56 protein-coding genes (1 of these 56 only partly in view) are annotated in these 55,863 nt (G+C 59.3%); 30 read left to right on the top strand and 26 right to left on the bottom strand.

The window, feature by feature from the left end; all coding sequences use genetic code 11:
* The 4 genes in view from ACYVIS_RS10490 to ACYVIS_RS10475 are tightly spaced (at most 56 nt apart) and all read left to right on the top strand, a layout consistent with a single transcriptional unit that may run on beyond the window.
* Positions 1-463: the 3' portion of a polysaccharide deacetylase family protein gene (locus ACYVIS_RS10490; RefSeq protein ID WP_460873930.1), read on the top strand. It extends 365 nt beyond the left edge of the window; only the last 463 of its 828 coding nucleotides appear in the window; its start codon lies beyond the left edge, outside the window; it ends in the stop codon at positions 461-463.
* A 56-nt stretch (positions 464-519) separates the two neighbouring features.
* Complete coding sequence (locus tag ACYVIS_RS10485) at positions 520-1,086, top strand: carboxymuconolactone decarboxylase family protein (protein ID WP_460873929.1); 567 nt, start codon at positions 520-522, stop codon at positions 1,084-1,086.
* 36 nt (positions 1,087-1,122) lie between these two features.
* Positions 1,123-2,100, top strand: coding sequence for a Bug family tripartite tricarboxylate transporter substrate binding protein (locus ACYVIS_RS10480; RefSeq protein ID WP_232741437.1), 978 nt, complete (start codon positions 1,123-1,125; stop codon positions 2,098-2,100).
* On the top strand, positions 2,087-3,157 hold the full coding sequence (locus ACYVIS_RS10475; protein WP_460873928.1) for a ketopantoate reductase family protein: 1,071 nt from the start codon (positions 2,087-2,089) through the stop codon (positions 3,155-3,157). The genes ACYVIS_RS10480 and ACYVIS_RS10475 overlap by 14 nt, the downstream gene beginning before the upstream one ends.
* 34 nt (positions 3,158-3,191) lie before the next feature.
* On the opposite strand, the gene mug is transcribed toward ACYVIS_RS10475, so the two are convergent.
* Together mug and ACYVIS_RS10465 are read right to left on the bottom strand one after the other, a co-directional pair.
* Positions 3,192-3,713, bottom strand: a complete 522-nt coding sequence (gene mug / locus ACYVIS_RS10470; protein ID WP_232741435.1) for a G/U mismatch-specific DNA glycosylase — start codon at positions 3,711-3,713, stop codon at positions 3,192-3,194.
* 11 nt (positions 3,714-3,724) lie between these two features.
* Positions 3,725-4,354, bottom strand: coding sequence for a pseudouridine synthase (locus ACYVIS_RS10465; protein ID WP_232741434.1), 630 nt, complete (start codon positions 4,352-4,354; stop codon positions 3,725-3,727).
* Positions 4,355-4,547: 193 nt separating this feature from the next.
* Here ACYVIS_RS10465 and ACYVIS_RS10460 point away from each other — a divergent pair, with 193 nt between their 5' ends.
* The 5 genes from ACYVIS_RS10460 to pepE are packed head-to-tail and all read left to right on the top strand — an operon-like array spanning position 4,548 to position 9,396.
* Positions 4,548-5,315 carry an IclR family transcriptional regulator gene (locus ACYVIS_RS10460; RefSeq protein WP_460873927.1) on the top strand — a complete coding sequence of 256 codons (768 nt, stop codon included), beginning with the start codon at positions 4,548-4,550 and terminating at the stop codon, positions 5,313-5,315.
* Positions 5,316-5,352: 37 nt separating this feature from the next.
* The gene (locus ACYVIS_RS10455; RefSeq protein WP_232741432.1) at positions 5,353-6,960 is read left to right on the top strand and encodes an OPT/YSL family transporter; all 1,608 of its coding nucleotides are present in this window, start codon (positions 5,353-5,355) and stop codon (positions 6,958-6,960) included.
* 31 nt (positions 6,961-6,991) lie between these two features.
* On the top strand, positions 6,992-7,924 hold the full coding sequence (locus tag ACYVIS_RS10450; protein WP_232741431.1) for a DUF1177 domain-containing protein: 933 nt from the start codon (positions 6,992-6,994) through the stop codon (positions 7,922-7,924).
* A gap of 44 nt (positions 7,925-7,968) precedes the next feature.
* Positions 7,969-8,658: an AroM family protein gene (locus ACYVIS_RS10445; RefSeq protein WP_460873926.1), complete on the top strand. Its 690-nt coding sequence runs from the start codon at positions 7,969-7,971 to the stop codon at positions 8,656-8,658.
* A 54-nt stretch (positions 8,659-8,712) separates the two neighbouring features.
* Entirely contained in the window at positions 8,713-9,396 is a 684-nt protein-coding gene (pepE, locus tag ACYVIS_RS10440; RefSeq protein ID WP_232741429.1) for a dipeptidase PepE, read from the top strand.
* Positions 9,397-9,398: 2 nt separating this feature from the next.
* Here the strand turns inward: pepE and ACYVIS_RS10435 are convergent, their stop codons facing one another.
* From ACYVIS_RS10435 to ACYVIS_RS10425, 3 genes are read right to left on the bottom strand one after another with little or no spacing between them, the layout of a single operon-like run.
* Positions 9,399-9,779 (bottom strand): putative quinol monooxygenase, encoded by a 381-nt coding sequence (locus ACYVIS_RS10435; protein WP_232744689.1) that lies wholly within the window; start codon positions 9,777-9,779, stop codon positions 9,399-9,401.
* 26 nt (positions 9,780-9,805) lie between these two features.
* A complete protein-coding gene (locus tag ACYVIS_RS10430) occupies positions 9,806-12,109 on the bottom strand; it encodes a xanthine dehydrogenase family protein molybdopterin-binding subunit (RefSeq protein ID WP_460873925.1) in 2,304 nt (767 codons plus the stop codon).
* Positions 12,106-12,579, bottom strand: a complete 474-nt coding sequence (locus tag ACYVIS_RS10425; protein ID WP_232741427.1) for a (2Fe-2S)-binding protein — start codon at positions 12,577-12,579, stop codon at positions 12,106-12,108. Before ACYVIS_RS10425 ends, ACYVIS_RS10430 begins: the two co-directional genes overlap by 4 nt.
* Before the next feature lie 287 nt (positions 12,580-12,866).
* Between ACYVIS_RS10425 and ACYVIS_RS10420 the strand changes: the two genes are divergently transcribed.
* A complete protein-coding gene (locus ACYVIS_RS10420; protein WP_232741426.1) occupies positions 12,867-13,193 on the top strand; it encodes an NIPSNAP family protein in 327 nt (108 codons plus the stop codon).
* Here the strand turns inward: ACYVIS_RS10420 and ACYVIS_RS10415 are convergent, their stop codons facing one another.
* Positions 13,194-14,693 carry an AMP-binding protein gene (locus tag ACYVIS_RS10415; RefSeq protein WP_232741425.1) on the bottom strand — a complete coding sequence of 500 codons (1,500 nt, stop codon included), beginning with the start codon at positions 14,691-14,693 and terminating at the stop codon, positions 13,194-13,196. It lies immediately after the preceding gene.
* 168 nt (positions 14,694-14,861) lie between these two features.
* On the opposite strand from ACYVIS_RS10415, the gene ACYVIS_RS10410 reads away from it, so the two are divergent.
* The 7 genes from ACYVIS_RS10410 to ACYVIS_RS10380 all read left to right on the top strand — a co-directional run bounded on the left by ACYVIS_RS10410 (position 14,862) and on the right by ACYVIS_RS10380 (position 23,123).
* Positions 14,862-16,121: an ABC transporter substrate-binding protein gene (locus ACYVIS_RS10410; RefSeq protein WP_232741424.1), complete on the top strand. Its 1,260-nt coding sequence runs from the start codon at positions 14,862-14,864 to the stop codon at positions 16,119-16,121.
* A 110-nt stretch (positions 16,122-16,231) separates the two neighbouring features.
* Complete coding sequence (locus ACYVIS_RS10405) at positions 16,232-17,077, top strand: branched-chain amino acid ABC transporter permease (RefSeq protein ID WP_232744688.1); 846 nt, start codon at positions 16,232-16,234, stop codon at positions 17,075-17,077.
* Positions 17,074-19,581: a branched-chain amino acid ABC transporter ATP-binding protein/permease gene (locus ACYVIS_RS10400; protein WP_460873924.1), complete on the top strand. Its 2,508-nt coding sequence runs from the start codon at positions 17,074-17,076 to the stop codon at positions 19,579-19,581. The genes ACYVIS_RS10405 and ACYVIS_RS10400 overlap by 4 nt, the downstream gene beginning before the upstream one ends.
* 79 nt (positions 19,582-19,660) lie before the next feature.
* Complete coding sequence (locus ACYVIS_RS10395) at positions 19,661-20,443, top strand: SDR family oxidoreductase (protein ID WP_232741422.1); 783 nt, start codon at positions 19,661-19,663, stop codon at positions 20,441-20,443.
* An 18-nt stretch (positions 20,444-20,461) separates the two neighbouring features.
* The gene (locus tag ACYVIS_RS10390; RefSeq protein ID WP_460873923.1) at positions 20,462-21,394 is read left to right on the top strand and encodes a 3-hydroxyacyl-CoA dehydrogenase; all 933 of its coding nucleotides are present in this window, start codon (positions 20,462-20,464) and stop codon (positions 21,392-21,394) included.
* Positions 21,395-21,422: 28 nt separating this feature from the next.
* A complete protein-coding gene (locus tag ACYVIS_RS10385; RefSeq protein WP_460873979.1) occupies positions 21,423-22,355 on the top strand; it encodes a beta-keto acid cleavage family enzyme in 933 nt (310 codons plus the stop codon).
* Positions 22,356-22,367: 12 nt separating this feature from the next.
* On the top strand, positions 22,368-23,123 hold the full coding sequence (locus ACYVIS_RS10380; protein WP_232741420.1) for an SDR family NAD(P)-dependent oxidoreductase: 756 nt from the start codon (positions 22,368-22,370) through the stop codon (positions 23,121-23,123).
* A 34-nt stretch (positions 23,124-23,157) separates the two neighbouring features.
* On the opposite strand, the gene hpaI is transcribed toward ACYVIS_RS10380, so the two are convergent.
* The 3 genes from hpaI to ACYVIS_RS10365 all read right to left on the bottom strand — a co-directional run bounded on the left by hpaI (position 23,158) and on the right by ACYVIS_RS10365 (position 26,585).
* Entirely contained in the window at positions 23,158-23,964 is an 807-nt protein-coding gene (gene hpaI, locus ACYVIS_RS10375) for a 4-hydroxy-2-oxoheptanedioate aldolase (protein ID WP_232741419.1), read from the bottom strand.
* A 76-nt stretch (positions 23,965-24,040) separates the two neighbouring features.
* Positions 24,041-25,564 (bottom strand): UxaA family hydrolase, encoded by a 1,524-nt coding sequence (locus ACYVIS_RS10370; RefSeq protein ID WP_232741418.1) that lies wholly within the window; start codon positions 25,562-25,564, stop codon positions 24,041-24,043.
* A 7-nt stretch (positions 25,565-25,571) separates the two neighbouring features.
* Positions 25,572-26,585: a tripartite tricarboxylate transporter substrate binding protein gene (locus tag ACYVIS_RS10365; RefSeq protein WP_460873922.1), complete on the bottom strand. Its 1,014-nt coding sequence runs from the start codon at positions 26,583-26,585 to the stop codon at positions 25,572-25,574.
* A 140-nt stretch (positions 26,586-26,725) separates the two neighbouring features.
* Here ACYVIS_RS10365 and ACYVIS_RS10360 point away from each other — a divergent pair, with 140 nt between their 5' ends.
* Positions 26,726-27,718 (top strand): LysR substrate-binding domain-containing protein, encoded by a 993-nt coding sequence (locus tag ACYVIS_RS10360; RefSeq protein WP_460873921.1) that lies wholly within the window; start codon positions 26,726-26,728, stop codon positions 27,716-27,718.
* Positions 27,719-27,721: 3 nt separating this feature from the next.
* Here the strand turns inward: ACYVIS_RS10360 and ACYVIS_RS10355 are convergent, their stop codons facing one another.
* Positions 27,722-28,771 (bottom strand): aldo/keto reductase, encoded by a 1,050-nt coding sequence (locus ACYVIS_RS10355; protein ID WP_460873920.1) that lies wholly within the window; start codon positions 28,769-28,771, stop codon positions 27,722-27,724.
* Positions 28,772-28,849: 78 nt separating this feature from the next.
* Here ACYVIS_RS10355 and ACYVIS_RS10350 point away from each other — a divergent pair, with 78 nt between their 5' ends.
* Positions 28,850-29,824 (top strand): DNA-3-methyladenine glycosylase family protein, encoded by a 975-nt coding sequence (locus tag ACYVIS_RS10350; protein ID WP_460873919.1) that lies wholly within the window; start codon positions 28,850-28,852, stop codon positions 29,822-29,824.
* Positions 29,825-29,890: 66 nt separating this feature from the next.
* On the opposite strand, the gene ACYVIS_RS10345 is transcribed toward ACYVIS_RS10350, so the two are convergent.
* Positions 29,891-30,826 carry a LysR family transcriptional regulator gene (locus ACYVIS_RS10345; RefSeq protein WP_460873918.1) on the bottom strand — a complete coding sequence of 312 codons (936 nt, stop codon included), beginning with the start codon at positions 30,824-30,826 and terminating at the stop codon, positions 29,891-29,893.
* A 167-nt stretch (positions 30,827-30,993) separates the two neighbouring features.
* On the opposite strand from ACYVIS_RS10345, the gene ACYVIS_RS10340 reads away from it, so the two are divergent.
* From ACYVIS_RS10340 to ACYVIS_RS10330, 3 genes are all read left to right on the top strand, one after another.
* A complete protein-coding gene (locus ACYVIS_RS10340) occupies positions 30,994-31,911 on the top strand; it encodes a diiron oxygenase (protein WP_232741412.1) in 918 nt (305 codons plus the stop codon).
* A 157-nt stretch (positions 31,912-32,068) separates the two neighbouring features.
* Positions 32,069-33,019, top strand: a complete 951-nt coding sequence (locus ACYVIS_RS10335) for a Bug family tripartite tricarboxylate transporter substrate binding protein (protein WP_232741411.1) — start codon at positions 32,069-32,071, stop codon at positions 33,017-33,019.
* 4 nt (positions 33,020-33,023) lie between these two features.
* A complete protein-coding gene (locus ACYVIS_RS10330) occupies positions 33,024-34,622 on the top strand; it encodes a gamma-glutamyltransferase family protein (protein ID WP_460873917.1) in 1,599 nt (532 codons plus the stop codon).
* Positions 34,623-34,646: 24 nt separating this feature from the next.
* Here ACYVIS_RS10330 and ACYVIS_RS10325 read toward each other — a convergent pair whose 3' ends face one another.
* The 11 genes from ACYVIS_RS10325 to ACYVIS_RS10275 form a co-directional block, all read right to left on the bottom strand.
* Entirely contained in the window at positions 34,647-35,360 is a 714-nt protein-coding gene (locus tag ACYVIS_RS10325) for an ABC transporter ATP-binding protein (protein ID WP_460873916.1), read from the bottom strand.
* A complete protein-coding gene (locus tag ACYVIS_RS10320) occupies positions 35,357-36,118 on the bottom strand; it encodes an ABC transporter ATP-binding protein (protein WP_232741408.1) in 762 nt (253 codons plus the stop codon). Before ACYVIS_RS10320 ends, ACYVIS_RS10325 begins: the two co-directional genes overlap by 4 nt.
* Positions 36,118-36,987: a branched-chain amino acid ABC transporter permease gene (locus ACYVIS_RS10315; protein ID WP_460873915.1), complete on the bottom strand. Its 870-nt coding sequence runs from the start codon at positions 36,985-36,987 to the stop codon at positions 36,118-36,120. The genes ACYVIS_RS10320 and ACYVIS_RS10315 overlap by 1 nt, the downstream gene beginning before the upstream one ends.
* 1 nt (position 36,988) lies before the next feature.
* A complete protein-coding gene (locus ACYVIS_RS10310; protein WP_232741406.1) occupies positions 36,989-37,870 on the bottom strand; it encodes a branched-chain amino acid ABC transporter permease in 882 nt (293 codons plus the stop codon).
* 114 nt (positions 37,871-37,984) lie between these two features.
* Complete coding sequence (locus tag ACYVIS_RS10305) at positions 37,985-39,145, bottom strand: ABC transporter substrate-binding protein (RefSeq protein WP_232741405.1); 1,161 nt, start codon at positions 39,143-39,145, stop codon at positions 37,985-37,987.
* 273 nt (positions 39,146-39,418) lie between these two features.
* Complete coding sequence (locus ACYVIS_RS10300; protein WP_232744686.1) at positions 39,419-40,123, bottom strand: ABC transporter ATP-binding protein; 705 nt, start codon at positions 40,121-40,123, stop codon at positions 39,419-39,421.
* 4 nt (positions 40,124-40,127) lie between these two features.
* On the bottom strand, positions 40,128-40,853 hold the full coding sequence (locus tag ACYVIS_RS10295) for an ABC transporter ATP-binding protein (protein WP_232741404.1): 726 nt from the start codon (positions 40,851-40,853) through the stop codon (positions 40,128-40,130).
* A complete protein-coding gene (locus tag ACYVIS_RS10290) occupies positions 40,834-41,868 on the bottom strand; it encodes a branched-chain amino acid ABC transporter permease (protein WP_460873978.1) in 1,035 nt (344 codons plus the stop codon). Before ACYVIS_RS10290 ends, ACYVIS_RS10295 begins: the two co-directional genes overlap by 20 nt.
* 7 nt (positions 41,869-41,875) lie before the next feature.
* Positions 41,876-42,727 (bottom strand): branched-chain amino acid ABC transporter permease, encoded by an 852-nt coding sequence (locus tag ACYVIS_RS10285; protein WP_232741402.1) that lies wholly within the window; start codon positions 42,725-42,727, stop codon positions 41,876-41,878.
* Between the two features lie 26 nt (positions 42,728-42,753).
* Positions 42,754-44,004 (bottom strand): ABC transporter substrate-binding protein, encoded by a 1,251-nt coding sequence (locus tag ACYVIS_RS10280; protein WP_232741401.1) that lies wholly within the window; start codon positions 44,002-44,004, stop codon positions 42,754-42,756.
* An 88-nt stretch (positions 44,005-44,092) separates the two neighbouring features.
* On the bottom strand, positions 44,093-44,866 hold the full coding sequence (locus ACYVIS_RS10275) for a putative hydro-lyase (protein WP_460873914.1): 774 nt from the start codon (positions 44,864-44,866) through the stop codon (positions 44,093-44,095).
* A gap of 131 nt (positions 44,867-44,997) precedes the next feature.
* Between ACYVIS_RS10275 and ACYVIS_RS10270 the strand changes: the two genes are divergently transcribed.
* The gene (locus ACYVIS_RS10270; RefSeq protein ID WP_460873913.1) at positions 44,998-45,936 is read left to right on the top strand and encodes a LysR family transcriptional regulator; all 939 of its coding nucleotides are present in this window, start codon (positions 44,998-45,000) and stop codon (positions 45,934-45,936) included.
* 777 nt (positions 45,937-46,713) lie between these two features.
* Here ACYVIS_RS10270 and ACYVIS_RS10265 read toward each other — a convergent pair.
* The 4 genes from ACYVIS_RS10265 to ACYVIS_RS10250 form a co-directional block, all read right to left on the bottom strand.
* Entirely contained in the window at positions 46,714-47,928 is a 1,215-nt protein-coding gene (locus ACYVIS_RS10265) for an MFS transporter (RefSeq protein ID WP_460873912.1), read from the bottom strand.
* Between the two features lie 47 nt (positions 47,929-47,975).
* Positions 47,976-48,368: a DUF427 domain-containing protein gene (locus tag ACYVIS_RS10260; protein WP_232741397.1), complete on the bottom strand. Its 393-nt coding sequence runs from the start codon at positions 48,366-48,368 to the stop codon at positions 47,976-47,978.
* 260 nt (positions 48,369-48,628) lie between these two features.
* On the bottom strand, positions 48,629-49,267 hold the full coding sequence (locus ACYVIS_RS10255; protein WP_460873911.1) for a TetR/AcrR family transcriptional regulator: 639 nt from the start codon (positions 49,265-49,267) through the stop codon (positions 48,629-48,631).
* 31 nt (positions 49,268-49,298) lie between these two features.
* Positions 49,299-49,736 carry a hypothetical protein gene (locus ACYVIS_RS10250; protein ID WP_232741395.1) on the bottom strand — a complete coding sequence of 146 codons (438 nt, stop codon included), beginning with the start codon at positions 49,734-49,736 and terminating at the stop codon, positions 49,299-49,301.
* 26 nt (positions 49,737-49,762) lie between these two features.
* Here ACYVIS_RS10250 and ACYVIS_RS10245 point away from each other — a divergent pair, with 26 nt between their 5' ends.
* The 7 genes from ACYVIS_RS10245 (at position 49,763) to ACYVIS_RS10215 (ending at position 55,762) form a co-directional block, all read left to right on the top strand.
* The gene (locus tag ACYVIS_RS10245; RefSeq protein ID WP_460873910.1) at positions 49,763-49,936 is read left to right on the top strand and encodes a hypothetical protein; all 174 of its coding nucleotides are present in this window, start codon (positions 49,763-49,765) and stop codon (positions 49,934-49,936) included.
* 209 nt (positions 49,937-50,145) lie between these two features.
* The gene (locus ACYVIS_RS10240; protein WP_460873909.1) at positions 50,146-51,156 is read left to right on the top strand and encodes a LacI family DNA-binding transcriptional regulator; all 1,011 of its coding nucleotides are present in this window, start codon (positions 50,146-50,148) and stop codon (positions 51,154-51,156) included.
* Between the two features lie 71 nt (positions 51,157-51,227).
* A complete protein-coding gene (locus tag ACYVIS_RS10235) occupies positions 51,228-52,241 on the top strand; it encodes an ABC transporter substrate-binding protein (RefSeq protein ID WP_460873908.1) in 1,014 nt (337 codons plus the stop codon).
* Between the two features lie 13 nt (positions 52,242-52,254).
* Positions 52,255-53,079 (top strand): ABC transporter permease, encoded by an 825-nt coding sequence (locus ACYVIS_RS10230; RefSeq protein ID WP_460873907.1) that lies wholly within the window; start codon positions 52,255-52,257, stop codon positions 53,077-53,079.
* Positions 53,076-53,873: an ABC transporter permease gene (locus tag ACYVIS_RS10225; protein ID WP_460873906.1), complete on the top strand. Its 798-nt coding sequence runs from the start codon at positions 53,076-53,078 to the stop codon at positions 53,871-53,873. Before ACYVIS_RS10230 ends, ACYVIS_RS10225 begins: the two co-directional genes overlap by 4 nt.
* A gap of 12 nt (positions 53,874-53,885) precedes the next feature.
* Positions 53,886-54,935 (top strand): ABC transporter ATP-binding protein, encoded by a 1,050-nt coding sequence (locus ACYVIS_RS10220; RefSeq protein WP_460873905.1) that lies wholly within the window; start codon positions 53,886-53,888, stop codon positions 54,933-54,935.
* A 2-nt stretch (positions 54,936-54,937) separates the two neighbouring features.
* Positions 54,938-55,762: a phosphodiesterase gene (locus ACYVIS_RS10215; RefSeq protein ID WP_232741388.1), complete on the top strand. Its 825-nt coding sequence runs from the start codon at positions 54,938-54,940 to the stop codon at positions 55,760-55,762.
* Positions 55,763-55,863 lie beyond the last annotated feature (101 nt).

The following is a 55,863-nucleotide window of genomic DNA, read 5'->3' as shown; positions in this document are numbered from 1 at the left end:
CTCGTGGGATCTGAGCGACCATACGGTGGGCTTTCTTTTGCGCCATGGCTTCCTGTACGAGAGCAGCATGATGGCGAATGACCATGAGCCTTATCGGGTTCGCCAGGGCGATGTAGTGCACACCGACAAGCCCATGGAGTTCGGCAAAGAGACTTCATTGGTAGAGATGCCCATCAGCTGGTCGCTCGACGATTTCCCGCATTTCGAGTTTTTGCGTACGTCCGCCAGCCTGATGCCCGGCCTGATGAATGCCAGCGGTGTGCTGGAAAACTGGCTGAACGATTTTGAATATATGCGGCGCACCTGCGATTGGGGTGTGCTGACCTACACCTGCCATCCCTATGTCATAGGGCGCGGCCATCGCATGATTATGCTCGAGCGTCTGATCGAAGGCCTGCTCGGGAAAGGAGCCCGCTTTGCAACCATGGAGACGGCGGTACGCGCCTACCTTGAGCGCGCTTGAGGCAGCTGAAACTTGGGGTGCGGGAAATATATTGCTTTTAACCGAATGGAGAGGAAATGACTCGATTAGCCCCTGTTGATGAGAAGAAAAATCCCGAGTTCATGGCCGTTCTGGCCGAGCTCACGCAAAGCCGTGGCAAGGCATCCAATGCCTTGCGTTCCATGGGACATGCGCCTGAAGGCCTGCGTCGTCTTGCTGCTGTAGGGGATTATGCTCGCTATCACTCCTCGGTTTCCGCACGGATCCGGGAAATTGTCATCGTCATTACCGGGCGCGAGTCGTCCTACGCGATGGGGCACCATGGGCCGCTTGCCGTGCAGGCTGGCGTGACGCAAGATGAAGTTGATGCTTTGTGCCGGGGTACGGTTCCTGTCTCATTTCAGGGTGTGGATGCGGCGGTAGCGCGCTATGTGCTGGAGTTCACCTCAAAGAGCTCAGTCAGCGATGCTTGCTTCGAGGCCTTGAAAGAGTGGATGACGCCCCGCGAAATAACGGATGTTTCCATAACTTCAGCGTATTACGTTGCCTTTGCAATGATTGCCACAGCCATGGGAGTCACGCACGATTCCGAGGACTATGTCAAAGCGGAGCTGGACTGGCAGCGCAAGAAGGATCAGGGTTAGCAGGGTATTTTCAATATATCGTTAAAGAGAGCCGTCATGAGAATCGTTCGATCTGCCTTTCATATTTGCCTGGGGCTTTCCGCCTTGTTCGCGGGCGGCGCCGTGTTTGCTGCGGATGCCTATCCTTCAAACCCCATCAAGATTATTGTCGGCTATCCCGCGGGAGGAGCGAACGATATTGTCGCGCGCAGCGTGGGCGCGGGCCTGTCCAAGGAACTGGGCCAGCCCGTGGTCATCGAGAACATTACCGGGGCGGGCGGATCCATAGGCGCCGGGGCAGCCGCCAGGGCGCGCCCCGATGGCTATACCCTGTTCATGGGGGCTGGGGCGCATGCATTGGCGCCGAGCGTGCGCAAGAATCTTCCCTACGACATGGTCAAGAGTTTCGAGCCTATCAGCCTGGCGGCAATAGGCACTTATGTGCTGGTGGTGAATCCCTCGGTCAAGGCCACTTCTGTTGCGGAATTGGTCGCATTGGCCAAGGCGAATCCGGGCAAGCTGGATTTCGCTTCGTCGGGAGTGGGCGCGCCCTTGTACCTGGCAGGCGTTCTGTTCCAGGAGAAGACGCATACCAAGCTCACCCACATCCCTTACCGGGGCGATGCCGATGCCAACACTGCGGTTGTCGCCGGCCAGGTCGATATGATCTTTGGATCGTTGGGACCGATATTTCCGCTCATACAGTCTGGAAAGGTTCGCGCTCTTGCTGTGACCAGCAACAAGCGCAGTAAGGTAGTACCGAATCTACCCACTTTGGATGAGGCCGGCCTTAAAGGCTACAACATCGGAACCTGGTGGGGATTGCTGGCGCCGGCCGGTACGCCCAAGCCCATTGTCGATCGACTGGCCGCGGCCGTGGCCAAAGTAACGTCGGATCCGGCAATGAAAAGCCATTTCGAGAAAATGGGGATTGAGGCCGCCAGCGATACTCCCAGCCAGTTCCGGTCATTCATTGCCGATGAACTGGCTCGCTATGCAAGCTTGACCAAGGCGGCCGGCATTGAACCTCAGTAATAATCCTTCCCCGCGTATCGCTGTTGTCGGCGCCGGGGCGGTGGGCGGTTGGGTCGGCGGCAAGTTGGCGCAGGCGGGTTTTGATGTGACTTTGATCGACCCATGGCCCGAGCATGTTTCGGCGATGCAGGAGCGCGGGATTATCCTGACGGAATCCGGACGGGACGCCCGGATTCCCTTGCGTGCCTTGCATATCGGCCAAGTCCAGTCTTTGTACAAAGACCCGATCGATCTGGCATTTGTTTGCGTCAAGCTTTACGACACAGGCTGGGCGGCTGAATTGATTGCACCGTACCTGTCGGCGTCGGGCTATATCGTCACCTTGCAGAACAGTTTGGTGGAAGAACGCATTGCTGCCGTGGTTGGTTGGGGGCGCACAGTGGGTTGCGTAGGCGGGGGCATGTACGTGGGGCTGGATGGGCCAGGACATGTTGCCAGGACACGGCATCAAGGAAAGAGCGCCTCGCAAATATTCTATGCCGGAGAAGCTCATGGCCGTGTGACGCCACGTGTTCGGCAGCTTGCCAAGATGCTGAGCCACGTGGATGCGGCAGGATACACCACCAATCTGTGGGGCCTGCGCTGGTCCAAGCTGGTGGCCAATGCGATGACGTCTGCATTGTGCGCAGCCTGCGGCTTGAGCCTCAAGGGGATTTTTTCAGAACCTGAAAGCCGACAATTGATGCTGCGGCTGGCTGGCGAGGCGATTGATGTGGGAAAGGCTTTGGGTTATACGGTTGAGCCCGTATTTGGCGTGGCGGCGGATCGTTGGATGGCTGCCGCGGCGGGCGATGCTCAGTGCCTTGTCGACGTAGAGGCGGCCTTTCATGCCCAAGCCGAGGTATTGACCGAGGCCTCTTTGTCCGGCACGGCCCAGGATATTGCCAAGGGCCGCCGTACTGAAATCGATTATATGAATGGCTATGTTTTTGCCCGTGCAATTGAGTTGGGAATCAATACGCCGACACATGTGGCGCTCACGACCCTTATAAAGAAAATGGAGCGTGGCCAAGCCTGTCCCGGGAAGGAATCCATGGGCTTGCTTTGGGCGGAGTGAGAAATCTCGGCAAGGCCTCGCGTCGATGCCGACGCTATTCGCCCGCCGCAAGATAAAGCTGGCGATAGGCCTGTACGAGATCATCCAGCTTGAATGCGCGGTTGAGCCCGCTGGGATTCGGCAACACCCAGGCTTTTGCGCCGGCGAAGTCGGTCGGCTGCGGCCCCCATTGGACCTCGCGTTGCCTGGATATTGCCGAATAGGCGACTTTGCCCAAGAAGGCGATATAGCGCGGCGCATACCGTTCAATTTTTTGCTGGAGCGCGGTCGAGGCGGCGATGAACTCATGGCGGGACAATTCGTCGGCGCGCACCGTGGGGCGTGCGACAGCCGCAGTCAGGCCGCAACCGTAGGTCAGTAGTGCGCGGTCGTTCTCGGCGCGTATTTGCAGGGGTGTGAATCCGGCCAGATGAAGCACGCGCCAGAAACGATTGCTTCTACCCGCGAAATGGTGGCCGGCCGCTGCCGAACTCAGGCCGGGATTGATGCCGCAAAAAATCACGGCCAGGTCTTTCGCAAGGATGTCCGGAAGCGTTTGAGGCAAAGTAGGCGCCATGCGGGCTTTCCTTAAAGCCACGGGGGCGGGATCTCGCGCCACTGGCCGGGCAGCAAGCCGTCCAGGCTCCATGGCCCGATCCGGATGCGCACCAGGCGCAAGGTGGGCAGGTTCACGGCGGCGGTCATGCGCCGCACCTGGCGGTTGCGCCCTTCGTGAATGCTCAGCTCCAGCCATCGGGTTGGCACACTCTTGCGAAAACGCACAGGAGGGTGGCGTTCCCATAATTGCGGTTCGTCAAGCAGGCGCGCTTGGGCCGGCAGCGTGAGGCCGTCCTTGAGTTCGACACCCTCGCGCAGCTGGCGCAGTTGCTCCTGAGTGGGTTCGCCTTCCACCTGGACCCAATAGGTTTTTGTCATTTTGTATTTCGGATTGGTGATGCGCGCCTGCAAACCGCCGTCGTTGGTGAGCAGGACCAGGCCTTCGCTATCGCGGTCGAGGCGTCCGGCGGGATAGACCTCGGGGATCTGGACGAAATCCTTGAGCGTGGTCCGGCCCTCGTCGTCGTGGAACTGGGCCAACACGTCGAACGGCTTGTTCAGCGCCAACAAATGGGGTTCGGCGGGGGGCGCTTTGGCGACGCGGCGCACAGCCGGCCGACCCAGGCGAAGGGAGAGCGCTGAACGAGACGGAAACGGCATGCGATAACCCCGGTGAGTAGAGAAAGACAGTGTAACCGCCGTCGAAAATATGACGGACGCTCAATGCCATACCTGGGAAATTACCTATATCGATCTCCTGATTTTTTTCCTCGGGCGTGTTTATAATATTTTCCATTCCCATATACAGAGACTTGGTTCCATTTTTTGGAACAATAATTATGAAAGCCACTCAATGAGTTCCTTGAATAGCGCCGCCAGGATTTTGCAATTACTGGCCAGTCGCGAGCGCAACCTGACGGTGACGGATGTGGTGGAAGGGCTGGGCATGCCCAAGAGCTCATCGTCCCGATTGCTCAAGCAAATGATGGATTGCGGCCTGCTGGAGCGGGACAAACGTACCTTGGCCTATGGCCCTTCTCTATTGATGCTTGAACTGGCTCACCAGGTTCGCGCGGCGACGCCGTTGCTGGAACGCATGGAACGCGCGGTGCAGGAACTGGCGCAGGAAACCGGGCATACCGGCTACATTTCGGCGCTGGATGAAAGCGGCAAACATGTCGTTGTGTTGCGTGTACATCATGGCGCGCACCCCTTGCGAGTGGTGACATCACCCGGCCATCGCCTGCCCGCGTTTGCGACCTCGACAGGTCGCGCACTGCTGGCGCGGCTCGACGATGAAGCGATACGCGCGCGGTTTTCCGACGATTTCGATTGTGCGTCCGAGGGTGCGCCCAAGACCGTATCAGCATTGATCCAGCAACTGGAACGTGTGCGCGATCGCGGTTGGGCCCTTGCCCTGAATGAGGCTCTGCCAGGTGTGGGATCGCTAAGCTGTGCCGTCAGCGATCCGCAGGCCGGCCAAACGCTTTCCTTTTGCCTTAGCTTTCCCGTATCCCTGGCTCAACCCGAGCTTATCGACACGCTGGCCCGGCGCCTTGTCGGCCATGCCAGTTCTATCGGCCGCGCGGCGGGAGATTCCTTCTGGAATGCGCAGTCATGACCAACCGTCTTGCAACAAAAACCACATGGGAACTCTCATGAACACATCTACCCATCCTCGCGTCGGCAGCGTCGGCACACTGGTGCTTCTGGTCCTGCTGAGCGTGCTCGGCGCGATCATCGGGATCGAGCTGCTGACATCGCTGGGCGTCACGCCCAACACATCGATCATTGGCGCTTTGGTGGCAATGATCATCGCGCGAATACCCATGTCGCTGTTTGCGCGTTTTCGCTCCATCCATGAGCAGAACCTGGCGCAGACAGCCATTTCATCGGCGACGTTCGGGGCGGCCAACAGCCTGCTCCTGCCCATCGCCGTTCCGTACCTGATGGGCCGAACCGACCTGGTCATACCCATGTTCATCGGAGTGGGCTTTGCCATGCTGCTGGACGCCTACATGCTGTACAGGCTGTTCGACTCGCGCATATTCCCCGCATCCGGCGCCTGGCCTCCGGGTGTTGCCGCCGCCGAAGCCATCAAGGCGGGCGATGGCGGTGGCAAGCAGGCCAAGCTGCTCGGCGCGGGCATAGGGGTGGGCGTTATAGGCGCATGGCTGCATGTGCCGATGTCGGCATTCGGTATCGCCTTTTTAGGGAATATATGGGCCCTGACCATGTTCGGCATAGGGTTGCTGATCCGCGGATACGCAAAGCCGATCATGGGCTGGGACATCAACGCTTTATACATTCCCCACGGCCTTATGGTGGGTGCCGGGCTGGTGGCGCTGATACAGGTTGCCGGCCAGATCTGGTCCGGCAAGGCAAAGGCCGGCAGCAAAGAACAGCCCGCCGCAGCGGGCGAGCCGGACGTCATGGTGACCCGCACGGCCGAGAATCTGCGTCGCACGCTGCGCCTGGGATCCACCGCCTATATCGTGCTGGCGGCCCTGCTTGCCCTGGGCAGCGGGCTGTATGCCGAAATGTCGGCGACCATGCTTGTTGCATTCGTTATCTATGTGGCATTCGCCGCCTTCGCGCACGAGATGATTGTTGGCATAGCGGCAATGCATTCGGGCTGGTTTCCCGCGTTCGCCGTAGCGCTGATCACATTGATCATAGGCATGCTGATCGGCTTTCCGCCAGTGGCTCTGGCCATGCTGTGCGGTTTTTCGGCAGCCACCGGCCCCGCGTTTGCGGACATGGGCTACGACTTGAAGGCGGGTTATATATTGCGCGGCAATGGCGCGGATCCGCGTTTTGAGCTCGAGGGCCGGCGTCAGCAATTGGCCGCGGGCATGCTGGCTTTCATTGTTGCCCTGCCCATCGTCTACTTTACCTACAATAATTTCTTCACGCGTGGGCTGATACCGCCCGTAGCCGCTGTGTATGTGGCCACCATCAAGGCCGGTGTCGCCGAAGGCGTGGCCCTGCAATTGCTGATCTGGGCCGTCCCTGGCGCCATTATTCAGTTTCTTGGAGGATCCAAGCGCCAATTGGGCGTGCTGCTGTCCACAGGCTTGCTGATTGCCAATCCCCTGGCAGGCTGGGCAGTCATCATCGGTATTGTGTTGCGCATTATTGCGCTGCGCATATGGGGGGATAAAGTGCGCAACAGCCTGGAGGTGTTCGCGGCCGGCACTATCGCCGGCGACGCCCTGTTCAGCTTTTTCAGCTCCATGATCCACGCCCAGGCAAAAGTCAAATAATCGACCCTTTTTATTCTACGGAAGCAACACCATGAGTCTATCCCATACTGTCAAAGTCTTCGATGCGCTCGACAGCGCCTACGCCAGCGGCCAGACCGTCGTCGAGCTATTGAAGCCGTATGCAGAATTTGCCAAATGCATTGTAAAAACCATTACAGGCCCCAAAGGCAAGACCGATTTCGTTCGCGTGGAAATCGCGGGCACCCACGGCAAATCGTCCGGCGGCAAGGCGCCGACGCTGGGAATCGTCGGTCGCCTGGGCGGTGTCGGTGCGCGTCCGACCCGCATCGGCCTGGTGTCGGACGGTGACGGCGCCATTGCCGCTGTGGCGGCCGCGCTGAAGCTGGCGCACATGCGCACCCAGGGCGACGCGCTGCCGGGCGACGTGGTGATCAGCACCCACATATGCCCGGACGCTCCCACGCGTCCGCATGAGCCTGTCGATTTCATGGATTCGCCCATGGATACCGAAACGCTGAATGAAAATGAAGTCTCCGGCGAGATGGATGCCGTGTTGTCGATCGACACGACCAAAGGCAACCGTATTCTGAACCATAAGGGATACGCGATATCGCCCACAGTCAAACAGGGCTACATCCTGCGGGTATCGGAAGACCTGGTGCGCATCATGGAAATGACCAGCGGCCGCCCCGCCGTGACCTTCCCCATTACCACGCAAGACATCACGCCGTATGGCAACGGCGTCTATCACCTGAATAGTATTTTGCAGCCTTCGGTTGCCACCCGGGCACCCACCGTGGGTGTGGCGATTTCGGCCGCCAGCGTGGTGCCGGGTTGCGGCACAGGGGCCAGCGATGAATACGATATTGCAGCCACCGTGCGTTTTGCGGTAGAGGTGGCCAAGGAATTCACGCGCGGCACATGCCTGTTCCATGACGAAGAGGAATACGGCCGCCTGGTCGAAATGTACGGATCTTTGGCGCACTTGCAGAAGCGTCAATAGATGCTGATGCGAAGCCTTTCGCCAGGCTGTCTACGGAGAATCAAATGAACGCTATACCTCAGTTGCTGGGCACGCTGACAATAGGGCAGGCGCCACGCGCCGACATCACTCCCATTCTGCGGGCCGTGCTGCCTGAAGGAACGCAATTGATGCAGGCCGGCGTGCTGGACGGCCTGTCGAAGGAACAGATCGCGGCGGACTATGCGCCGGTTCCAGGCCGCCCTCTCCTGGTATCGAGGCTGCTGGATGGCTCTTCGGTGAAGCTGGACAAGGCGGCGGTGCAGGCGACGCTGGCGGTCAAGCTTGCCGAACTGGAGGCGCGAGGCTGCACCGTTATCCTGATTCTATGCACGGGTGAATTCCACGGGCTTGTTCTGAAAAACGCCTGGCTGGTGGAACCCGACCGTATTGTTCCGCCCGCGGCCGCGGCAATCGCGGGCGAGCGTCAGGTCGGCGTTATCGTACCCTTGATCGAGCAGGCCCGTACCGAGGCGGACAAATTCAGTGCATTGAGCAAGCCGCCTATCTGTGAGGCCGCAACACCCTATGCGGACGGGATGGGCGCAGTCGAAAATGCGGCGCGCACTTTGCGTGAACGCGGCGCTGAGATGCTGCTGATGGATTGCATGGGGTTTACCGAGGCGCATCGGCGCGCCGCCCGTCTGGCTTCGGGGCTGCCTGTGTTGCTGTCCAACGCCTTAATCGCAAAAATGACAGCGGAGCTGATTGCGTAGGCAATCGCCGTGACGATAGGCATCCATGCCGTTGACAACAAGGTGAACAATACGATGAAACTGCTTCTTCTCAGTAATTCGCGCGGGCCGGATGGGGCCTATCTGGTCCATGCCATTGAACCCGTCCGCGCGTTGGCTGGCGGCCGCTCCCGAGCGCTTTTCGTGCCGTTCGCGGGTGTTGCCGCGGCTTGGGACGATTACACGGCAACCGCGCAGGCCGCGCTGGCACCTGCCGGATTGGTCCTGACGGGCGCGCATACGGTCGATGCCGCCGCTGCCTCTCAGTTCGAATTGATCGTCGTGGGCGGCGGCAATACGTTTCAACTATTGAGGGAATGTCGCGGGCGGGGGTGGCTGGACGCCATCCGTACGCAGGTGCGCGGCGGTACGCCTTATTTGGGATGGAGCGCGGGGGCCAATCTGGCCTGCCCGACCATTTGCACGACCAACGACATGCCTATTGTCGAGCCGGGGGGCTTTGATGCATTGGGATTGATCGGAATCCAGATCAATCCCCACTACACCAATGCCTTGCCGGCGGGGCATCAGGGTGAAACGCGGAACCTGCGTATCGCGGAATACCTGGCCGCAAACACCGCTTCCACGGTGGTCGGCCTGCCCGAAGGAAACTGGCTTAGCGTCGATGACGGCTCCATCGTTTTTCGAGGGCCGCACATGGGATTCCTGTTTCGACACGGGACGCCCGAGGCAGAGTTGCGAGACGGCATGGCGTTATAGGATCAGCAAGCCTGAAGAATGTTGATTAATCGGTTGGCCAGCATGGGTGCGGTCTTGCGCCCATATTCGACCATGTGCGGCGACACTCCGTGCGCTCTCAGCGCTTCGGCGTTTTCCCATTGCTCGATCACGGCAAACGTGTCGTTTCCGATGGGTGTCTGCGGCTTGCCGAAATCCGGCACGTCGACAACAGCTTCATAGCTGACACATCCTTTTTCGGCAAGCACCGCCGGGACGTTCTTCTTGAACAGCGCCAGCACGGCGTCGCGTTGGCCGGGTTTTGCGGTGATGGTAGCAATGACATGGATCATTCGGGTGTGCCTCTTTGGTGCGGATCGAAGCGTGTCATCATAGTCGGATTTTGGCCGGTATGCGTCTTTCATCACGAAGGCAGCCTCTACTCTTTGGATCAAGCCATCGCAGCCTTGACACGTTCAGGCCTAAACGGGGTCTGGCGCAGGCGTGCCCCGATGGCGTCGAAGACCGCGTTGCTGATCACCGCCGCCGTGGGGCAGGTGGATGGCTCCCCACCCCCGTGGGACGGATATTCGGGCCGATTATTGACCAGCACGATATCGATCCGATCGGGGATTTCCTCGAAGCGCAGAATCGGGTAGCCTTGCCAGTCGAGGCTGGTGACATGCGCATTATCGAACATGACTTCTTCATGCAGCGTGCGGCTTATCGACTGGATGATATTGCCCTCGATCTGGTTCTTCAGCCCATCGGGGTTCACCACTAGGCCGCAGTCGTGCGCAACGACCACACGCTTGACCCGGATCTGGCCGCTCTCGCGGTCCACCGTGACATCGGCAATCGTCGCCACGTAAGAGCTGTCGCGGTTCACCCAGGCGATGCCGCGGCCCTGGGCCAGTTTGCCGCCGTTTTGCCCTTTGACAGGCGAAGGCCGGCTTTTCCAGCCATAGGCCTCGGCCGCCGCGCGCAGCACGGCGATGGCGTGCGGATCCTTTAGATACCTGAGGCGAAAGGACAGCGGATCTTGCCTGGCTTTGGCGGCCAGTTCGTCGATGAACGATTCCATTGCATAGGTGGTCTCGAACTGTGCGGGCGAGCGCAGCCATGCGGTGAGCAGCGCCACATGCCCTTCGCCGTGACAGGCCACGTCGGCGTTGTCGAAGGTATAGGCATAGGTGACTGTTCCGCGCCCCTGCCCGGTGCTGCCGATTTCGGGCCCGTTCGCCAGCCCTGCGGCAATCAGGTGCGTATTGCTGGTCGTGGGGATCCACATATGGTGCCGCCATGCCACGACATTGCCCTGGTCGTCCACGGCGCCCGTCAGGTCCTGGACGATAGCCGGCCCCTTCGGCTCCCAGCCATGTTCGTCCCAGCGCATCCATTGCACGCGAACCGGGCGCCCCACGGCCTGCGACATCAGTGCCGCATCGGCGATGACATGCTCAAGGCCGTTGCGTCCGTAGGATCCGGAAGCCTCGAACCAGTTCAGTTCGATGCGGTCCGGATTCATGCCCAGCAGCTTGGCCATATCACGCCGCGCCTGGTGAGGCATTTGCGTACCGGCCCAGAAAATGGCCCGGTCTTTGTTTACGTCGGCGATGGCGCAGGATGGACCAATCGAACCATGCATCTGGAACGGTGTCTTGTACGTGGCCTTGAGTACGTTGGGGGCGGATGCCAGCGCCATATCCACCGAGCCCTTGGCGGCGACCGAAGAGTTGCTGCCGGCCTCGGTGCGCAGGGTATCCCAGATCTTGTCCTGGTCGGGCAGGCCGTGCCAATCGGACCACTTGGCCTGGCCGGCCTGCGGTCCGGCCGGATTCAGTTTGGAACCCAGTTTGTCCGCGGCCTGGATCGCCGCCCATTCGGTCTCGGCAACCACGCCCAGGAAATTGTCGCGGCGCACGACTTGAACGAACCCGGGAATATCTTTCAGGCCGGTTTCGTCGACGCTCAGCAGTTTGGCCTGTACGCCATACGGCCGCACGACGCGTCCGTGCAGCATGCCCTCTACACGGACGTCCTGGATGTAGGTGAACTGGCCTGTCACCTTGGCCGGAATATCTTTTCGAGGCACGGGCTGGCCAACCACCGTATAGGTGGATGGATCTTTGACGACAGCATTGGGCGCGACTTTCATGTCGAAGGTTTTGCCGCTGACATCGATGGCCATGTCCAGGCGTTTGCCTGCGACCAGCTCGCCATAGCTGATGGATTTGGATGGATCGCCAACGACGGAGATGGCGCCGTTCCTGGCGGCGAGCTGATGCGCCGGCAACTTGAAATGCGCAGCGGCCAGATTGAGCAGCGCCTGGCGGCCGGCCGCGGCGGCGTGGCGGATTTGCGGGCCGGCATAACGGACGGTGCGGCTTCCGTAGGATGGGCCCTGGTCGACGGTGTGGGATGTCGTGCCCATCACCACGTCGAGCTTGTCCACGGGAAAATCGAGTTCTTCCGCCGCAATCTGGGCCAGCGCGGTTTCTATGCCCGTGCCGACGTCGACCTTGCCGGTGAACAGGGTGGCGGTATTGTCAGGACGAATGGCGAGCCAGGCGTAAAGCCTGGCCGCATCGGGGGGTGGGGCTGCCATGGATGCGCCGGAGGCGACGGTTTCCGCCATGATGCTTTTCGGGTCGAGCAGGGTGAATGCGATCAGCAAGCCGCCCGACGCTTTCATGAAATCGCGGCGGCTGGGCGAGGCCATGCCCGCGCGGTGGAATTTGTCTGGTGCGTTCATGCCTGGCCTCCGTGCTTCGCCGCGCGCTCGATGGCGCGCACGATGCGCATGTGCGTGCCGCAGCGGCACAAATTGCCATTCAATGCCTGTTTGATGTCGTCCCGGCTGGGCTTCGGGTTGTGGTCGAGGAATGCCTTGGCCGTCATGATGATGCCGTTGATGCAATAGGCGCATTGCGCGGCCTGCTCATCGATGAAGGCTTGCTGGAGTGGGTGGGGCTTCTCTGGGGTGCCCAGGCCTTCCAGCGTGGTGATCTTCTTGCCTTGCGCGGCCGACACAGGCGTCACACAGGAGCGTATGGCGGAGCCATCCATAATGATGGTACAGGCTCCGCATTCCGACAGGCCGCAACCGAATTTCGGCCCATGCAGTTTGAGGTCGTTGCGCAGGGCGTACAGCAGCATGCTGTCAGGCTCGGCATCGACCGAGTGATCCTTGCCGTTTACATTGAGGGTAGTGGTGGTGGACATGGCGCCCCTTTTTGACGTGTGCCTGGTGGGAAGACCGCAGACGATGGGGTCTGTGGTACAGGCGCGATATGCGCGGTGGGAATTTCGAAAAGGTTACTCCTGTCGCGCGAGGATCGTCAATGCGCCGGGGCGATTGTTGCTACGGCAAGTCGCAGGCCACAAAATAAATGGTTCTTGCCGAAAAAAAACGGAGGCTGTTCCTGGTACGGCGTTTCGGCCCTCAGCCTCTATCTTTTGCGATTCGTTCATAATGGCGGCTTTGCCGCTTTGTTCCTACGGAGAACACTATGATTGTTGAAATGAGGATTTATCACTGCGCCCCTGGCCGCCTGCCGGCCTTGAACGATCGCTTCGTCAACACCACGCTGGGCTTCTTCAAAAAATACGGGATCAGGCAGATCGGTTTCTGGACCACCGTTATCGGGCCGGACAATCATGCGCTGACCTATATGCTCCAATGGGACAGCCTTGCCGAGCGCGAAGAAAAGTGGAACGCGTTCCAGGCCGACCCGGAGTGGATGGCCAAGCGTTCGGCTTCTGAGGCAGACAAGCCCATCGTCGCCAGGATCGAGAACCATTTTCTGGCGCCTACGGCATACTCGGCGCTGCGCTGACTACTTCAGTTGCTCCCGCAGCTCCCGCTTGAGCACTTTTCCATAGCTGTTTTTGGGCAGGGAATCGATAAAAATGTAGCGCTTGGGGCGCTTGAAACGGGCCATGCTGTCAAGGCAGTGCGTGCCGAGCGATTCGACATTGAGGGTCTTGCCGGGGTTGGCGACAATAAAGGCAACGACAATTTCGCCCCATTCCGGATCGAGCTGGCCCACCACGCAAGCCTCGGCGACATCGGGGTGCGAAAGCAGGACTTCCTCGACTTCGCGCGGGTAGATGTTCGAACCGCCGCTGATGACGACGTCTTTGGAGCGGTCGCGCAGGGTTAGAAATCCCGCCTCGTCCAGCATGCCCATGTCACCCGTGTAGAGCCAGCCGTCGCGCAGCGCTTCGGCTGTCGCTTGCGGCTTGCCCCAGTAGCCAGACATGACGGAATCGCTGCGGCAGATGATCTCCCCGATTTCGCCGGCGGGCAGCGGCTCGCCCGGCTTGTTCACGATGCGCACTTCCACACCCGAACGCGGGAATCCGACCGAACCGAGGAGGTTGTCGCCGGCATGGATGTGGTCTTCCTGGCGCAGGCCGGAGATCGTCATGGGGATTTCGCCCTGGCCGTATATCTGCGCGAAAATCGGGCCGAAAACAGCCAGCGATTTTTTGATTTCATCGACATACATGGGGCCGCCTCCGTAGACGATGCAACGCAGGTTCGCCGGCCGTCGGCCTGATTTTTCGGCCGCCATACGCAGGCGCTGCACCATGGTCGGCGCCAGAAATGCGCCGCACGAGGGATGCGTATTGCAAAGCTCCAGGAATTCGCCGGGCTCGAACGCGCCGCTGGCGGGGATAACCTGGCGTGCCGCGCGTGAGATATAAGCGGGTATATAAAGCCCTGATCCGTGGGACATGGGCGCCGCGTGGATCTGGCTGGCATTTTCGTCGAAGTGTTCGATGTCGGCCAGGTGGCAGATGGTCATTGCCATCAGGCTTCGGTGCGACAGCATCGCTCCCTTGGGGCGGCCGGTGGTGCCGCTGGTGTAGAACAGCCATGCCAGTGTTTCCGGCGTGGTTGCGGCGGGGGGTTCAGGCTCCGCGGAAAATAATTCGGCATAAGCGCTTTGCCCTAGGGTTACGAGACGATGCGATCCGGGCTCGAGTGCGTCGTTCAGGTCGCCGGCCAGCCGCGGTGATGCAAAGATCATGGACGCCCCGGCATCGCCGACGATATGCGCCATCTCCTTGGCATGCAGTTTGTAGTTCAGCGGGACGAAGGCCATGCCGGCGGCCCAGATGCCGAACATCAGCTCGACGATTTCCGGCCGGTTCTCGCTGGCAACCGCAATACGTGAACCCGCTGGCAGCAAGTGTCGCAGCGCGGTTGAGAGGGCCAGTGCACGCCGGTGCAGCTCGGCATAGCTGCAAACTTTCGCGTCGCCTTGGTAAATTGCGCCGCGGTCGGGGAAGCGGCGGGCGGAATGTTCCAGCACGGAAAAAAGATTCATGTTTTCTACCGTTATATCGTGTGATGGTCGAGGTGACGCATATCAAAAAACTTTGACAGTGCCATAAACCGAGACTACTCTACAAGCCGGAGGTAGACAATTTCAGTTGCTAAGAACAGTATGCCCCCGTCAATCATATCTGTCGGTAAACACTCTGAGGAGGAGATTATGTCTGACATGAAAGATGACAAAAGCATAGGTATTACCCGGCGCGGAATACTCAAGGCCGGTGCCGCCGCGGGACTACTCACCGGCATTGCCAGCGTGGGCCCGTTCATTCGTACCGCCCGTGCGGCGGAGTCGATCAAACTGGGTGTGTTGCTGCCCAAGTCCGGCACTTATGCAGTGCAGGGCGAACAGGGCCATAACGGCGCCACCATCGCCATAGACGATGTCGGCGGCAAGATTCTGGATCGTCCCGTGGAACTCGTGTGGCTGGATGAAAATGGGCCGCAGACCACGCAGCAGAACATGCACAAACTGATTCAGGAACAAAAGGTCGTTGCCGTTCAGGGCGGTGTTTCCAGCGGTGATGTCCTGGCCATCATGCCCGTGGCTGAACGCGAAAAAATCCTGCTGATGGCAACCGGCCCCAATGCCACGGAAATCACCGGCGCCAAATGCGGCAAGCATACGTTTCGCATAGACCTGCCCAACTATGAGACTGTACGCAGTATTTACCCCTCGCTGTCCAAGCATGGCAAGAACTGGTATTTTCTTTATGCTTCGTACGCCTGGGGCATCGACGGCTACAAGCAAATGAGCGAAGTGCTGCTCAAGGATGGCGGCAAAGTCGTGGGTGCGGATCAAACGCCGCTTGGCACCACCGACTTCAGTTCCTATATTCTCAAGATCATGTCGGCCAAGCCGGATGTCATCTTCCTGGGCGTCGGCGGCGGCGACATGACCAACTTCCTCAAGCAGTTCCATCAAATGGGGCTTACCGGCAAGATCCCGCTATCGTCCCTCATCGTCAACGACACCGATATGTGGGCGGCGGGACCCGAGGCGGCCTCCGGCCTGTATCCCAAGATCTGGAACTACACAGGCAGCCAGAACACCAGCATCAGCGAGCAGTTCGCCAAAAAATATCAAACCAAGTTCGGCAAGCCGCCGGAAGCGGAAGCCTGGCAAGACTGGTTCGGCTGCACGGCGATTCTCACGGCCATCAAGGAAACCGGGTCCACCAAGACCGAGAAGTTGATCGAGTTCCTGGAAAACCACAAGTTCGAAGGGTACAAGGAGCGCGCGATGTACTTCCGTCCCTGGGATCATCAACTGATACAACCCACGCTGGTGGCCCAGATCAAGCCGAAGATCACGACTCAGTACGACTATTTCGACATTGTGGCAGTTGCGCCGCCCAAGGATCAGCCGCTGGAAGCTTTGTATGGGTCGAAGGCCGAGACCGAGTGCAAGATGGCCTAGGCCGATTGATGCATAAACCCATGTAGCGCAAGCAGCACAGCTGCGTGTGCTGCGTTTCGAGTGCGAGGAGATGCCCGGTGGTCGATGCTACGCTGTTCGCGTCACAGCTTATGAACGGCTTGGTGCTGGGCTTTCTGTTCGTGCTTATCGCGGTCGGCATGTCGATCATTTTCGGTATGCTCGGGCTGGTGAACTTTGCCCATGGCGCATTCTTTGCCCTGGGCGCCTATCTTGCCCTCACACTGCGGCCGTATATCGGTTTTGTCGGCGCGCTGGTCCTGGCGCCGATCCTGGTCGGCGCTATCAGCCTTGTCGTGGAGCGCCTGTTGTTGCGTCCGCTCTACGACAAGGAGCCTCTGCTAAGCCTGTTGCTGACCTTCGGCCTGGCGCTCTTCATTGAAGAGTTGCTGCGCACCATATGGGGTGCCATGGGCCATCCGTTCGATACGCCCGCATTCCTTTCCGGATTTGTGCATTACGGCCCCGTGTTCGTGACGCGCTACCGCCTGGCCGTGCTGATAATCACTATTGCGCTGCTTGCCGCGATCTGGCTGTTTCTCGAGAAAACCCCGTTCGGCCGCATCGTTCGCGCCGGCTCGCGCGACCCTGAAATGGTCAGCATGCTGGGTATTAATCTGAAGCGCGTGTTCATGTTTATCTTCGGCCTGGGTTGCCTGCTTGCCGGTGCGGCCGGGGTACTGGCCGCGCCGCTGTGGAGCGTCATGCCCTCGATGTCCGAGCAGGCCATCATGCCGGCATTTGTGGTGGTGGTCATCGGCGGCCTCGGCAGCCTGCGCGGGGCAATCGTGGCCGGGCTGATGGTGGGCGTTGCGGTGGCCATGACGATCCAGTTCTGGCCGGTGGCGTCGACATCCATTATGTACGCGCTCATGATTGTAGTGCTGCTGACACGGCCGCGCGGCCTGTTCGGCGAACGATGGGAGCGTTTCGAGTGAGCCGCCTGCGCCAGACCCTGACTCATCCTCTCGTGGTGCTCGCCGTGGTTTTTGTCGTTCTGCCGACGCTGATGTCGATGGCGGGCTCGACGATCAGCCTTGCCACACAGGTGGTGATCTACACGCTTTACGGCCTTGCCTACAATTTATTGCTGGGCTACACGGGCATGGTGTCGTTCGGTTCGTCGGTCTTTTTCGGCATGGCCAGCTATGCCAGCGCGCTATTTGCCATTCATATTGTCCAGAATGTCGTGCTGGCCCTGATTGTGGGCACGGTCTTTGCGGCGCTGCTGGGCCTGGTGCTGGGCCTGCTCATCCTGCGCCGGCGCGGCCTTTATTTCGCCTTGCTGACGCTGGCATTCACCCAGTTGTTCTACGAAATCTGTTTTCGCTGGACCAACCTGACGGGCGGGGAGAACGGTTTGCAGGGCGTCGACCGCCCCGGCCTGGAAAGCGCGTCCAGCTATTACATCTTCTGCGCCGTACTGGTGCTGGTGTGCGCCTGGCTGCTTTATCGCGTGGCGCACTCGCCCTTCGGGAGGGTGCTTCAGGCCATACGCGACAATGAAAAGCGCGTGCAGTATCTGGGCTATAACCCTTGGGGCTACAGGCTTAGCGCCCTGGTGCTGCATGCGGCTTTCATCGGCCTGGGCGGGGGCTTGCTCTCATTCCTGATCCATGGCGTATACGCCGACAACATGAACTGGCAACACGCCGGCGATCCGGTAATGATGACGCTGCTGGGCGGCATACATCATTTTCTCGGCCCGTTGTGGGGTGCGATCATCTACATCAACCTCAGCGATCAGCTCAGTTCAATCACCGAGCACTGGTGGCTGTTCTTCGGTGCGCTGATCATGGCCGTGGTGCTTCTTTCGCCGGAAGGGCTTTGCGGTATCTACGCGCGCCTGCGCGGCAGCGGCCATTGGGGCTTGACACGCACACCCCTGCCACCATGCCCCACTACGCTGCCAGACCTGTTTTCGGGCCGTGCCGCGTCCACCGGCGAGGCGGTGCTGCAAGTGCGCAATTTGTGCAAGCGTTTCGGTCGCGTGGTGACCGCCGATGACATCAGCCTTGATATCCGGTCGGGCAGCATTCACAGCCTGATCGGCCCGAACGGCGCGGGAAAGACAACATTCTTCAATATGCTCACGGGCCTGATCCCCAATGACAGCGGGCAGATTCAGTTCAAAGGCCAGGACATCAGCAAATTGGCCGTGCATGAACGAGTCCGGCTTGGCATGTCGCGTTCCTTTCAAATCGTCAGCCTGCCAGGCAATCTCACGGTTTTCGAAGCTGTGCGCATCGCCGTGCAGGCGCGCTCGCCCGCGCGGCCTTCCTTGTGGCGCGATGCCTACAGCCTGACAGACCTGGCCGATCGTGCCTGGGCATTGCTGCATGCCGTGGGCCTGGAAGGCAGGGCCGGCGAAATCACGCTCAATCTGCCGCACGGCGAGCAACGTTTGCTCGATATTGCCGTGACCATGGCAACCGGGTCCGAGTTGCTGCTGCTTGACGAGCCGCTGGCGGGCCTGGCGGACGCGGAGCGCGAGCGCATCAGTTCGCTGATTCGTCGCCTGGCGGGCCTGCATACCATTTTGCTGATTGAACATGACATCGACCGCGTGGTGTCCCTGTCCGACCGGATTACCGTATTGCATCAAGGGCGCGTCATCGCCGACGGCTCGCCGCAGGCCGTGGTCAACAACCCCCAGGTGGTTGAGGCCTACCTTGGCGAGGTGGTCGAAGAGGGCAAAGGTGTTGCGCGGCCAGTGATTGCGTCGAGGCAGGTCGAACCGGCCAAGGCCGGCCGTCCCATACTGCAGTTGCAGGATGTGGCCTCGGGGTATGTGGGCAGCCGCATTCTGGACGGCCTGTCGCTGGAGGTGGGCGAGGGCGAGGCCGTCGCATTGCTGGGCCGCAACGGGGTGGGCAAGACGACCACGCTGCATACCATCATGGGGCAATTGCCGGCCAGCGCCGGGCATATCCGCTTCGACGGCACGGATATCACCGGCTGGACGTCCAACCGCGTCAACCGGCAGGGTTTAGCCATAGTTCCTCAGGGGCGGCGCATTTTTCCCAATCTCAATGTTGTCGATAATCTGCTTATCGCGCGACGGCCGGGCGGCTGGGAACTGGATCAGGTGTTCGAACTGTTTCCAAAGCTGGGGGTGCTGCGCGATTCCATAGGCGGAAACCTGAGCGGCGGCGAACTGCAGATGCTGGCAATTGCCCGTGCGCTCATGGCGCCGACGCGGCTCATTCTCCTGGATGAGCCGTTCGAAGGCCTGGCCCCTTCGGTGGTGAATGAAGTCCTGGAGGCCGTGGTGCACCTGCGCGAGCGCACCAGCATTCTGCTGGTGGAGCAGCGCGTGGATCTGGCCTTGCGCATGGTCGACCGGGCTTACATTATGGTCAATGGCCGTATCGCCTACGAAGGTGCCGCCAGCGACCTCAAGGAAAACAAAGAGCTCCAGGTAAAATTTTTAGGTGTATGACATCTTGCGGGCTGTCTTGGCAATTATGGCAAGGCCGGGTTTTCGCAAGGGAAGATTTTTGGCATGAACAGAGGCGAAAATGTTTGACGATATAAGCATGACAGGCAGGAAAGTACTGATTACGGCGGGCGCCAGTGGGCTTGGCCTGGAAATGGCCAGGGTATTTGCCGCGGCTGGATCCGATGTGTTTATTTGCGATGTCGATGAAGCCGCCTTGGCGGCGGCCAGGGCCGAGCTGCCCCGGATTCATGCCGCGGTTGCCGATGTTTCCGATGAAGCCAGCGTCGCCGCCTTGTTTGAGCAGGTGGGTGCGCGTCTGGGCGGGCTCGATGTTCTGGTCAATAACGCCGGTATTGCAGGTCCCACGGGTTATGTTGAAACGCTGAACAAGACAGATTGGGACAAAACCCTGGCCGTCAACATTACCGGGCAATTTCTTTGCGCCCGCCTGGCCATTCCCTTGCTGAAGCAATCTAAAGCCGGTGTGATGATCAATATGTCGTCGGCGGCGGGGCATTTGGGGTTTGCCGGCCGGTCGGCGTACGCTGCATCGAAGTGGGCCGTGGTCGGTTTTACAAAGACGTTGGCGATCGAACTGGGCCGGTTCGGCGTGCGTGTCAATGCCATTTTGCCGGGTGCGGTCGAAGGGCCGCGCATACGTGCCGTCATTGCGTCCAAGGCGCAGGCCCTGGGCATCTCCGAAAAGGAACTCGGACAATCGTACGAGCAGCAGGCTTCTCTGGGCCGCATGGTGTCGGCGCGCGACATTGCCAACATGGCGCTGTTTACGGCCAGCGGCGCGGCTCGAAGCGTCAACGGCCAGGCGCTGGCCGTCGACGGACATACCCAGGCCCTGATTTAACACGACACTGGGGAAATCATGAATGTTGCGGTAATTGGCACGGGGCTTATAGGGCAGGCCTGGGCGATTGTATTTGCCCGGGGAGGCTGTACGGTCAGGCTCTGGGATGGCGATCCGCTTGCGCTGGACCGGGCGCTTCAACTGATTTCGGCTCAGGTGCGCGAGCTCGTCAAGCAGCAGCTGCTTGACGATGCCCAGACCCTGATGGCGCGCATCCAAATCTTTCGTAGCCTGGATGAAGCGCTTGAAGGGGCCGAGTACGTTCAAGAAAATCTGCCGGAAGTGCTTGAGATTAAAAAGGAGATTTTCAGCAAACTGGATTCACTGAGCGGCGCGGATACCGTGTTGGCCAGCTCGACATCCAGTATCCCGGCCTCGGCGTTTACCGAAGCGCTGCCAGGCCGCCACCGCTGTCTCGTGGCCCACCCCGTGAACCCGCCCTATCTCATTCCTGTGGTCGAACTGTGCGGCGCACCCTGGACGGACGGGAAATTCATTGAAGCGGCCCGGTCGGTCATGCGCTCGATCGGGCAGAAGCCGGTAGTCGTGAACAGAGAGCTGGAAGGCTTTGTGTTGAATCGCCTGCAGGGCGCGCTTTTGCGCGAGGCTTTCCGGTTGGTGCAAAATGGCTATGTCAGTGCCGAAGACCTGGACGCCACGGTGAAAGACGGTCTGGGCCTGAGGTGGTCCTTCATGGGGCCGTTCGAGACCATAGACTTGAACGCACCCGATGGGCTGCAGGATTACTGCAATCGCTATGGCGGTATGTACCAGTCGATTTCCGAAGAGCAAACCGGCACGGATGCCTGGGATGCCGGCCTGGTGGCGGAGCTCGAGCGGCAGCGGCGCAGCCTGCTTCCCAAATCGGAACTGCTGAATCGGCGACTGTGGCGCGATGAGCGGCTGATGGCTTTGTTAAGGCACAAGAAGCAGCTCGACTCCGCCGAGTAAATCAATCTGTATTTTGCAAGGAAAAATGATGGCAAGCAAAAAGAAAGTGATTATTACCTGCGCGGTGACCGGCGCAATACATACTCCAAGCATGTCCAAGTACCTGCCGGTGACGGCCGACGAAATTGCCGAGGCGGGGATTGCCGCGGCCAAGGCGGGCGCGGCAATATTGCATTTGCACGCGCGCGATCCAAAGAATGGCAAGCCGTCGCAGGATCCGGAACTGTTTCGCCCCTTTTTGGCGAAAATCAAGACGAATACCGATGCCGTGATCAATATTACGACCGGTGGAAGCCCTCACATGACGGTGGAAGAGCGCATGCGCCCGGCCATGGAGTTCAAGCCCGAAGTGGCGTCCCTGAATATGGGTTCGATGAACTTCGGCCTGTTTCCCATGCTCGAGCGCTTCAAGACATTCCAGCATGAATGGGAGCGCGAGCACCTGGAGAACAGCCGCGACCTGATTTTCAAGAACACGTATAAAGATATTGAAACCATATTAAGAAAAGGCACTGAAAATGGCACGCGATTCGAATTCGAGTGCTATGACATCAGCCATCTGTATAACCTGGCGCATTTCATGGATCGCGGCCTGGTGCAAAGCCCGCCTTTTATCCAGTCTGTTTTCGGGATTCTGGGTGGCATCGGACCCGATCCGGAAGATTTGATGCATATGCGCCGTACGGCCGACCGCCTGTTCGGCGATAACTACCAATGGTCCATTCTGGGTGCGGGCCGCAATCAGATTCCCCTGGCCACCATGGGCGCCGCCATGGGTTCGAACGTACGGGTAGGGCTGGAAGACTCGCTGTGGATAGGCCCCGGACAAATGGCCTCGTCCAATGCCGAGCAGGTAAGCCGCATTCGCATCGTCCTCGAGGCATTGAATCTGGACGTGGCCACGCCCGACGAGGCGCGCGCCATTCTGCATTTGAAGGGTGCGGGCCAGGTCAATTTCTAAGAGGAATCATCCATGTTCGATTTGTCGGGCCAGGTTGCGCTTATTACCGGTTCTTCGCGCGGCATCGGCTATGCGGCCGCGCGGGCCCTGGGCCGGCAGGGCGCCGTTGTTGTCATCAACGGCCGCGATCCCGCGGCGCTCGCCCGGGCCGCCGAAGATCTGCGCGGCGAAGGCATTACTGCGCATGCCTTGCCTTTCGATATGTCGGACATCGACCAGGCCGTCAGCGCTGTCGATGAGGTATTGAAAGCCGTCGGTAGAATCGATATCTTTTTTGCCAATGCCGGGATCCAGCACCGTGAGCCTCTTTTGACATTTCCGCTGCTGGAGTTCGAACGTGTGATATTTGCAAACCTGACCTCGCAGTGGGCGCTGGGGCGGCACATTGCCCAGGGCATGGCAAACCACGGCTATGGCCGCATAGTCTTCACCGGCTCGGTGACCGCGTTGTTGGGGAGGCAAGGCGTTACGGCCTACACAGCTGCCAAGGCCGCCATGCACGGGTTGGTCAGGCAATGGGCGGCCGAGTTGTCGGAGTCGGGCATTACCGTCAATGCCATCGCACCGGGCTACATAAAAACGGAGCTTACCCGGAATCTTTGGAACGACGCCAAGTTCACTGCCTGGCTGCAAGACCGCGTTCCGCAAAAAAGGTGGGGTGTGCCCGACGATCTGGCCTCCGCCCTGGTATTCATGGCCGCCCGTGAATCAGGGTTCGTAACCGGCCAGATCCTGGTTGTGGACGGAGGCATGTCGTCCACCATGTAGGCTCCTGGCCGCGAGTGCTGTGGATCGCAGAGGTTCAGTAGGCGGCAGAGGCGCTTGTCGGTTCCGGCCTGGCGCCCGGCGTAATGAAATCGGCGGCCAGGCGGCGGGCGGCGTTGGCGTAGATCAATATATCGACGCCCGTGGCGACAAAAGTGCAGCCCAGTTCCAGGTAGCGCCGCGCCAGTTTTGGATTCGATGTCAGGGTACCCGCGGCCCGCCCGCTCGCCACAATGGTCTTGATGGCATGTTCGATGGCTTCTTGCACCTCGGGGTGATTCGGAGATCCCCGATGATTCATTGATGCGGCAAGATCGGCGGGCCCGATGAACACGCCATCGACCCCGTCCACAGCACAGATTCCTTCAAGATTTTGCAGCGCGGCCGAGGTTTCGGCCTGGACGAGCAGGCAGATTTCGTCATCGGCGATATCCAGATAGTCGGTGCGCGCGCTCCAACGCGAAGCCCGGCCCACGGCGCTGCCCACTCCCCGCGTGCCCGAAGGTGGATAGCGTGTGGCGGCAACCAGGCCGCGGGCCTGTTCGACGGTGTTCACCATGGGGACAAGCAGGTTCTTGACGCCGATATCCAGCAATTGCTTGATGAGCGGCGTTTCACCCGCCACCGCGCGCACCACCGGGGCCGAGGGGTGCGGCGCAATGGCCTGCAGTGCCGCAAGGACGGCGCGTAAATCGTTCGGCGCATGTTCGCCGTCAATCAACAGCCAATCGAAGCCTGTGGTAGCGCTGACTTCGGCCAGGTAGGGGTCCGCCATGGAGAGCCAGAGGCCGATCTGGGGCCGGCGGGCAGCCAGGGCGGCTTTGAAGGGATTATGCGAGGGCATGGCTATATTCCACCATAAAAGGATTGGGGCGGTGTTGGCGTACGGTTCGCGGGGGTTCGTGGCCTGGATATCCGGTTCAACTGACGATGCCGAGATGCCAGGGCACGAATTCATTGTCGCCAAGGCCCAGCGCTTCGCTCTTTGTGGGAATGCCCGATGCGGCCCGCAAGATATGTTCGAAGATGTGCCGGCCCATCTGTTCGAGGGTCAGCACGCCGTCGAGCACCAGGCCGCAATTGATGTCCATGTCTTCTTCCAGACGAGTGAACATGGGAGTGTTGGTGGCAAGTTTCAGGGTAGGCGCGGGCTTGGAACCGAACATCGAGCCGCGTCCGGTGGTAAAGCAGATCAGGTTTGCGCCGCTGGCAATCTGGCCGGTGGCGGCCACCGGGTCGTAACCCGGCGAATCCATGAATACAAGACCCGCGGTTTCGATGGGTTCGGCGTATTCATAGACGGCTTGCAAGGGAGTGGAGCCGCTTTTCATGACGGATCCCAGTGATTTTTCAAAAATATTGGCCAGGCCGCCTTGCTGGTTGCCGTGCCCCACGACGCCGTTGAACTGTGCATTCTGGCCCACCGTGTAGCGCTCCCACCAGGCGAGGCGGTCAAGCAGCTTCTGCCCCACTTCGGGCGTGACCGCGCGGCGCGTGAGCAAATATTCGACGCCGTGAATTTCGGGCGTCTCCGATAGAATGGCGGTTCCGCCGTGGCGGACCAGCACGTCCATGGCCGCGCCCAGGGCGGGGTTGGCGGTGATGCTCGAAAAGCTGTCGGAGCCGCCGCATTCCAGGCCTATTTTGAGATGGCTGGCGGACACGGTTTCCCGCACCGCGCGGTTGGCCGTCGGAAGCATTTCCTCGACGGCCTGGATCCCGGCGGCGATGGTGGCCCGCGTGCCGCCGATTTCCTGCATGACCAGCGTGCGCAACTGAGCGCCTGGCGCAAGCTGTTGAGACTCGACCAGCGCCGAGACCTGATTCCGTTCGCAGCCCAGGCCCACGATCAAAACGCCGGCCAGATTCGGGTGGCGTGCATAACCGGCGAGCGTGCGGCGCAGTACGTCGAAATGTTCGCTTGGCGAGGACATGCCGCAGCCGCTGGTTTGTGCGAAAGCGGCAACGCCATCCACGTTCGGGTATGGCGCCAGGCGTTCAGGGGTGAAATGCGCGGCGATATTCTTGATGACGGTGGCCGAGCAATTGACCGACGACAGTATGCCTATGTAGTTGCGTGTACCTACGCGCCCATTCGGGCGCATGAAGCCCATGAACGTGGCCCGCGCGGCTTCGGGGACGTAGTCGACCGCTTGTACGTCCCGGCAGAATCCCGGGTCGCGATAATAGTCCGCCAGTTCGATGTTGTGGCTGTGCATATAGTCGCCGGGCTCGATGTGGCGCATGGCAATACCGATCACGATATTGCATTTTTTTATCTGCTCGCCTTTGTCGATGTGCCGGGCGGCAATCTTGTGTCCGGCCGGCACCTGGGCGCGCACGCGCACGCCGAGTTCCGGCAGTTCCTGTCCAAGCGACAGCGGGGACTTGGCAAGCAGAACGTTGTCGTTGGGGTGCAGCCGGATCAGCGGAGAGGCGTTCATCGCGGGTTCAGGCAATTTGCATCAATTCTTTGAGCTTCAAGTTCTTGATCAGCTCGGTTTCCTGGGTGTAGACCTGTTTGACATATTGCAGATACTCGGGCCCATCCAGGTACATGACCGGGGCATCGATGTTGCCGGTCACACGCTTGAATTCATCGCTGTTGACGGCAACTCGAAATGCGTCGCGCAGCGTCTTTTCCACGGCCGGATCGAGCCCCTTGGGCGCACCCACGCCGTTTGGAGCCTCGACGACCATGTCGTAGCCCAATTCCTTGAGTGTCGGGGCGTTTTTGAAACGCGGTGTGCGTTCCGCGCCCCAGGTGGCCAGAAGACGCAGCTTTCCGCTTTCGACATAAGGCGCCCAGGAGCTTGAGTCGGCAAGCAAGTCAACGCGTCCGCCAAGCACATCCTGAAGCGCGGCGGCGCCGCCTTTGTAGGAAATGGGAGTGAGCTTGATGCCGGCTATCTGCGAGAACTCTTCCATGCCTACGTGCGTGGCGCCGCCGATACCCGAGTGCCCATAGGTCAGCTTTCCGGGATTTGCCTTGGCGTAGGCCACCATATCCTTGAGCGACTGGAATGGGGAGCTGCTCAGCGCGGCAATGCCGAATGTCTGGCCCGAGGTGCGGGCGATATAAGTAAGATCTTTGCGGGGGTCGAGATGCAGGGTGCCCAGTTGCGAGAAACGCGTGACTGAAATGGGAATCTGCCCAATGGTGTAGCCATCGGGCTTTGCCATCGCGAGTGTTTTGGTGCCTATCATGCCCGAGGCGCCCGACCGGTTCTCCACGATGATCGGTTGCTTGAGGGCTTGCGAGGCCACCTGACAGAGCGCCCGCATGGACTGGTCTCCCGTGCCTCCCGGGGGCCATGGGCAGATAAAGGTGATGGGATGATTCGGGTACCCGGCGGCGCGAGCGGCGCTGGGCAACAGCAGCCCGGCGGTACCGGATGCGGCAGCCGCCGCGCTGGCCACAAGCAAGCGGCGTCTTTGGGGATTTTGAGGTTTGGCTTGTCTCATTGGTCTTCCTTCAGAAGTTATTGGTATTGCTGGGCGGTCGAATTTCACGTGCCAGTTATTTATTGTCGTAAACTCCATCATAATTATCTAATCAAATATTGGAATCTATTCATAACCTAAAGGTTATTTATATTTGAATCATGGCACAGATAGACCGGGTACTTCGCTCCAATATAAAGTTACGCCACTTGCAGCTGGTGGTGGCGCTGGATCAGTTTCGGCATATCGGACGCACCGCCGACTTTCTTTCAGTAAGCCAGCCTGCCGTTTCGAAAATGCTGACGGAAGTGGAAGGCATGCTGGGACTGGCGCTGTTCGATCGCTCGACGCGCGGTACGGCACCTACAGCGGCGGGACTGTCGCTGATCCGGTTTGCACGTTCGGTGTTGGCCCAGTACGAGCGCACGCGCGATGAAATCTCGGCCGTCGCAAGCGGGGCGGCCGGCCGCACCCGCGTGGGTTGCATGGGAGGCGCACTGCCGGTATTGTTGTCGCGGGGTGTGGCGCTTCTGAAAGAACGCTCGGCGCGGGCCACTGTCCTGATCGAAGAGGGCGATCTTACTCATTTGCTGCCCAAGTTGAGAATCAACGAGCTGGATTTTTTTCTGGGACGTCTGGAGCCAGGCTATGCGGCACCCGACCTGGTGACAGAGGCGCTCTACAACGAACCCATGGTGGCGGTGGTCAGGCGAGGCCACCCTTTGGCTCGAAAAGCCAGGCCCGCGTGGGCCGACCTGGCCCGCATGTCTTGCGTCATGCCTCCTCCATGGGCGTCGCTGCGTGTCAAGATCGAGCAGGAATTTCACCGCTGCGGCCTGGAGCCACCCATCGATCTGGTCGAGTCCTCTTCGTATTTCGCCATCGCCACTTTTGTCGGTCAGCTTGACGCGGTAGGGTTTATGGCCCGCTCGGTCGGCCAGCATTTCGAGCGCGAAGGCCTGTTCAGGATATTGGCCCTGGACGTAGGCGTGGAATTGCCGCCCGTGGGTATTATCACCATGCGCGGGCAGCGCTTGACGACAAGCACGCAGCAACTGATCGAATGCCTGCGCGCCGCCGTTGTGGAGCTGTTTGGCCAGAAGGGCAATACCGCGGCCAAAGCTGAAAGGCCCGGACGAGACCGGAGTAAATAAACCTCAAACGCCCTCGGACTCCGCCAGTTGCTTGTGCCTAAACGCGCCAAGGCGCGCGAGCATCCAGCCGGGATACTCGGCCGGCAGGGCGCTTACCGTGTCCAGCGCGCTGAGTTCGTCGCCGTCCAGCTCGATGGCTGTTGCCGCCATGTTGTCCTTCAGTTGATCGACACGCTTTGCGCCGACGATCACGCTGGTGACGGTCTTTTGGTGCAACAGCCAGGCGAGCGCGATCTGTGCGACAGACACGCCCCTGGGCTCGGCGATATCGCGCATGACTTCGATGCAGTCATAGGCGAGCTCAAGGTTTACCGGAGGGAAATCGAAAGTGGCGCGACGGCTGCCCTCTTCGGGCTGGACGCTGCGGCCGTACTTGCCGCTTAACAGGCCGCCGGCCAGCGGGCTCCAGACCAGCAGCCCGACATTTTCGCTATTCAGCAACGGAATCAGTTCGCGTTCGAGATCGCGGCCGGCAATGGTGTAGTAGGCCTGCAGGGATTCGAACCGCGCGAGGCCGAGCCGCTCGGAGATTCCAAGGGCTTTCATGATCTGCCAGGCGGCCCAGTTGGATACGCCGACATACCGCACATGGCCGTGCCGCACCAGATCGTCGAGGGCCCGCACGGCCTCTTCAATGGGGGTCGCGGGATCGAAACCGTGGATCTGATAGAGGTCGATATGGTCGAGTTGCAGGCGTGCCAGGCTGGCCTTCACGCCATCCATGATGTGATAGCGCGACATGCCGCGCGAATTGACGCTTTTCGTGCCGGTTTCGCCGTACACCTTGGTTGCAACCACGACATTCTCGCGCGGCACTTTCAGGTTTTTCAGTGCCTGCCCGGTGATGATTTCCGAATTGCCTTCGGAGTAAATGTCGGCGGTATCGATGAAATTGATGCCGGCATCCAGCGCATGGCCGATCAGCCGGTCTGCTTCAAGCTGTTGGAGGGTGCCGATCTGGCCCCACATGCCGTCCTGCCCGCCGAATGTCATGGTACCGAGGCAGAGTTCGGAAACGAACAGGCCGGTGCGGCCGAATTTTTTGTAACGCATGTCATGGGCTCCTGATGTATCGATGGCAATGCTCGAAAACCGCTAGACAGCGCATGGACGCTGCACTAGCATTTCCGCATGGATCTTGATCATAACGCCAGTTCCCGCGGATGCCCGCGAAGGCAACCCTCGCGGCTCGCTAATGCAGCCGGTTCGGCTGTGGCGCAGGAGGCCCCGGCCGGGCCACCTGGCGAGATCGACATTTTTCTGCCTTATCGTCCTCCGTACGATTGGGCGTCCATGCTGGAATTTCTGCGCCGGCGAACCATTACCGGTATCGAGACCGTCTCTGCCGACTGTTATGCGCGTACGATGCAGCTGGATGGCGGGCAAGGAATGGTTGCCGTCCGCGCCGCCGACGGCAATGCCTTGCGCGCGACAGTGCGATTTTCCAAGCCCTCGGTTTTGCCGGTCATCGTCGAGCGACTGAGCCGGGTGTTCGATCTGACAGTGGATCCCTCCGTTATTGCCGCCCATCTTGCCAAAGACCGGGTGCTGGCTCCTCTGGTGAAGGCACGGCCGGGCTTGCGCGTTCCGGGTGCCTGGGATGGCTTCGAACTGTCTATGCGTGCCGTGCTGGGGCAACAGATTACGGTTGCCGCCGCTGTGCGCCTGGCCGGACGCATGGTTGCCGCTCACGGTGAGCATCTGGCGCGGCCGGACGGTGATTTGACCCATGTGTTTCCAAAACCCGAGACCATAGCGGCCACGGATCTGGCGTCTCTGGGAATGCCCCGCAGCCGGGCGGCGACGCTTTCCGCTGTGGCAGCGGCCGCCATTGCCGACACACATCTTTTCGATACGACCGGCGGGCTTGATGAAGCGGTGAAGCGCTTGCGCAAGATCCGTGGCGTAGGGGAGTGGACCGCGCAATACATTGCCTTGCGCCAATTGCACGAGCCGGATGCCTTTCCGTCCGCCGACATCGGCCTCATGCGCGCAATGGCCAGGCTGGAAGGGCGGGATTATTCTTCATCCGAACTTCTCGCCCGAGCGGATGCCTGGCGTCCGTGGCGTGCTTACGCCGCGCAACACCTTTGGACGTCCGGCTGACGGAAAGCCGCGTTTCCACTTGTGGCTGTTTTCTTGCCGAACCTGGTTATCCGGCTTTATCTTTTTTCAGGATGGGGCGCTGCAAAGCGCTTTGTCCTTTTGCAGGGACTTCGGCGTCGACCGCGTTGCTTCCGTTATGAATGCCTTCACTATAGGGCTCCGCCTGTCGATCATCGATGCGAGTGCCAGCTCATACCGAAGCAGCCCCTGGGAACCGGAGACATCAAGGTATGTCACGTTGTGGATATGAACCGATTGCATGGCGGCAGGGACGAGTGCTACGCCAAGGCCGCTTGCGACCAGCGTCAGTATGGTTTGCATTTGCGTAGCTTCCTGCGCTATGCGGGGTGAAAAGCCCGCACTATGGCATGCCGCCAGCACCGATCCGGCAAAGCCGCGCCCTTCGGTAAAGGGAAATGAAATAAACCATTCCTTTGCCAATGAGCGCAAGGGCACTTGCTTCTTTGCCGCAAAGCGGTGGCTTACAGGCACGGCAAGCACCATGGTCTCGACGCGTAACACGGCCAGATCGACGCCGAATGATTCTTCCACCGGAGGCACCACAATAGCCAGATCTATACTTCCCGAGCGTAGCGCGGTGATTTCCCGCTCAGTGGTTTCGGCCGTAAGGACAAGGCGTATGCCTGGATACATTTTCTGAAAACGCTGTAGCAGCGGGGGTAAAAGGTCAAGCGCGGCGCTTGGTACGAAAGACAGGCGCAGCACGCCGGCGAGCCCCTGGCCGATACCTTGCGCCGCTTCGACGGCGAATTGTGCTTGCGCAAGGGTACGGCGCGCTTCCTTTAAAAAGACTTCGCCTGCGGAAGTGAGTCTGACCTGGTGGCGATTTCGGTCGAACAGTACAACATTGATATCCTGTTCGAGACGACGAATCGCGGCGCTGAGCGGCGGTTGGGACATAAACAGGCGCTCGGCGGCGCGATGAAAATTCAGCTCGGTTGCGACCATCACAAATTGCTGCAACTGTCTAAGATCGACCATTCGATTCTCCCTGTTTACATCGATGCGCGCGTCGCGCTGGCTGGAGTCCACGGCCTTCATTTTTCGCATAAAAATAGTATCACCGTGTCTGATCGATAGTATTAGAAATATTACAAACTTGAACCTATACTTTTTGCAGACTTATCCACCGTGACCAGGAGGCGACTGTGCAAGCGTCTTTACTCGAAGAATTGACCCCCGTCCCCAATCCTTATCCTATAGCGTCCGAACTGGAATTCCCCGATGTCTGGACGCTATGCACCCAGGCACGGGAACTGGCCTGGGATCCGGTAACGATAGATCATGGCGACGTTAAAGAGGCGCAGCTTCCCCCCGAAGTTCGCGATGCCGGAGCGGAATGGTGGAGCCTGCGGGCATGGATGGAGCATGGGGCCATTCCGTATGGCGCCGAACGCCTGCGGGATGCCATATATGGTCATCTGCCGTTTGAGATCAAGCAGCATGTGGTGAACTTTATCGCAGAAGAGCTGCGGCACCACGAAGCTTCGTTCCGGATTGCAGCGGCCCTGGGGGGCTACCAGCCGTCGCCGCGAGCGGACTATTTTCAGTCGATCATTCCGCAATTCCATAACGAACAGGCGGAAAAAACCATGTCGTTCTATGGAGGTATGGCGGTCAATACTTTGTTTGAACAGTTGTCCGGCGAGTTGCTGCAGGCGCGCTATCAGAATGCCCGATTCAGTTCGATACGAACGGCGTGCAAGCTGATTCTGCGCGACGAGGCCCGCCATATACAGTTCGGGCGCATTATTATGCGGCGTTTCTTTGAAGACCTTTCCATGGATGAAAAGGCCATGCTGGGCCGGCGATTTGCGAAGAAGCTGCAAGGGACATTGCTCAATGGGGTCTATGCGGTAGTCAACCTGCCCCAGGAAGAGCGGCTTCGGGCTGGACACAATCGCGCCTTGGCTGCCGAACATGGATTGGGAGCGACGCATCCCGACGAAGAAATGAGCATTATCAAAAAATCGCTGGACCAGATCCGCGCGGATGTCGCTGAATATGATGTCGAGATTCCTTCGATCCCGGAGGTGGACGGCAGCCAAGCGGTCCCGATTCGCTGATGTGCCGACCCCTGGCGAACTGAGTCGGGTTTTGATCTGCATTGCGGTTTGGCGGCATCCGGGTGTTTTGCCGCTGCGTTGAAATCTGTCTGTTCCGGTCGTCTCTTTCTGTGGGAGTGTTCCGATGAAGTGGATCAAGAAATGCTTGGGCGCCTGTATGGCGATAGCAATGCTGGCCGCTGTTGCCCCCGTGGCCCAAAGTGCCGGCTTTCCATCGCATGCCGTCCATATTGTGGTGCCGTATCCGCCGGGCGGATCGGCCGACATTCTGGGGCGCATTCTTGCGCAGAAACTGCAAGAACGAATGGGGCAGCCTTTTATCGTCGAGAACAAGCCTGGCGGCGGCTCGATTGTCGGGGCGCGCAGCGTCGTTACTGCGCCGGCGGATGGCTATACTCTTTTACTTGGCACGGTCAGCTCCAACGCCATGACACCGGCCGTCAATCCCAACGCCAGGTACGATCCCGTGAAGGACTTTACTCCTGTGGCCCGGGTTGCTTCGATGCCATTTGTGCTGCTTGTCCGGCCGTCTCTCGGAATCAAAAGTCTGTCCGGGCTGATTGCCCTGGCCAAGAGCAAACCGGGCAAGCTGACGTATTCGTCGGCGGGTATAGGGACATCGAATCATTTGGCCGGCGTCTTGCTCGACAGTCAAGCCGGTATAAAAATGACGCACATTCCTTATCGCGGCAGCGCGCCTGCCATGAATGCGTTGTTAAGCGGGCAGGTCGACGTCATGTTCGACCTGGTGACAACGGCTGTTCCACATATAAAAGCGGGCACCGTCACGGCCCTGGCTGTCAGCGGAGCCAAACGCAGTGCCTATCTGCCGGAGCTGCCGACATTGATGGAGCAAGGTTTGCCGGACTATCAGGTGACGGCCTGGTTTGGCTTGTTTGGGCCAGCCGGCGTACCCGGGCCGGTGGCGGCCAGCCTGAATAAGGAAATCGGAATAATCCTGCAGGAGCCGGATGTGCGCACGCAGTTTGATAAATTGGGTATTACGCCCGAACCGGAAAGCATGGCGAAATTTGCGGCATTCGTGCGCGCCGAGTCGGCGCGATGGACGAAAATTGTCAAACATTCGAACATAGCCGTCGGCGGCTAGCGCGATGCAACGAAGTCCCATCGACGAATTTCCGTATTTATCGACGATCCGGCCGGTGTTCGGAGAGCGTATGGTGGTTGCGTCGCAACCTTTGGCGGCGCAGGCAGGCCTGCATATTCTCGACAACGGGGGCAATGCCGTCGATGCGGCTGTCGCCGCCGCAGCCGTTATAGCCGTGGTGGAGCCGACAAATAATGGCATAGGCGGTGATGCGTTCGCCATGGTCTGGGACGGCTCACGCTTGCGAGGACTGAATGCCACCGGCCGTGCCCCTCAAAAATCGGACCTGGCGCGCATGGCGCAAAGAAATGGCGGAAAAATGCCGCAAAGAGGCTGGGACAGCGTAACGGTGCCCGGTGCGATCTCTGCCTGGTCGTCACTGTCCGGCGAGTACGGCAGCATCCCGTTTCCTCAATTGCTGGAGTCGGCAATCCATTACGCGAGCCAAGGTTTCTTCGTTTCGCCCGGAGTTGCGCAAAAATGGGCGGAGCAGGCCGCCGAATTATCCGGACAGCCGAATTTCAGCCGGACTTTCCTACCGTCCGGCAGCGCGCCGAAGGTGGGTGAAGTGTTCAAGCAGCCCGAGCTTGCAGAGACGCTGCGGCGCGTAGCGGGCAGCCATGGCCAGGATTTTTATGAGGGCTCGACGGCGCGGCTTATCGCGGGCTATGCGGCCGATTGCGGTGCCGATCTCTCGCTGGAAGACCTTGCGGCTCACAGAGCCAACTGGACCGAAGTACTGAATGCCAGGTTCAAAGATACCCTGGTTTTCGAAATGCCGCCCAACGGTCAGGGTTTAGTTGCCCTTTATGCGCTGGCCATTCTCGATCATTTTGACATTGGTGATTTTGATCCGGATTCCGCGATGGCGCTGCATTTGCAAATCGAGGCGATAAAGCTCGCCTTTGCACACGTCGCGCCCTTGCTCGGGGATCCACGGAACATGGCGGCAGATTCAGCGGAGTTGCTGTCCGCGGTACGTGTGGCGCGAGCGGCGGCTCTGATCGATCCCGATCGCGCGATCGATTTCGGCCACATCCCTCCGCCTATCGCCGGGACGGTTTACCTTGCGGCAGGAGACGCTTCGGGGATGATGGTGTCGTTCATCCAGTCCAATTACATGGGGTTCGGGTCTGGCGTGGTAGTGCCTGAAACGGGTATTGCCTTGCAGAACCGGGGCGCCGGTTTTTCCCTTGATCCCGATTCGCCTGCTCGTCTTGCTCCTGGCGCCCGTCCTTTCCATACCATATTGCCGGGGTTCCTGCGGCGTGATAACGGTGCGATGGCGGCATTTGGAGCAACCGGCGGCAAATTCCAGCCGCAAGGGCATGTACAGCTTGTGGCGCGGTTGGCCGGGTACGGCCAGAACCCCCAGGCGATCGTCGATGCGCCGCGTTTCAAAGTCAATGAAGGGCTGCGAGTCGTCCTGGAGCCTGGTTTCAGCGAGCATACCAAGCAGAAACTGGCCGCATTGGGGCATGAGGTCACGGCCCAGAAGACCAGTACTTGGGATTTCGGCGGTATGCAGATTTTAATGCGGCGCAATGGGTGCTATATGGGTGCGCGCGATGCTCGCAGGGATAGCCATGTAGCCGTGTCTTGACGATTTTTTAATACCTTCGCCCCGCTATCCGCCCATATAGGCTTCGATTACCCTGGGGTTGTGCAGCAGGTTTTCACCGCTGTCGGCCAGCACGATCCGGCCGGTTTCAAGCACATAGCCGCGCTGCGCGATGCGCAGGGCCTGCCGTACATTTTGCTCGACCAGAAAGATGGTGAGACCGGTGCGATTGATTTCCTGCAGGATCTGGAAGATTTCCCGCACCAGCAGGGGTGCCAGGCCCATGGATGGTTCATCGAGCAATAATATGCGCGGCTTTGCCATCAATGCGCGTGCGATCGCCAGCATTTGCTGCTCGCCGCCCGACAGGTTTCCGGCCAGGCCGGCGGCGCGTTTCTTCAGCACCGGAAACAGCGTATATACCCAGTCCAGGTCCTGGGCGATCTGCGCTTTGTCGCTTCGGGTATAGGCGCCCAGTTCCAGGTTTTCATGAATTGTCAGCGTAGTGAGAATCGCCCGGCCTTCAGCGACTTGAACCACGCCGCTGCGCACGATCCGGTGCGGCGAAAGCCGGGTCAGGTCGGTACCGTCGAGCAGCACTTGGCCGCGGACAGATTTCAGCAAGCCTGAAATGGCCAGCAGGGTAGTGCTCTTGCCCGCGCCATTGGCTCCGACCAGGGCCGTGATCTCGCCGCTGTTCAGTGTCAGGCTTATGCCTTTGACCGCTTCGATGTGGCCATAGGAAACCACGAGATCGGTAACCCGCAGAATCTCGCTCATTCGTCTTCTTCCTTGCCCAGATAGGCCTCGATTACTTGCGGATTGTTGCGGATTTCTTCCGGTGGGCCTTCGGCGATAATGCGCCCGAAATTGAGCACGGCAATACGATCGCACAAGCCCATTACGAAACGCATATCGTGCTCGATCAGGAATATGCTGTAGCCGCGTTGCTTGATGCCGATGATCTGCGCCATGAGCTCGGTTTTCTCCGCCGAGTTCATGCCTGCCACCGGCTCGTCGAGCAACAGCAATTTGGGTTGTGTGGCCAGCGCCCGCGCGAACTCCAGTTTGCGCTGCTCGCCGTAGGAGAGGTTGTCGGCCAGCATATCGGCCTTGTGGTCGAGCTTGACCCAGGACAGCAGCTCGAGCGCCCGTTCGCGGGCCTGGGCTTCGATCTGGCGAAATGAACGCAGGTTGAACAGCAGGCCGGCAAAGTTGTAATCGAGGTGGCCGTGCATGCCTATCACCACGTTTTCCAGCAGGCTGGCATCCTTGAACAGGCGGATGTTCTGGAACGTACGTGCGATGCCCAGTTTGGTAATCTGGTGCGGCGGCAGTTTGGCGAGGTCCGTGCCATTGAATTCGATGCGGCCGCCCGATGCGCGCAACAAACCGGTTGCCAGGTTGAACACTGTGGTTTTGCCGGCTCCGTTGGGGCCGATCAGGCCGAAAATAGTGCCCTGCGGCACGTCGAAGCTGACGTCCGCAAGAACCTTCAGGCCGCCGAACTCTTTGCTGATCTGGTTGAATTGCAGCATCAGGGCACCTTCCGTGCTTTGCGGCGTTGCCAGAATGCGTGGATCCGCCTGGGATCCCAGACCCCATTGGGTAAGTACAAGACCACCAGGATGAGGATCAGGCCATTGATGGCAAGGCGAAAATCCTTGAAGGGGCGCAGTATTTCCGGCAACAGCGTCAGGATGGTTGCGCCGACCGTTGGCCCGATCAGGTTGCTGATGCCCCCGAACACGGCCATGGTCAGGATGTCCACGGCGTTTTCGAATGCGTAGTTGCCGGGTCCGATGGTAAATGTGTAATGCGCGTTCAGGCCGCCGGCAATGCCCGCGATTGCGCCTCCCAGCGCAAACGCGAACAGCTTGTATCCCGCCACGTTGATGCCCATCAGTTGTGCCGCCACCTCGTCGGCCTTGATCGCCTCGAATGCGCGGCCGATCCGGGAGCGCCGCATGCGCCCCAGCAGGTACAGCATTACCGCCAATAACAGCACGATGTGCCAGAACTCGGTTTTCAGCGGTATGCCATTGAGCCCCATCGGCCCGCCGGTAATGTCCAGGTTCAGGAGGATGATCCGGACGACTTCGCCAAAGCCGAGTGTCGCCATGGCCAGGTAAACGCCGGACAGGCGCAGGGTAGGTATCCCGATGATCAAGGCGACCATCGCCGGCAATGCCCCTGCCGCGGCAAGCGCCACGGGAAAGGACAGCCCGGTCTGCATGCTGATGAGGGCCGCGGTATAGGCGCCTATGCCCATGAAGGCCGCATTGGCCAGCGACAGCAGGCCGCAGGCCAGGGTTACGTAAATCGACAGGGCCAGCATGGCGTTGACGCCTATGCTGTACACCACTGTATTGTAGGTTGCCCAGAATCCATCCCACCAGTCGAGCATATCAGGCCTTTCTTTCCAGTACTTTGCCAAACATGCCCGATGGCCTGATCAACAGAATCAGAAACAGCAACCCGAATGCGACCGCATCGCGGAAATCGCTGGAGAAGTAGGCCACCGTCAATACTTCGGCAAAGCCGAGGAACAAGCCGCCGATCAGCGCGCCGCGAATATCGCCCATGCCTCCGAGAATAATGACCGCGACGCCTTTGAGCAGCATGGGCTGCCCCATATAAGGCGAAATCGCATTGAATGATAGCCCGACCAGTACGCCGGCGGCGCCGCCCAGCGCAGCCGCGGCAAAGGAAGTCAGGTAGAACAGCCCTTCGACGTTGATGCCCAGCAGGCAGGCCGCTTTCGGCGATTCGGCGATGGCGCGCAGTGCGCGGCCCAGCTGCGTTTTACGCATGATGGCCAGCAGCACCAGCATCAGTATGAATGAAACCGCGATAATGCCGACCTGCAGCGCTGTTATGTGCAGGTGCCCGAGGTTATAGCTTCCTTCGGGAATGGTGCCCTGCGGGAACCGTTTGGTTTCGACGCCGAACAGGCCCTGCGTCAGATTGGTCAGCATGATTGCCACGCCGATGGTGGCGATCATGGGTATCAAATGGGGTACATTGCGGGCGCGCAAGGGCCGCAAGATCAGGTAATCGACTGCCAGCCCGATCAGGCCGGTAAGCAGCATTGCCCCCACCAACGCAAGCCATAGCGGCACGGCCAGTGTATTCACCAGCAGCAGCGCGACATAGCTGCCCAGCATGAAAATGGCGCCGTGGGACAAATTAATGACGCCCAATACGCCAAAGATGAGCGTGAAGCCCAGTGCAAACAGGGCATAGACACTGCCTAGCGAAAGCGCGTTAAAAAGCTGTTGTTCGAGCATGGCGTCGGTAGGTTGATAAAAACAAGGGCATTTTCGGGGGTAGCCAAAAATGCCCGTTCGCCAAATACTGGAAATGCATCTGGCGCGCCGTTCAAGCGTGTTTGCCGAGTGGCGCTACTTAAGCACTACGAATTTGCTGTGCTGGGCGATATTCACGATGGCATCTTGCTGCGCGTCGTAGCCCACCGGTTTGCCGGTTTTGGAGGCTGGGGCGGGGCGGAATGCAAACTTGCCGGTCGCGCCATCCCATTTGACGGTTGGCAGCGCCACACGCAGAGCGTCGCGGTCTTTGGCGAGATCGCCGCTGAGCTTGACGCTTTTCAGTGCCGTCGCGACGATGTGCATGGCGTCATACGCCTGGGCCGCGAATTGGTCGGGAGCCACGTTGAATTTGCTCTTGTAGGCGGCAATGAACGCCTGGTTGGCCGGCGCGGTATTTTCCGATGACCATGGGCTGCCCATAATGGAATTGTCGGCGGCATCTTTGGCGATATCGAACAGCTTGGGCGAGTTAAGGCCGTTGCCGCCGATGAACGGCTGCTTCATGCCCAGCGAGCGCGCCTGCAGAATAATATTGCCGGCTTCCTCGGCAAGGCAAGAGCAGACGATGGCGTCTGGATTGCTGGCCTTGATCTTGGTGAGTTGCGCCTTGAAATCGACGTCGCCTTTTGCGTAGGTTTCGGTATCGCTTACCGGAATTTTCTGATCGGCCAGCGTGGCCTTGAATACGTTATAGCCATCTTTGGTGAACGCATCGTCATTGCCGTAAATGACGGCAACTTTTTTAAGATTGAAGTGCTTGACGGCGGCACGTGTGCTGACCGGCAGCACGTCGGCTTCCATTACGGAATTGCGAAATGTGAAAGGCCCCATCTGGGTTATGCCATCGGCGGTGTTGCTGGTGCCGAACACCACTACTTTGGCGGCATTGGCGATCGGGTCCGCGGCAAAAGCCGAGTTCGACAGGGTAGGGCCAAACACCATCAGCACTTTATCCTGGAAAATCAGTTTTTTGAAGACGTTGATGGCTTCTTCTTTCTTGCCCTGTTCGTCTTCAACGACCAGCGCGAGCTTGTTGCCATTGACGCCGCCTTTGGCGTTGATTTCGTCGGCGGCCAGCGTAAACCCGTTTTTTATGGCTACGCCGTACTTGCCTGCCGGGCCGCTCAACGCTTCGGCCACCCCCAGTTTGATATCGGCCGCATAGGCCGTGCTGGCCAGGCTGGCGCTAAGCAGGACTAAAGGCAATGTTTTAAGCAAATGACGGATTTGCATCTTTTTCTCCAACGGCAAAGGTAGTTTCGAGGATACGTTGGCGTCGCACAATTCCATTCCAGTGTTGGGGTGTTTCGAGTTGAATTATGTTGTTACAAAGAAGGGGCGTCGGCGCGGTTGGTGGGACATTATGCCATCGGGATTACTCGCTGGTCAAAATTTGACACATTAATGAAGCTTGTCTGTCCCGCTCCGGGCGACTGATCCGTTTGGTCGGCGCCCGGTGTGTTTGAATCGGTGTTCAGTGAATCGGCGAGTCAGGACGGACAGTGCTTACAGGCCAAGGTAAGCCTGCCGAACCTGGTCTGATGAGCCGATTTCTTCCGCGCTGCCTTGCAGTGCGATTTTGCCGCTTTGCATTACGTAAGCTCGGGTTGCCAGCTCCAGGGCTTGCGCCATGTTCTGTTCGACCAGCAGAATGGATGTGCCGTTCCGGTTCAGATTCGCCAGGGTGTCGAAGACCGTTTCGACCAGTAGCGGCGACAAGCCCAGGCTGGGTTCGTCCACCAGCAAAAGCCTTGGGCCGCTCATCAGTGCGCGTCCGATGGCAAGCATCTGGCGTTCACCTCCGGACAGGGTGCCGGCGATTTGCGCGCGGCGCTCGGCCAGCCTGGGAAATAGTGCATACACCTGCTCCAGGCGTTCGCGATAAAGCGCTTCACCGGGAACCACATAGGCGCCAAGGTGCAGGTTCTGCTCTACCGTTTGCCGTGCAAACACCCGGCCACCCTCCGGGATCAGGGCTATGCCGCGCTTGACCAGTACATCGGGCGTCAGCCCGGTAATATCGGCGCCGTCGAAGGCGATGCGTCCGGATTTCGGTTTTACCGAACCGATGATGGACAGCAGCGTGCTTGATTTGCCGGCGCCATTGGCGCCCAGCAATGCGGTAATTTCGCCGGGATGCACTTCAAGCGATATGCCCCGTACCGCCTGCACACCGCCATAAGCCACATGCAGGTCTTCCACTTTCAGCAAGGCCTTATCCGGCACGGTACTTCCTCCCCAGATATGCCCCGATGACTTCGGGGTTGCGTACGACCTCTTCGGGAGTGCCCGAGGCGATCAGTTGCCCGAAATCCAGTACCAGAACCCGATGTGCAAGCCGCATTACAACCTCCAGCACGTGTTCGACAATCACCAGCGCCACTCCTTTTGCGTGGATCGATCGCAATATTTCAGCCAGTTCGCGGGCTTCGCTGGGGTTGAGCCCGCCCGCTACCTCGTCGAGCAGCAATAGTTTGGGGGATGCCGCCAGGGCCCGTGCCAGTTCGACCCGTTTTTGGCCGGCTACGTTCAGTTCCCCCGCCGGAGTCGGGCCGCGATCGCCCAGCCCCACAGTGTCCAGTACCTGTTGCGCGGCAGCTCGCGCGCCGGCAAGGCTGGGTTGCCGCAGCAATGCGCCAATCATGACGTTATCGAGCACCGTCATGGCCGCGAAGCTGCGTGGGATCTGGTAGGTACGCATCAGCCCCATGGCCGCTATGGCTTCCGGCGCCTGACCCACGAGCTGGACGCCATTGAACGTCACGCTGCCCGATGTGGGCTGATGGTGGCCTGCCAGGCCGTTGAACAAAGTGCTTTTGCCGGCACCGTTCGGGCCAATGATGGCGACGATCTCACCGGTATCGACATCGAAGCTGATGTCTCGGTTGGCGACCAGGCCGCCAAAATTCTTGGTCAGGTTTTTAACTTCCAGCAGAGCCACGACGCACCTTGAGTGTGATCAAGCCTTTCGGCAGGAAGAGGCTGACGAGGATGATTGCCAGCCCATAAAGCAGCAGATCGAATCCGTGGCCGGAACTGCCCATGGCAACGCGCATGCCCTCGGCCAGTGGAATCAGCAATGCCGCTCCCAGCCACGGGCCGGCAAGGGTACCGATGCCGCCGAGAATCGTGACCAGCACGATCTGGATGGACAGAGTCAGGCTGAAAGCTGAATCGGGGTCGATGAACCCGATATAGATGGCATAGAAGCCTCCCCACATCCCGGTCAGGGCGGCCGACAGCACGAAAGCAAGCATCTTGTAGCGTTCGGCGGGCACCCCCAGGCTGCGCGCCGCGGCTTCGTCGCCGTTGATGGCGCGCCAGTAATAGCCTGTTTTTGAGCGGGCCAGCACGAATGTGGCCCACAAGGTGAACAAGGCCAGCCCGAAGGCGATCCAGTAATAGGGTTCTTTTGAGCGAAACAGCAGCAGCCAGGCACTGTTGGCAATAGGGGCTTCGATGCCGGTTGCGCCGCCGGCCCAGGTCCAGTTGGTCATCAGCAACTGGGCGACCGACAGCAGCGCGATCGTGGCCATTGCAAAATAGTGGCCGGTAAGACGCAGCGTGGGTTTGCCGACGATGAACGCCACCGCGGCCGCTACAAGACCGCCCAGAGGGATCCCAAGCCAGGGGCTGAGCTTTAGCGCATGCAGCAACAATAGAGTGGTGTAGGCGCCGGCTCCAAGAAATACGGCATGCCCGAACGAAACCCGCCCGAGAAAGCCGCTGACCAGGTTCCAGGCGGCCCCCAGGGCGCCGTACATCAGCGTCATGACGACAATTTGCTGGTAAAACGAGTCGGTCACCACCAGCGGAAAGACCGCCAGCGCCACCACGGCCAATACGAGTCCGCGCACGGCCCCGGATCGGCTGGAGGCGGAAATGGCCTTCCAGCCGGTAGGCTCGGACAGGGACGGCGCCCGCATGTCTTGCGGCCCGGTTTGATTTTTGTCGATTTTCATTTCACCAACGCCCGAAAAGACCACGTGGCCGGTACCAGAGAACCAGCAGGAAAATCAGGAAGATGCTGACCATCTTGTAAGCCGGTTCGACCAGATACCCGGTCATCGATTCGATGACGCCGATCAGTATCCCGGAAATGAATGCCCCGGGCAGCGAGCCGAAACCGCCCATGGCCACGGCCACGAAGGCCAGCAAGCCGAACACATTGCCCACCGAGGGGAATACATAGAAAAAGGTGGTCAGCAATGCGCCGGCCAGGCCCACCACCGCGCTGCCCAGGATCCAGACTTGAGCATTGACGCGATCGGAGGCGATTCCGACAAAGGAGGCCGCTTGCCGGTCTTCAGCCACGGCTTGCAGCGCATGGCCCCAGCGCGTGCGGTACACCAGCATGAACAGCAGTCCGATCACCACCAGCGCGACCAGGCCGGTTGCCACCTGGGGGCGTCCGAGCGAAACACCGGCCAGGTGAACGCTGCCGGACAGCCAGGTATCGGGCAGATTGCGGTAGTCCGGCGAAAAGAAAATGAAGGCGAGTTGCCGCAGCACCAGCCCCAGGCCGAAGGTGGCCAGAATCACGATCATGGCCGGCGCCCGCTGCAGTGGGCGGATAATGAGCCCGTAGGAAAGAAAGCCCACGAAGCCCAGGCCGCAGGCCACTATTGGAGCCGAAAGAGTTGGATCGACATGCCCAATGGTGAACATCCAGTAGGCGGCATACATGCCGAGCATCAGGAATTCGCCATGCGCAAAATTGATGACGTCCGTAATGCCCCAGATCAATGCCAGGCCCACCGCGACCAAAGCATAGATCAGGCCATTGAACAAACCTGTGGCGAGAGCTTCGAACACATTATTCTCCTCGCGTCAGGGGCTGCCTATTTCTTCCAGGAGAAGGGGAGCGTGGGCAGGTCTTTCATTTTCTTGTAGCGGTCGGGCCAGACAGTCTGGTAGTCCTTGCCTACCAATTGCAGGATCAGGCCTTGCCCCTTCAGGTTCTGCCCCTTGTCGTCGAACTTGACGCCGGCCCAGGGCATGACGATTTGATCCGCGTCCAGGTTGGTGGCGACCAGCGCCTTGCGTATGGCGTCGGGCTTGGTGGATCCGGCCCGATCAATGGCATCGGCGAGCACCAGAATACCTTGCAGGGACCGTGCGCTGTTGCCATTCAGGTCTTTGCCGGCCCGCGCCTTGAACATATCGTTCAGTTGCTTGATGACCGGCTTGATGGTGTACAGATCGTTGGACCATACGTCGCGTGTCAGCACGCCTTGCACCTGCGGGCCGACTTCGGAGATGAAGCGCGAATCGATAAAGCCGGCATCGTTGGCGAGCATGATGGGCGGGGCGTAGTTCATTTGGCGCATGGTGCGCACAAAGAGCATTGCGTCGGATGTGTAGCTGGCAAAGATGGCCACGTCGGGTTTGGCGGCGGCGAGTTTTTGCGTTTCCGAATTCAGTGACGGCGTGCCGGCGGAATAGGCGATGTTGGCGACGATTTGCCGGCCGGATTGCTTGGCGAATTTCTCTACGGCTTTGTAGGTGTTCACGCCGAAATCGGTGTTCTCGTAGACGACGGCAATTTTCTTGGTGGGTACTTTTTTGATGCCGTCGAGAAATTCCATCATGTTGCTGATGAAGGTTTCGTCGTTGGGCGTGGTGCGGAAAAACCATTTGTAGCCGCGCTCGGTCAGGTCGGGGCTGCTCGATTCGCCGTTTACATACGGAATTTCACGCTGTTCGGTAATGCGGCTCGATGTTTTGGTGACCGCCGACTGATAGGCGCCAACCAGCGCCACGACATGTTCCTGGTCGATCAGGCGCTGGGCTTCCGCCTGGCCGACATCGGGCTTGCCCTGCGAATCGGCGAAGATGACCTGGATCTTGGCGCCGCCAAGATGAGGCAGCCCGGCGCCGGCCGCCAGCGGTATGCCCTTGAGTTCGGGGTGATCTTTGTTGACCACGTCCACCGCCAGTTCGATGGCCTGCTTGAGTTCGATTCCGGTCGAGGCAAGAGCGCCGCTCAGTGGGTATATGGCGCCGATCTTGATGACTTTTTCCTCGGCCGAAGCGCCTTGCGTCAGCATCATGCCGAGGCACGCAATCAGCGCTGCTATGACTTTTTTCATGTTTTGTCTCCAGACTGTAGCTATTTCGAGGAATGATCCTTTCCTCATGGGTGCCCGCGTCTTTGCGTGGGTCAGTGGGCTTTATATATCAGAATGTGGCAAGAGCGCTATTCGGGATATCAGTAACCAGCATGTGGCCAGGCTTGTGGGTAATGGCAATAGGCAGGCGAGCCGAGCGAATCGCTTCCTGAGGCGTTACCCCGCAGGCCCAGAATACCGGCAGTTCGTCGGAATGGACGGCAACAGGCTCTCCGTAGTCGGGCTTTTGCAGGTCGGCGATGCCGATGAGGCGGGGGTCTCCGATATGGACGGGCGCGCCGTGGACAGCCGGAAAGCGGCTGGTAATCTGGATTGCACGGATTGCGTCGCTGCTTTTCATGGGGCGCATGGAAACGACCATATTGCCGCCGAATGGGCCAGCGGGCACGTTTGGCGTGGAGCTGCGGTACATCGCTACGTTGCGTTTTTCCTCGATGTGGCGCAGCGGCACACCGGCCTGCATCAGCATTTGTTCGAAGGAAAACGAGCAGCCGATGGCAAACACGACGAAATCGGATTGCCAGACATCGTGCAGCGTGGTCAATTCCCCTGCCAATTGACCGTCGCGATATAGGTAGTACCCCGGGATATCGGTGCGTATGTCGATGTCGTGCCCGATCGATTCCATATTCCATTGCCCAGGTTCGCCGACGCCGAGCAAAGGGCAGGCCTTCGGGTTTCTTTGGCAGAAGCGCATGAAGTCGTCCGCATGCTCTTTGGGCAGGATGGCCAGGTTGGCCTGCGCGAATTCGCCGCAATAGCCGGCCGTGGGGGCGCGGAGCTGTCCCTGGCGTACTTGATGTCTTAGATCTTGTGGTGTCATGTGATGAGGCGAGAGGCAAGAGGCGGATCCCACTTTGAAGCATAGGAGCAATCAAGGTATTTTGCTATCGATTTTTTTTGCGCAATACCGTATAGTTTTTCTTAACTGATCGATCGCTGTGCGGAGCATGGGTGAATACACGCTTTATCGAGACTTTCGTCATGCTCGCCCAGCTCAAAAGCTTTCGGGCCACGGCCAGCGCGCTTCATGCGACGCCGGCCGCGATTTCGCTGCGTGTCAAGAGCCTGGAAGATGAATTGGGCGTCGAGCTGATCGACCGGTCATTCAAGGCATTCCGCCTTACCGCCAATGGGCAGCGTTTGCTGAATCAGGCCCGTTCCGTGCTCGAAGCGGTACGCCAGCTGCAGGTCGCGGCCCATCAGGAAGATGCCGTGCAGGGCTGCTTGCGGCTCGGCGTGAACGAAACCGTCGTTCATAGCTGGTTGGCACACTACATAAAGCAGCTCAACAGGGATTACCCGGAGCTGGAGGTCGAGTTGACTGTTGAAGTGAGCAGCGTGTTGCAAAAGCAATTGCTTGCCGGCGATCTCGATCTGGTGTTTCGCGTAGAGGGCATCGACAGCGACAAGATCGTGTCCGATGCGCTGGCCGTCTATCCCGTCCGATGGATAGCCAGAAAGAATTTTTTACCGCAGAATAAGCGTGATCTGATCAGGAATGTGCTGCAACATCCGGTGTTGACTTTTGGGCGCGGGACGGCGCCGCAACGGGCGATCGAGCAGATTGTGGCCAATTTCGCCAGTCAGGCGGGTATTCCCGCCGGCAAGGCTCATGTGCTGTGCTCTCCTTCGGTCGCGGCTATTGTCCGGCTCATCGAGAACGGTTTTGGCGTGGCGGCGATTCCGGCCTTGTTCGTGGCCGATGAGATAGCCAGTGGGGCTTTCGTCGAATTGCCCGTTCAACCGATCCCGCCTTCGGTTGTTATTTCCATGTGCTGGCACGCCAACGCAAAAATGCATGTGCATACCGCAGCCAATGCGGCGCGTGTCGCTTGCGAGTATTACTGCAAGAACACGGACCGCCGGCTGGTCAAGGCAATACTTAACTGAGTGATATTGCGATTGGGCGGCTTGATGGTTATTTCCGTTGGGGCTAAAGCATTTTTGGGTTGAGTTGTTTACAGGATTCGGTGGGTTGGTAGCTTTGGTATTTGAAGACGCCGTCTATCGGGGCTTGGGGTCAGGACCGGCACGGCGTGCTTCATCCGGATTTAGCACGTCAAGGCGGGCGTCGGGCGAACTCACTACGCCTCGCAAACTACGCGAGGCTCCGTTCAGACAGCGCCCGCCGACTACCCCCGCCTTGCCGAGCTAAATCCGGCGCACGCCTTACGCCGGTCCTGACCCCAAGCCCCGATAGACGGCTCACGTAATGACATGCCTGGAATTTACTTGCCGGCCCCAGCGTATACCTCGATGCATGACCTCACCGTTTCTCTCGGTGCATGACCCTAACGCTGCTCTCTATGCATTGCCTCAACGCAAGCCGCAGGGTGGGCGGTGCTGTGCAGTCCGGCGGTAGTCCAGCGCCGGGTGCTGACGAAGGGAAGGCGGGGGGTGTCGGCGGGCGCTGTCTGAGCCCGGCCTCGCGAGGCCGGGCGAGTTCGCCCGACGCCCGCCTGGACGAGGCAGACCCGGGCAGTCGGGGTGCGTAGCACCACGACCGCTGGACGTGCCGGACTGCACAGCACCGCCCACCCTGCGGCGTCTTTATAGAATTAACCGCCGCCTACACAGACAACACCGCAACACAGTCCAAAACTACAGCCCAAATTGAAAGCCACTAAAACACACTCAGCGCCGTAAAACACTAGAACCGAAAACGCACTAAGGAGCGCACGCGGCAATCGCGTTGCGAGGGCGACTGGTCCAGACAGCAAGCAGCAGGGCGGCGATGCCCAGCAGGGCGATTGCGGGCGACCCTATGTCCACGGCTGTTTCAAGGCCATGGGCCGTGGCCAGCACACCAAGCACGAGTGCAATGCTTCCCATGAACAGGTAGGCGATCAGATAAATCGCCGAAAGCGTGCCAGCGCGATGGCTGGCTGGCGCGTTTGCGCTGATCAGCGTCAGTCCGCCAAGAAATTGCAGACTGTAGGCCGCACCTGTAGTTACCGCGGCAGCCAGGAAGAGGGGCAGGGAGTGATGCGCGGCTGACAACATCAGCAGGGCCTGGCCAGCCACCGAAACGATACCCCCTCGAAGAATGTTTGTGCGGGCCGCGGCCCGTTTGGCGATAATTGCCACGGTGCCGCTCGATGCCGCGAATAGCGCGATTGCGGCACCGCTCACCAGCGCGTTCGACGAGCCTATAAGATCCTTCGCAATCTGTGCGCCCAGCGACAACATGATGGCGCCCAGTGCGTAGGCGGCTGTGACGGAAAGCGCCGAGGTCAGGAAAATCTTGCCCATGCCTTTGGGAATGCTGACGGACCCCGGACGCCAGCGTACAGAAGATGCGCCTTGCGCATGGCGCGGCAAGAACCACACGGCGGCAAATATGGCCAGCAGAACCACGAATAGCACCCAGAAATTGAGGCGTGTGGGAAAGGGAGCGTACTCGACCAGGGCTCCGCCGACCAGGGTTGCCAGGGCAAGGCCTGAGGATTGAGCGGCGGTGTTCATGGCGCTGGCGCGGTCCGATTGCCCCGGTGAGCTGAATTCAAGCATGGCGGCCGAGGCAGGGCCGGCGGACAGCCCCACACCCATTCCCATGAACGCGCGGCCGACAAATACCCAGCCGACGCTCGGAGCGACAGCGAAGAGCAGCACGCCAAGCAGCGAGGCGGCCAGCCCGAACAGAATGGTTGCACGGCGCCCGATGCGGTCCGAGACATTGCCGAACAGCAGCAGGGCGGCCACGACCACGACAGGGTAGACGGCAAAGATGGCCGTCGTCACGGTGGGTGTCAGGTGCCATTCGGCGGCATACAGGGGGTAAGTGACCGCGGGCGCCGCGCTGGTCCAGAGGGTGTGGGTAACGACCGCGGCCGCAACCCAAAAACTTGCCTGCTGCCCTAGCGTGCGTGTGGTAATCGTCATGGAAGATCCGGGTGTCTGAGCTTTGAGAATAGGTGTTGAGTGGTGGATCACGATCCGGGGGTAATGTGGTGCTCTTCAATTGTGTCGACACGATCAGGATAGAAGGCGACATGGTCCTTGATGGCGGCAACGGCCGCATAAGGAGCCTCGTAGGTCCATACGGCGTTGACCGAGCGTTCGCCGTCCAATGCAATGCTGTAGTAGGCGCACTCGCCCTTGTAAGGGCAATATGTGCTGTGATCGCTGCGTTCGAGAAGCGATATGTCGACATCCTTCATGGGTATGTACTGCACTGCCGGGTAATCAGCCTCCCGCAATGTCAGGGCATCGCGGGTGTTGGCGATAACACGTCCCTTGAGCGACACGATGACTTGCGACGGGTTTGTCCGGATTGTGATCGGATGATCGGGGCCGGGAGTTTTTACGGGTCTGGACGCCATGATTTCAAGTCCTTTTGTTGTGCACGAAAATCATTGTGCTGCTTCGCTGCCAACAGCGATGGGCACGCCGGCAAGGGTTCCCGTGGCGGGAAAAACGGAGGTACTCATCCAGCCTTCTTGCATGGATGCATACCGTTCTTTGAATCAGTATGTACGACCGTATTAATAGTGTCAAGAAAAAAATACGGTTGTACATATTTTTTTTGAGTGATGCGCTGAATGCGCTTGGCTGATTTCGCGCCCAGCTTCCTGGAAGAGGGTCAGTGGCCCAGGCCCGTTGTGTCCGCGCTGTGCTGATCCGGGTCGAACGACCCCGTTCGGCGCAGGATGCTCGAAAAGAGAATTTCTTTGAAGCGTTCCACCGGCACCGCGCTGCGCTGGGCTTTTGCCAAGAGGTTGGCGCCCTGGATCGATGAAACGATAAAGCCCGCAATTTCGTCGCAGTCGGTGCTGGGCGACAATTCGCCCGCTTTTACGGCGGCTCTGAGGCAGTAGGCGATGGATCGCTGCATTTCCGAGAATATCTCGACGAGGCGGTGCCGTATGAGTTCGCTGTGATCGCTGGCCTCGGCGGTAAAGTTGCCAAACAGACAGCCATTTCGCATGCCGTCCAGATTGAGGCGGTTTTTGCCGGTGTCGATATAAGTGCGGAGCCGCTGGAGCGGCGGCAGCGCATCGTTGAGCAGCGTCTCGTCCATTACATTCAGGTGGCGGGCGAAATAGAGATCGATGACTTCGATTCCGAAGGCTTCTTTCGAGGCGAAGTGATTGGTGAACGACCCTTGCGGCACGCCTGCCGCCTGGACAATATCGCGCACGCTCGCGCCTGCAAACCCGTGCTCGTGCACGACCCGCATGCCTATGGTCAGGAGTTTTTCGCGATGTGATGGTTTAGCCATGATTTCAATATAGTCGTACGTATTGGAGTTGTCAAACACAAAACGGAGCGCACCCGAGTCCGGCGCGAGAGCAGGCCATTTCGGGAATCGGCGAATTGCATGACGGGCTGATCCCATGTTGTACTGCTTGTATTCGTGGATCCCTTCCCCGATTCACAACCGGCATGAGAAAAAAGCAATGGAAATCCTGACTCAAGGCATTATTGTTGTCGTTGCATTCGCAATCGCCTTCAGTATCGCCAGAATGATAGTGCGCCGCCGCGCGGCGCAAGCGGCCAGACGTGTGCAGGCTAGTGTCGAGCAGCAGCGCCTTGATGAGTCGTTGAAAGGACCCGCCAGAAACAAGAGCAAGCGTCGAAGAGAGCAATTGCTGCAAAGAAAGGGTCGGAAGGCCTAGATTTTCCAGCAATATTTTCCAGCCATAATAAATAATTATCGTTTGGAAAACTGCCATGAAGATCAGCGCCATTCTCTGGCCGGCCCGTCAGTGTGCCAATGAATCCACCGATCGTTTCCCGGTCGGGGCGTTTCGATGCAATGACTTATGTGCCTGCCGATGCGGCGGCCGATGAAGGCTTGGCGGGCATATCGTACCGGTGGTCGTTCAGTTCGAACGAGGACTCGATTAAGCGTTTCCGGGACGCTGGAGTGTGGGGCTCATCGATCTAGCGGCTGGGCACCGGTATTTCCCCTATGGAAACTTCAAATCAAAGCTGGTATAAATTCAAAATCAAAAATGAAAACGTTTTCATTTGGTGCTGGTGTTATTCGATGGCGCAAGGCTGGCCGCAGGTGACATGCCGTCCGGTCAGGGTGTTTTCCTGGCTGACGGGCCTGTTGAATGATTCCTCAATTTTCACCGTTTTCGGGCTGGGCTTATGTCGAACATCAAGAGTGTGGCGAAGCTGGCGGCGTGTTCCATCGCCACCGTGTCGCGCTGTTTCAATGCCCCGCACCTGGTTCGTCCGGCCACGCTGGCCCGTGTCATGGAAATTTCCCGGCAGCAGAAATTCCGGCCCAGCATTATTGGCCAGCAATTGCGCCGAAACCAGACGGATCTGGTGGGCGTCATGTTGCCGTCTCTGGGGAATCCTGTGTTTGCCGATTGCATTGGCGGTATCGAGCAGGTGCTTGGCCAGCACAATAAGCGAATGCTGCTCACCACGACGCAATACGATTCGTCAAAGGAAGAGCAATTCATCGAAATCCTGTTGCGGCAAAAGGTGGACGGCCTGCTGTTGACCGTTGCCGATACGAAAAATAGCCGGGCGCTGGCATTGCTGTCCACTGAAAACATGCCCTATGTACTTATGTACAACCATGCGGCGGGGTACGAAACGGTTTCGGTCGACGACCGCAAGGCCGCTGGCGATGCCGTGCGGCATCTGCTTGGTTTCGGGCATCGGCGCATTGCCATGCTGGCCGGTTTCCTTACCGCGTCCGATCGTTCGGCGCATCGCTATCTGGGCTATCGGGACGCCATGCTGGAGGCAGGGCTCGAGCCCATGCCGCTTTCGGAGGTCGATTTTGGAACCCGCACACTCGAAACACAACTGCAATATTGGTTCCATACAATGAGCCGCCGTCCCACAGCCATATTCTGCAGCACGGATTTGCTGGCGCTGGAGGTCATCAAGGCATTGCGTCAGCGCTCAATTCATATTCCCCAGGACATTTCCGTCATGGGCTTCGACGGGCTGGAGTATGGCCAGCTTATCGAACCGGCTTTAACCACCATCAGTCAGCCTAACGGCGAAATCGGCCGACAGGCCGCCGAACGCCTGCTCAGGCAAATCGGCGGGGAGAGGAACGAGCGCGAGTCTTTGTTTTTGAACCATGCGCTTTTGGCAGGGAGGTCGGTAGGTTTGCCGCAGACTGGCGGTTCATGATCCGGAAATCCGGATCTGGCCTGCCGTAGGCACACTACTGTTTTTTTGCATATCAATGAAGGAGTCATTACGTGAAAACGACATTGCTTAGGTTCCTTGGCTTGGTAATAGTGTCCGCCGGACTCTATTCAGGCCCGGCGCAGGCTGAAAACCTGGCCATTTGCTATAACTGTCCGCCGCAGTGGGCCGACTGGGCAGGGCAAGTCAAAAACATCAAGAGCGATACGGGCATTACCGTTCCCTTGGACAATAAAAATTCGGGCCAATCCCTGGCCCAGATCATTACCGAGAAAAAAAGCCCGGTGGCCGATGTGGTCTATCTGGGTATTACCTCGGCTATCGAGGCCATGAAATACGATGTGCTGGGTACCTACAAGCCCAAGCACTGGGACGAAATCCCGGCCGACCTGAAAGACCCGGATGGCCACTGGGTTGCCATCCACTCGGGCACGATAGGCCTTTTCGTGAACAAGGCGGCGCTGGAAGGCAAGCCGGTTCCGCAGTCGTGGGCCGACCTGCTCAAGCCGGAATACAAGGGCATGGTGGGGTATCTGGATCCCAGCAGCGCTTTCGTGGGCTATGCCGGTGCCGTGGCCATCAACCAGGCTTCGGGCGGGTCCTTGACCGACTTCACTCCGGTGATCAATTATTTCAAGAAACTCAAGCAGAATCAGCCCATCGTGCCCAAGCAAACGTCTTATGCGCGCGTGCTGTCCGGCGAGATTCCGATCCTGATCGACTACGACTTCAACGCCTATCGGGCCAAGTACAAGGACAAGGCCGACGTGGTGTTCGTCATTCCCAAGGAAGGCACGGTGTCGGTTCCTTATGTGATGTCCATGGTCAAAGGCGCGCCTCATCCTGAAAACGCCCATAAGGTGCTGGATTATGTCTTGTCCGATAAAGGCCAGGCGCATTGGGCCAATGCCTTCCTGAAGCCGGTGCGCAATGTCGAAATACCTAAGGACGTCGCGGACAAATTCCTGCCCGCTTCCGATTATGCGCGCGCCAAAACCGTGAATTATGCGCAAATGGCCAAGGAGCAGGAAGCCTTCCAGCGTTTATATCTCGACCAGGTGCATTGATTAGCGACTCATCATGCGCGACCTGACCCTGCCCGCCCGCTGGCGTATTGCGCTGTTGCTGCCGGCGCTGATCATCTTCACCGCATTCTGGCTCATTCCCATCGGGGTGCTGGTGCGGATCAGCGCCGGCAACAATTTCTTCGATACCTATGGCGCCATCCTCAGCGATTCGCGGTACCTGACCAGCTTGTGGCAAACCGTGCTGCTGTCGCTTATTGTCACCGCCGCCACGATTGTCCTGTCGGTCATTGCGGGCTTGTTTCTAAGCCATAACGAATTTGCCGGAAAGCGGCTTCTGGTGTCGCTGCTGACCCTGCCGCTGGCTTTTCCCGGGGTAGTGGTGGGGTTCATGGTCATCATGCTGGCCGGCCGGCAGGGCTTGATCGGCAGCGTCAGTCAGGCGCTGCTCGGGCACAAGCTGGTGTTCGCCTATTCGATGTCGGGGCTGTTCCTGGGCTATCTGTATTTCTCAATCCCCAAGATAGTCCTGTCGGTGATGGCCGCCGCGCAGTCGATGGACCAATCCCTGGCGGAAGCGGCTCATTCCCTGGGGGCGGGGTCCTGGGAAGTGATGCGCGATGTCACTTTGCCCGCCCTGGCGCCCGCCCTGATCGCATCGGGGGCCATCTGCTTCGCCATTTCGATTGGCGCCTTCGGCACGGCTTTTACCCTGGCCACCGATATCAATGTCCTGCCCATGACGATTTATACCGAGTTCACGCTGAATGCCAATCTGGTAACGGCGGCGGCGTTGAGCGTCATACTCGGGATCGTTACGTGGGCTATTTTGATGCTGGCGCGCAATGTCGCCGGAACCACCATGGTGGCGGGCGGATGATGAAGCTGAACAAACGGTTCCTGTTCGGTGTGCAGCTCACCGTTACCTTGCTGATCTGCGCTTTTTTATTTGTACCGGTGGCGGTGTCGGTGCTGACTGGGTTTTCCGTCAATTACTTCAAGGGCGTCTCGGCCGGCCTGACCTTGAAGTGGGTGGTCCAGGTGCTGGGGGATTACCACGACGCCATCGTCAATTCTCTGCTGGTCGCCGGGTGCACGCTGCTTGTTGTGGTCCTGGTGGGAGTCCCCGCCGGATATGTGCTGTCGCGCTGGCAAAGCAGGGCTGCACGCATAATCGAAGAGCTGATCACCCTGCCCATTGCGCTGCCCGGCCTGGCCAGCGCATTGGCCATCATCAGCGTATACGGGGGCTTGCGGGACTTCCGCATCAGCCTGTGGTTCATTATTGCCGGGCACGTTATCTTTACCTTGCCCTTCATGGTGCGGTCGGTGGCTGCCGCCTGCTCGGGCCAGAACATCAAGATCCTGGAGGAGGGGGCGGCCAGTCTGGGCGCGCGCTTTTTCCAGCGATTCACGACTGTCGTCATACCCAATATCCGCTCGGGCATTATCGCCGGCGCACTCATGGTCGTAACTTTGTCGCTGGGTGAGTTCAACCTGACCTGGATGCTGCATACTCCCCAGACCAAGACCTTGCCGGTAGGCTTGGCCGATGCTTATGCTTCGCTGCGCATAGAAGTGGGCAGCGCCTACACCACGATCTTTTTTATCATCGTCATTCCCTTGCTATTGCTGATGCAGGCCATGGACAAGCCGACACGCCCGAAACATTGATGCGCCTTTCATATGAAGCTGAACTCCATTCCCATTGTCCTGGAAAATTGCAGCAAGACCTATAACCAGAAGGCGCGGGTGCTGCAGCCCATAGACCTGTCCATCAACGCGGGGGAAACCCTGGTCCTGCTCGGGCCGTCGGGTTGCGGCAAAACGACCACGCTGCGCCTGATTGCCGGCCTGGAACGCCCCGATCCGGGTGGCCGCATCCTGTTCGGCGATGAAGACGTAACCTTCAAGCCCATTGAAGAGCGCAGGGTCGGCATGGTGTTTCAAAACTATGCGCTGTTTCCCAACTTCAGCGTCAGGGAAAACATCGGCTACGGCCTGAAAATCAAGAAGGTGCCGGTCGGCCAGCGAAATCGGCGCGTCGACGAATTGCTGGCATTGGTCCACTTGAGCGAACATGCCGACAAGAATATCGCCCAGTTGTCGGGAGGGCAGAAGCAGCGCGTGGCCCTGGCGCGCGCGCTGGCTCCCGAGCCGCGCGTGCTGTTGCTGGACGAGCCCCTCACCGCCCTGGATGCCAAGCTGCGCGAAACGCTCAGGACCGATATGGACCTGTTGTTGAAAAGCCTGGGCGTGACGACCGTTTATGTCACGCACGACCAGGCCGAGGCCATGGTGCTTGGGGATCGCGTTATCGTGATGAGCGCAGGGCGCATCGAACAGGCCGGTTCGCCGCGCGACATTTACTTCCAGCCGAAGAACCGCCATGTGGCTCATTTCCTGGGATCGTTGAATGCCTTGCGCGGGACTTTCCAGGACGGCGCATTTCATGCAAAAGGGGGATATCTGCCCTGTTCGCCGCAAGCTGCCGGTTTGTCCGAGGTTTTTTTCAGGTCTGAAGACGCCGAGCTGGTTGCGCCCGAATCCAGCACTTTGCGCGGTACGATCAGCAATGTGCAGTTCCTGGGTGAGCGCACCAGAATCTACCTGGAAGGGGTTACCGACGGCTCCATGATTTGTGTGGAAACGTCGAATCGCAGCGATTACCGGGTGGGCCAGCAGGCCGGCTTGCTGATTGCGCCGGAACGCATGCTGCTTATAGGCGGGGATTAATCATGTTATTGGCCCAGATCAGCGATCTGCATATAAAAAGGCCGGGGCTGCTGGCTTACAAGAAAGTGGATACCACTGTGTATCTGCGTGCCTGCGTCGCCAAGCTGAACGCTTTGCAGCCCAGGCCCGATGCCTTGATCATTACCGGCGATCTGGCGGATTTCGGTGCGGTGCCGGAATATGAATCGTTGCGCCGGGAACTTTCCGTCCTGGCTATTCCTTATTACCTGGTTGTCGGCAATCATGATCACCGGGCTTCGTTGCAGCAAGTGTTTCCCGATCATGCCTATTTGCGTTGCGGTCCGGCATTTGTACAGTACACGCTCGATTTCGACGAACTGGCCCTGATTGTGCTCGATACCCAGGATCCGCCCAACAGCGGCGGGCGTCTGTGCACCGAGCGTCTGTCGTGGCTGGCGGGTGAGTTGGAACGGCAACGCGATAAAACCGTTATGGTTGCCATGCATCATCCGCCGTTCGAATGCGGCATCGGCCACATGGACAAACAGGCGCTGGACCCGCAGGATGCGGAGCGCCTGGAAGCCTTGCTGAATGGTTACCGCAATGTAGAGCGCGTCATCTGCGGCCATGTGCATCGCTCTGCCGTGACCCGTTTCGGGAATACTGTGGCGAGTATTTGTCCTTCGCCTGCTCACCAGGTTGCCTACGATTTGAGCCCGGATGGTCCCAGCGCTTTTGTCATGGAGCCGCCGGCATTCCATGTGCATGCGCATCTGGGGCAGCGCTGGGTTACGCATACGGTTTATGTCGACGATTACGGCGGGCGGTATCCGTTTTACGATGCGGCAGGCAAGTTGATCGACTAGAGCGTTTTTGGTTTGGGTGTTTACGGGATTCGGTGGAGGATAGGTATTTAAAGACGCCGTCTATCGGGGCTTGGGGTCAGGGCCGGCACGGCGTGCTGGAT

The sequence above is a fragment of the Paralcaligenes ginsengisoli genome (assembly GCF_054781135.1).
Note: the sequence above shows the minus strand (reverse complement) of the source record. Positions and strands in the feature narration are given on the sequence as shown.

What these genes read in the sequence shown, in the direction of transcription:
- ACYVIS_RS10485 (WP_460873929.1), top strand. Translation starts at nt 520, where the DNA reads ATGACTCGATTAGCCCCTGTTGATGAGAAGAAAAATCCCGAGTTCATG.
- ACYVIS_RS10480 (WP_232741437.1), top strand. Translation starts at nt 1,123, where the DNA reads ATGAGAATCGTTCGATCTGCCTTTCATATTTGCCTGGGGCTTTCCGCC.
- mug (WP_232741435.1), bottom strand. Translation starts at nt 3,713, where the DNA reads ATGGCGCCTACTTTGCCTCAAACGCTTCCGGACATCCTTGCGAAAGAC.
- ACYVIS_RS10465 (WP_232741434.1), bottom strand. Translation starts at nt 4,354, where the DNA reads ATGCCGTTTCCGTCTCGTTCAGCGCTCTCCCTTCGCCTGGGTCGGCCG.
- ACYVIS_RS10460 (WP_460873927.1), top strand. Translation starts at nt 4,548, where the DNA reads ATGAGTTCCTTGAATAGCGCCGCCAGGATTTTGCAATTACTGGCCAGT.
- ACYVIS_RS10455 (WP_232741432.1), top strand. Translation starts at nt 5,353, where the DNA reads ATGAACACATCTACCCATCCTCGCGTCGGCAGCGTCGGCACACTGGTG.
- ACYVIS_RS10450 (WP_232741431.1), top strand. Translation starts at nt 6,992, where the DNA reads ATGAGTCTATCCCATACTGTCAAAGTCTTCGATGCGCTCGACAGCGCC.
- ACYVIS_RS10445 (WP_460873926.1), top strand. Translation starts at nt 7,969, where the DNA reads ATGAACGCTATACCTCAGTTGCTGGGCACGCTGACAATAGGGCAGGCG.
- pepE (WP_232741429.1), top strand. Translation starts at nt 8,713, where the DNA reads ATGAAACTGCTTCTTCTCAGTAATTCGCGCGGGCCGGATGGGGCCTAT.
- ACYVIS_RS10435 (WP_232744689.1), bottom strand. Translation starts at nt 9,779, where the DNA reads ATGAAAGACGCATACCGGCCAAAATCCGACTATGATGACACGCTTCGA.
- ACYVIS_RS10430 (WP_460873925.1), bottom strand. Translation starts at nt 12,109, where the DNA reads ATGAACGCACCAGACAAATTCCACCGCGCGGGCATGGCCTCGCCCAGC.
- ACYVIS_RS10425 (WP_232741427.1), bottom strand. Translation starts at nt 12,579, where the DNA reads ATGTCCACCACCACTACCCTCAATGTAAACGGCAAGGATCACTCGGTC.
- ACYVIS_RS10420 (WP_232741426.1), top strand. Translation starts at nt 12,867, where the DNA reads ATGATTGTTGAAATGAGGATTTATCACTGCGCCCCTGGCCGCCTGCCG.
- ACYVIS_RS10415 (WP_232741425.1), bottom strand. Translation starts at nt 14,693, where the DNA reads ATGAATCTTTTTTCCGTGCTGGAACATTCCGCCCGCCGCTTCCCCGAC.
- ACYVIS_RS10410 (WP_232741424.1), top strand. Translation starts at nt 14,862, where the DNA reads ATGTCTGACATGAAAGATGACAAAAGCATAGGTATTACCCGGCGCGGA.
- ACYVIS_RS10405 (WP_232744688.1), top strand. Translation starts at nt 16,232, where the DNA reads ATGAACGGCTTGGTGCTGGGCTTTCTGTTCGTGCTTATCGCGGTCGGC.
- ACYVIS_RS10395 (WP_232741422.1), top strand. Translation starts at nt 19,661, where the DNA reads ATGTTTGACGATATAAGCATGACAGGCAGGAAAGTACTGATTACGGCG.
- ACYVIS_RS10390 (WP_460873923.1), top strand. Translation starts at nt 20,462, where the DNA reads ATGAATGTTGCGGTAATTGGCACGGGGCTTATAGGGCAGGCCTGGGCG.
- ACYVIS_RS10385 (WP_460873979.1), top strand. Translation starts at nt 21,423, where the DNA reads ATGGCAAGCAAAAAGAAAGTGATTATTACCTGCGCGGTGACCGGCGCA.
- ACYVIS_RS10380 (WP_232741420.1), top strand. Translation starts at nt 22,368, where the DNA reads ATGTTCGATTTGTCGGGCCAGGTTGCGCTTATTACCGGTTCTTCGCGC.
- hpaI (WP_232741419.1), bottom strand. Translation starts at nt 23,964, where the DNA reads ATGCCCTCGCATAATCCCTTCAAAGCCGCCCTGGCTGCCCGCCGGCCC.
- ACYVIS_RS10370 (WP_232741418.1), bottom strand. Translation starts at nt 25,564, where the DNA reads ATGAACGCCTCTCCGCTGATCCGGCTGCACCCCAACGACAACGTTCTG.
- ACYVIS_RS10365 (WP_460873922.1), bottom strand. Translation starts at nt 26,585, where the DNA reads ATGAGACAAGCCAAACCTCAAAATCCCCAAAGACGCCGCTTGCTTGTG.
- ACYVIS_RS10360 (WP_460873921.1), top strand. Translation starts at nt 26,726, where the DNA reads ATGGCACAGATAGACCGGGTACTTCGCTCCAATATAAAGTTACGCCAC.
- ACYVIS_RS10355 (WP_460873920.1), bottom strand. Translation starts at nt 28,771, where the DNA reads ATGCGTTACAAAAAATTCGGCCGCACCGGCCTGTTCGTTTCCGAACTC.
- ACYVIS_RS10350 (WP_460873919.1), top strand. Translation starts at nt 28,850, where the DNA reads ATGGATCTTGATCATAACGCCAGTTCCCGCGGATGCCCGCGAAGGCAA.
- ACYVIS_RS10345 (WP_460873918.1), bottom strand. Translation starts at nt 30,826, where the DNA reads ATGGTCGATCTTAGACAGTTGCAGCAATTTGTGATGGTCGCAACCGAG.
- ACYVIS_RS10335 (WP_232741411.1), top strand. Translation starts at nt 32,069, where the DNA reads ATGGCGATAGCAATGCTGGCCGCTGTTGCCCCCGTGGCCCAAAGTGCC.
- ACYVIS_RS10330 (WP_460873917.1), top strand. Translation starts at nt 33,024, where the DNA reads ATGCAACGAAGTCCCATCGACGAATTTCCGTATTTATCGACGATCCGG.
- ACYVIS_RS10325 (WP_460873916.1), bottom strand. Translation starts at nt 35,360, where the DNA reads ATGAGCGAGATTCTGCGGGTTACCGATCTCGTGGTTTCCTATGGCCAC.
- ACYVIS_RS10320 (WP_232741408.1), bottom strand. Translation starts at nt 36,118, where the DNA reads ATGCTGCAATTCAACCAGATCAGCAAAGAGTTCGGCGGCCTGAAGGTT.
- ACYVIS_RS10315 (WP_460873915.1), bottom strand. Translation starts at nt 36,987, where the DNA reads ATGCTCGACTGGTGGGATGGATTCTGGGCAACCTACAATACAGTGGTG.
- ACYVIS_RS10310 (WP_232741406.1), bottom strand. Translation starts at nt 37,870, where the DNA reads ATGCTCGAACAACAGCTTTTTAACGCGCTTTCGCTAGGCAGTGTCTAT.
- ACYVIS_RS10305 (WP_232741405.1), bottom strand. Translation starts at nt 39,145, where the DNA reads ATGCAAATCCGTCATTTGCTTAAAACATTGCCTTTAGTCCTGCTTAGC.
- ACYVIS_RS10280 (WP_232741401.1), bottom strand. Translation starts at nt 44,004, where the DNA reads ATGAAAAAAGTCATAGCAGCGCTGATTGCGTGCCTCGGCATGATGCTG.
- ACYVIS_RS10275 (WP_460873914.1), bottom strand. Translation starts at nt 44,866, where the DNA reads ATGACACCACAAGATCTAAGACATCAAGTACGCCAGGGACAGCTCCGC.
- ACYVIS_RS10265 (WP_460873912.1), bottom strand. Translation starts at nt 47,928, where the DNA reads ATGACGATTACCACACGCACGCTAGGGCAGCAGGCAAGTTTTTGGGTT.
- ACYVIS_RS10260 (WP_232741397.1), bottom strand. Translation starts at nt 48,368, where the DNA reads ATGGCGTCCAGACCCGTAAAAACTCCCGGCCCCGATCATCCGATCACA.
- ACYVIS_RS10255 (WP_460873911.1), bottom strand. Translation starts at nt 49,267, where the DNA reads ATGGCTAAACCATCACATCGCGAAAAACTCCTGACCATAGGCATGCGG.
- ACYVIS_RS10250 (WP_232741395.1), bottom strand. Translation starts at nt 49,736, where the DNA reads ATGGCGCTGATCTTCATGGCAGTTTTCCAAACGATAATTATTTATTAT.
- ACYVIS_RS10245 (WP_460873910.1), top strand. Translation starts at nt 49,763, where the DNA reads ATGAATCCACCGATCGTTTCCCGGTCGGGGCGTTTCGATGCAATGACT.
- ACYVIS_RS10240 (WP_460873909.1), top strand. Translation starts at nt 50,146, where the DNA reads ATGTCGAACATCAAGAGTGTGGCGAAGCTGGCGGCGTGTTCCATCGCC.
- ACYVIS_RS10230 (WP_460873907.1), top strand. Translation starts at nt 52,255, where the DNA reads ATGCGCGACCTGACCCTGCCCGCCCGCTGGCGTATTGCGCTGTTGCTG.
- ACYVIS_RS10225 (WP_460873906.1), top strand. Translation starts at nt 53,076, where the DNA reads ATGATGAAGCTGAACAAACGGTTCCTGTTCGGTGTGCAGCTCACCGTT.
- ACYVIS_RS10220 (WP_460873905.1), top strand. Translation starts at nt 53,886, where the DNA reads ATGAAGCTGAACTCCATTCCCATTGTCCTGGAAAATTGCAGCAAGACC.
- ACYVIS_RS10215 (WP_232741388.1), top strand. Translation starts at nt 54,938, where the DNA reads ATGTTATTGGCCCAGATCAGCGATCTGCATATAAAAAGGCCGGGGCTG.